General features: G+C 61.1%; 59 protein-coding genes (2 of these 59 only partly in view). 42 read left to right on the top strand and 17 right to left on the bottom strand.

Features of this window, described 5'->3' with window-relative positions; all coding sequences use genetic code 11:
* The 27 genes from rplW to bfr form a co-directional block, all read left to right on the top strand.
* Positions 1-255: the 3' portion of a 50S ribosomal protein L23 gene (gene rplW / locus M5B96_RS27800; protein WP_002555488.1), read on the top strand. The gene continues 45 nt to the left of window position 1, outside the view; 255 of the gene's 300 nt are visible here — the last part of the coding sequence; the start codon falls outside the window, past its left edge; its stop codon occupies positions 253-255.
* A gap of 14 nt (positions 256-269) precedes the next feature.
* Positions 270-1,094, top strand: coding sequence for a 50S ribosomal protein L2 (gene rplB, locus M5B96_RS27795; RefSeq protein WP_191485937.1), 825 nt, complete (start codon positions 270-272; stop codon positions 1,092-1,094).
* A gap of 16 nt (positions 1,095-1,110) precedes the next feature.
* A complete protein-coding gene (gene rpsS, locus M5B96_RS27790) occupies positions 1,111-1,386 on the top strand; it encodes a 30S ribosomal protein S19 (RefSeq protein ID WP_002555486.1) in 276 nt (91 codons plus the stop codon).
* 11 nt (positions 1,387-1,397) lie between these two features.
* Entirely contained in the window at positions 1,398-1,730 is a 333-nt protein-coding gene (rplV, locus tag M5B96_RS27785) for a 50S ribosomal protein L22 (protein WP_003103908.1), read from the top strand.
* A gap of 13 nt (positions 1,731-1,743) precedes the next feature.
* A complete protein-coding gene (rpsC, locus tag M5B96_RS27780) occupies positions 1,744-2,430 on the top strand; it encodes a 30S ribosomal protein S3 (protein WP_008065719.1) in 687 nt (228 codons plus the stop codon).
* 12 nt (positions 2,431-2,442) lie between these two features.
* Positions 2,443-2,856: a 50S ribosomal protein L16 gene (gene rplP / locus M5B96_RS27775; RefSeq protein ID WP_003232424.1), complete on the top strand. Its 414-nt coding sequence runs from the start codon at positions 2,443-2,445 to the stop codon at positions 2,854-2,856.
* Positions 2,856-3,047: a 50S ribosomal protein L29 gene (gene rpmC, locus M5B96_RS27770; protein ID WP_002555481.1), complete on the top strand. Its 192-nt coding sequence runs from the start codon at positions 2,856-2,858 to the stop codon at positions 3,045-3,047. The genes rplP and rpmC overlap by 1 nt, the downstream gene beginning before the upstream one ends.
* Before the next feature lie 2 nt (positions 3,048-3,049).
* Positions 3,050-3,316, top strand: coding sequence for a 30S ribosomal protein S17 (gene rpsQ / locus M5B96_RS27765; RefSeq protein WP_003194644.1), 267 nt, complete (start codon positions 3,050-3,052; stop codon positions 3,314-3,316).
* A gap of 23 nt (positions 3,317-3,339) precedes the next feature.
* Positions 3,340-3,708, top strand: a complete 369-nt coding sequence (gene rplN / locus M5B96_RS27760) for a 50S ribosomal protein L14 (protein WP_002555479.1) — start codon at positions 3,340-3,342, stop codon at positions 3,706-3,708.
* Positions 3,709-3,719: 11 nt separating this feature from the next.
* Positions 3,720-4,034: a 50S ribosomal protein L24 gene (gene rplX / locus M5B96_RS27755; protein WP_007896770.1), complete on the top strand. Its 315-nt coding sequence runs from the start codon at positions 3,720-3,722 to the stop codon at positions 4,032-4,034.
* A gap of 20 nt (positions 4,035-4,054) precedes the next feature.
* Positions 4,055-4,594 (top strand): 50S ribosomal protein L5, encoded by a 540-nt coding sequence (gene rplE / locus M5B96_RS27750; RefSeq protein ID WP_040071276.1) that lies wholly within the window; start codon positions 4,055-4,057, stop codon positions 4,592-4,594.
* A gap of 13 nt (positions 4,595-4,607) precedes the next feature.
* Complete coding sequence (rpsN, locus tag M5B96_RS27745; RefSeq protein ID WP_100944356.1) at positions 4,608-4,913, top strand: 30S ribosomal protein S14; 306 nt, start codon at positions 4,608-4,610, stop codon at positions 4,911-4,913.
* Positions 4,914-5,124: 211 nt separating this feature from the next.
* Positions 5,125-5,517, top strand: a complete 393-nt coding sequence (gene rpsH, locus M5B96_RS27740; protein ID WP_003228724.1) for a 30S ribosomal protein S8 — start codon at positions 5,125-5,127, stop codon at positions 5,515-5,517.
* Positions 5,518-5,529: 12 nt separating this feature from the next.
* Positions 5,530-6,063, top strand: a complete 534-nt coding sequence (gene rplF / locus M5B96_RS27735; RefSeq protein WP_003176412.1) for a 50S ribosomal protein L6 — start codon at positions 5,530-5,532, stop codon at positions 6,061-6,063.
* Positions 6,064-6,073: 10 nt separating this feature from the next.
* Positions 6,074-6,424 (top strand): 50S ribosomal protein L18, encoded by a 351-nt coding sequence (gene rplR, locus M5B96_RS27730; protein ID WP_003186037.1) that lies wholly within the window; start codon positions 6,074-6,076, stop codon positions 6,422-6,424.
* Between the two features lie 3 nt (positions 6,425-6,427).
* On the top strand, positions 6,428-6,928 hold the full coding sequence (rpsE, locus tag M5B96_RS27725) for a 30S ribosomal protein S5 (RefSeq protein ID WP_248800143.1): 501 nt from the start codon (positions 6,428-6,430) through the stop codon (positions 6,926-6,928).
* 2 nt (positions 6,929-6,930) lie between these two features.
* On the top strand, positions 6,931-7,107 hold the full coding sequence (gene rpmD, locus M5B96_RS27720) for a 50S ribosomal protein L30 (protein ID WP_191485938.1): 177 nt from the start codon (positions 6,931-6,933) through the stop codon (positions 7,105-7,107).
* A gap of 3 nt (positions 7,108-7,110) precedes the next feature.
* Positions 7,111-7,545, top strand: coding sequence for a 50S ribosomal protein L15 (gene rplO / locus M5B96_RS27715; RefSeq protein WP_103495384.1), 435 nt, complete (start codon positions 7,111-7,113; stop codon positions 7,543-7,545).
* The gene (secY, locus tag M5B96_RS27710) at positions 7,546-8,874 is read left to right on the top strand and encodes a preprotein translocase subunit SecY (protein ID WP_100944359.1); all 1,329 of its coding nucleotides are present in this window, start codon (positions 7,546-7,548) and stop codon (positions 8,872-8,874) included.
* Positions 8,875-8,898: 24 nt separating this feature from the next.
* Positions 8,899-9,015: a 50S ribosomal protein L36 gene (gene rpmJ, locus M5B96_RS27705; protein ID WP_002555468.1), complete on the top strand. Its 117-nt coding sequence runs from the start codon at positions 8,899-8,901 to the stop codon at positions 9,013-9,015.
* 129 nt (positions 9,016-9,144) lie between these two features.
* Positions 9,145-9,501, top strand: a complete 357-nt coding sequence (rpsM, locus tag M5B96_RS27700; RefSeq protein WP_003186020.1) for a 30S ribosomal protein S13 — start codon at positions 9,145-9,147, stop codon at positions 9,499-9,501.
* 30 nt (positions 9,502-9,531) lie between these two features.
* Entirely contained in the window at positions 9,532-9,921 is a 390-nt protein-coding gene (gene rpsK, locus M5B96_RS27695) for a 30S ribosomal protein S11 (RefSeq protein ID WP_007924177.1), read from the top strand.
* Positions 9,922-9,939: 18 nt separating this feature from the next.
* Positions 9,940-10,560: a 30S ribosomal protein S4 gene (gene rpsD / locus M5B96_RS27690; RefSeq protein WP_017123253.1), complete on the top strand. Its 621-nt coding sequence runs from the start codon at positions 9,940-9,942 to the stop codon at positions 10,558-10,560.
* A gap of 22 nt (positions 10,561-10,582) precedes the next feature.
* A complete protein-coding gene (locus M5B96_RS27685) occupies positions 10,583-11,584 on the top strand; it encodes a DNA-directed RNA polymerase subunit alpha (RefSeq protein WP_003176403.1) in 1,002 nt (333 codons plus the stop codon).
* A 42-nt stretch (positions 11,585-11,626) separates the two neighbouring features.
* Complete coding sequence (gene rplQ / locus M5B96_RS27680) at positions 11,627-12,013, top strand: 50S ribosomal protein L17 (RefSeq protein WP_100944360.1); 387 nt, start codon at positions 11,627-11,629, stop codon at positions 12,011-12,013.
* A gap of 238 nt (positions 12,014-12,251) precedes the next feature.
* The gene (locus tag M5B96_RS27675; protein WP_248800142.1) at positions 12,252-13,700 is read left to right on the top strand and encodes a catalase; all 1,449 of its coding nucleotides are present in this window, start codon (positions 12,252-12,254) and stop codon (positions 13,698-13,700) included.
* 156 nt (positions 13,701-13,856) lie between these two features.
* Positions 13,857-14,321, top strand: coding sequence for a bacterioferritin (bfr, locus tag M5B96_RS27670; RefSeq protein WP_248800141.1), 465 nt, complete (start codon positions 13,857-13,859; stop codon positions 14,319-14,321).
* 93 nt (positions 14,322-14,414) lie between these two features.
* Here the strand turns inward: bfr and uvrA are convergent, their stop codons facing one another.
* Positions 14,415-17,249, bottom strand: coding sequence for an excinuclease ABC subunit UvrA (gene uvrA, locus M5B96_RS27665; RefSeq protein ID WP_248800140.1), 2,835 nt, complete (start codon positions 17,247-17,249; stop codon positions 14,415-14,417).
* A gap of 177 nt (positions 17,250-17,426) precedes the next feature.
* On the opposite strand from uvrA, the gene M5B96_RS27660 reads away from it, so the two are divergent.
* Positions 17,427-18,824, top strand: coding sequence for an MFS transporter (locus M5B96_RS27660; RefSeq protein ID WP_248800139.1), 1,398 nt, complete (start codon positions 17,427-17,429; stop codon positions 18,822-18,824).
* A 9-nt stretch (positions 18,825-18,833) separates the two neighbouring features.
* Positions 18,834-19,361, top strand: a complete 528-nt coding sequence (locus M5B96_RS27655) for a single-stranded DNA-binding protein (protein WP_248800138.1) — start codon at positions 18,834-18,836, stop codon at positions 19,359-19,361.
* A gap of 77 nt (positions 19,362-19,438) precedes the next feature.
* Here M5B96_RS27655 and M5B96_RS27650 read toward each other — a convergent pair whose 3' ends face one another.
* The 3 genes from M5B96_RS27650 to M5B96_RS27640 form a co-directional block, all read right to left on the bottom strand.
* Positions 19,439-19,717 carry a DUF3077 domain-containing protein gene (locus M5B96_RS27650; RefSeq protein WP_248800137.1) on the bottom strand — a complete coding sequence of 93 codons (279 nt, stop codon included), beginning with the start codon at positions 19,715-19,717 and terminating at the stop codon, positions 19,439-19,441.
* A gap of 479 nt (positions 19,718-20,196) precedes the next feature.
* Complete coding sequence (locus tag M5B96_RS27645; protein ID WP_248800136.1) at positions 20,197-20,703, bottom strand: AAA family ATPase; 507 nt, start codon at positions 20,701-20,703, stop codon at positions 20,197-20,199.
* Between the two features lie 186 nt (positions 20,704-20,889).
* The gene (locus M5B96_RS27640) at positions 20,890-21,807 is read right to left on the bottom strand and encodes a LysR substrate-binding domain-containing protein (protein ID WP_248800135.1); all 918 of its coding nucleotides are present in this window, start codon (positions 21,805-21,807) and stop codon (positions 20,890-20,892) included.
* Between the two features lie 370 nt (positions 21,808-22,177).
* On the opposite strand from M5B96_RS27640, the gene M5B96_RS27635 reads away from it, so the two are divergent.
* Positions 22,178-23,476, top strand: coding sequence for a dicarboxylate/amino acid:cation symporter (locus M5B96_RS27635; protein WP_248800134.1), 1,299 nt, complete (start codon positions 22,178-22,180; stop codon positions 23,474-23,476).
* An 11-nt stretch (positions 23,477-23,487) separates the two neighbouring features.
* A complete protein-coding gene (locus tag M5B96_RS27630) occupies positions 23,488-24,987 on the top strand; it encodes an amino acid racemase (RefSeq protein WP_248800133.1) in 1,500 nt (499 codons plus the stop codon).
* Positions 24,988-24,989: 2 nt separating this feature from the next.
* Here M5B96_RS27630 and M5B96_RS27625 read toward each other — a convergent pair whose 3' ends face one another.
* The gene (locus tag M5B96_RS27625; RefSeq protein WP_248800132.1) at positions 24,990-25,637 is read right to left on the bottom strand and encodes a response regulator; all 648 of its coding nucleotides are present in this window, start codon (positions 25,635-25,637) and stop codon (positions 24,990-24,992) included.
* Between the two features lie 110 nt (positions 25,638-25,747).
* Positions 25,748-26,452, bottom strand: a complete 705-nt coding sequence (locus tag M5B96_RS27620; protein ID WP_248800131.1) for a response regulator transcription factor — start codon at positions 26,450-26,452, stop codon at positions 25,748-25,750.
* 338 nt (positions 26,453-26,790) lie between these two features.
* On the opposite strand from M5B96_RS27620, the gene M5B96_RS27615 reads away from it, so the two are divergent.
* From M5B96_RS27615 to M5B96_RS27590, 6 genes are all read left to right on the top strand, one after another.
* Complete coding sequence (locus M5B96_RS27615) at positions 26,791-27,369, top strand: fimbrial protein (RefSeq protein WP_248800130.1); 579 nt, start codon at positions 26,791-26,793, stop codon at positions 27,367-27,369.
* A 92-nt stretch (positions 27,370-27,461) separates the two neighbouring features.
* Complete coding sequence (locus M5B96_RS27610; protein ID WP_412548662.1) at positions 27,462-28,226, top strand: fimbria/pilus periplasmic chaperone; 765 nt, start codon at positions 27,462-27,464, stop codon at positions 28,224-28,226.
* Positions 28,227-29,015 carry a molecular chaperone gene (locus M5B96_RS27605; RefSeq protein WP_412548661.1) on the top strand — a complete coding sequence of 263 codons (789 nt, stop codon included), beginning with the start codon at positions 28,227-28,229 and terminating at the stop codon, positions 29,013-29,015.
* A gap of 272 nt (positions 29,016-29,287) precedes the next feature.
* The gene (locus M5B96_RS27600) at positions 29,288-31,921 is read left to right on the top strand and encodes a fimbria/pilus outer membrane usher protein (RefSeq protein ID WP_412548660.1); all 2,634 of its coding nucleotides are present in this window, start codon (positions 29,288-29,290) and stop codon (positions 31,919-31,921) included.
* A 64-nt stretch (positions 31,922-31,985) separates the two neighbouring features.
* A complete protein-coding gene (locus M5B96_RS27595) occupies positions 31,986-32,945 on the top strand; it encodes a fimbrial protein (RefSeq protein WP_248800129.1) in 960 nt (319 codons plus the stop codon).
* A 20-nt stretch (positions 32,946-32,965) separates the two neighbouring features.
* Complete coding sequence (locus M5B96_RS27590) at positions 32,966-33,499, top strand: fimbrial protein (RefSeq protein WP_248800128.1); 534 nt, start codon at positions 32,966-32,968, stop codon at positions 33,497-33,499.
* 31 nt (positions 33,500-33,530) lie between these two features.
* Here M5B96_RS27590 and M5B96_RS27585 read toward each other — a convergent pair whose 3' ends face one another.
* Together M5B96_RS27585 and M5B96_RS27580 are read right to left on the bottom strand one after the other, a co-directional pair.
* On the bottom strand, positions 33,531-34,382 hold the full coding sequence (locus M5B96_RS27585) for a hypothetical protein (RefSeq protein ID WP_248800127.1): 852 nt from the start codon (positions 34,380-34,382) through the stop codon (positions 33,531-33,533).
* Positions 34,383-34,506: 124 nt separating this feature from the next.
* Positions 34,507-36,438 carry an MAC/perforin domain-containing protein gene (locus tag M5B96_RS27580; protein ID WP_248800126.1) on the bottom strand — a complete coding sequence of 644 codons (1,932 nt, stop codon included), beginning with the start codon at positions 36,436-36,438 and terminating at the stop codon, positions 34,507-34,509.
* 169 nt (positions 36,439-36,607) lie between these two features.
* Between M5B96_RS27580 and M5B96_RS27575 the strand changes: the two genes are divergently transcribed.
* Positions 36,608-39,949: an ATP-binding protein gene (locus M5B96_RS27575; RefSeq protein ID WP_248800125.1), complete on the top strand. Its 3,342-nt coding sequence runs from the start codon at positions 36,608-36,610 to the stop codon at positions 39,947-39,949.
* 23 nt (positions 39,950-39,972) lie between these two features.
* On the opposite strand, the gene M5B96_RS27570 is transcribed toward M5B96_RS27575, so the two are convergent.
* Positions 39,973-40,896 carry a LysR family transcriptional regulator gene (locus M5B96_RS27570; protein WP_248800124.1) on the bottom strand — a complete coding sequence of 308 codons (924 nt, stop codon included), beginning with the start codon at positions 40,894-40,896 and terminating at the stop codon, positions 39,973-39,975.
* A gap of 122 nt (positions 40,897-41,018) precedes the next feature.
* Between M5B96_RS27570 and M5B96_RS27565 the strand changes: the two genes are divergently transcribed.
* Complete coding sequence (locus M5B96_RS27565; protein WP_248800123.1) at positions 41,019-41,222, top strand: tautomerase family protein; 204 nt, start codon at positions 41,019-41,021, stop codon at positions 41,220-41,222.
* A gap of 242 nt (positions 41,223-41,464) precedes the next feature.
* On the opposite strand, the gene M5B96_RS27560 is transcribed toward M5B96_RS27565, so the two are convergent.
* Entirely contained in the window at positions 41,465-42,676 is a 1,212-nt protein-coding gene (locus M5B96_RS27560; protein ID WP_248800122.1) for an MFS transporter, read from the bottom strand.
* Positions 42,677-42,961: 285 nt separating this feature from the next.
* A complete protein-coding gene (locus tag M5B96_RS27555) occupies positions 42,962-47,272 on the bottom strand; it encodes a DEAD/DEAH box helicase (RefSeq protein WP_248800121.1) in 4,311 nt (1,436 codons plus the stop codon).
* A gap of 339 nt (positions 47,273-47,611) precedes the next feature.
* Between M5B96_RS27555 and M5B96_RS27550 the strand changes: the two genes are divergently transcribed.
* Together M5B96_RS27550 and M5B96_RS27545 are read left to right on the top strand one after the other, a co-directional pair.
* On the top strand, positions 47,612-48,496 hold the full coding sequence (locus M5B96_RS27550) for a sugar nucleotide-binding protein (protein WP_248800120.1): 885 nt from the start codon (positions 47,612-47,614) through the stop codon (positions 48,494-48,496).
* The gene (locus M5B96_RS27545) at positions 48,489-49,418 is read left to right on the top strand and encodes an NAD-dependent epimerase/dehydratase family protein (protein ID WP_248800119.1); all 930 of its coding nucleotides are present in this window, start codon (positions 48,489-48,491) and stop codon (positions 49,416-49,418) included. Before M5B96_RS27550 ends, M5B96_RS27545 begins: the two co-directional genes overlap by 8 nt.
* Positions 49,419-49,535: 117 nt before the next feature.
* On the opposite strand, the gene M5B96_RS27540 is transcribed toward M5B96_RS27545, so the two are convergent.
* The 5 genes from M5B96_RS27540 to M5B96_RS27520 all read right to left on the bottom strand — a co-directional run bounded on the left by M5B96_RS27540 (position 49,536) and on the right by M5B96_RS27520 (position 53,666).
* Positions 49,536-50,219 carry an OmpW/AlkL family protein gene (locus M5B96_RS27540; RefSeq protein ID WP_248800118.1) on the bottom strand — a complete coding sequence of 228 codons (684 nt, stop codon included), beginning with the start codon at positions 50,217-50,219 and terminating at the stop codon, positions 49,536-49,538.
* 201 nt (positions 50,220-50,420) lie between these two features.
* The gene (locus M5B96_RS27535; protein WP_248800117.1) at positions 50,421-50,954 is read right to left on the bottom strand and encodes a DUF3299 domain-containing protein; all 534 of its coding nucleotides are present in this window, start codon (positions 50,952-50,954) and stop codon (positions 50,421-50,423) included.
* An 8-nt stretch (positions 50,955-50,962) separates the two neighbouring features.
* The gene (locus M5B96_RS27530) at positions 50,963-52,228 is read right to left on the bottom strand and encodes an ABC transporter permease (RefSeq protein ID WP_248800116.1); all 1,266 of its coding nucleotides are present in this window, start codon (positions 52,226-52,228) and stop codon (positions 50,963-50,965) included.
* Position 52,229: 1 nt separating this feature from the next.
* On the bottom strand, positions 52,230-52,940 hold the full coding sequence (locus M5B96_RS27525; RefSeq protein ID WP_248800115.1) for an ABC transporter ATP-binding protein: 711 nt from the start codon (positions 52,938-52,940) through the stop codon (positions 52,230-52,232).
* 114 nt (positions 52,941-53,054) lie between these two features.
* Positions 53,055-53,666, bottom strand: coding sequence for a DUF2796 domain-containing protein (locus tag M5B96_RS27520; protein ID WP_248800114.1), 612 nt, complete (start codon positions 53,664-53,666; stop codon positions 53,055-53,057).
* A gap of 134 nt (positions 53,667-53,800) precedes the next feature.
* Here M5B96_RS27520 and M5B96_RS27515 point away from each other — a divergent pair, with 134 nt between their 5' ends.
* Entirely contained in the window at positions 53,801-54,151 is a 351-nt protein-coding gene (locus M5B96_RS27515) for a hypothetical protein (RefSeq protein ID WP_248800113.1), read from the top strand.
* Positions 54,152-54,247: 96 nt separating this feature from the next.
* Here M5B96_RS27515 and trxA read toward each other — a convergent pair whose 3' ends face one another.
* On the bottom strand, positions 54,248-54,986 hold the 3' portion of the coding sequence (gene trxA, locus M5B96_RS27510; protein ID WP_248800112.1) for a thioredoxin. 134 nt of this gene lie beyond the right edge of the window; only the last 739 of its 873 coding nucleotides appear in the window; its start codon lies beyond the right edge, outside the window; its stop codon occupies positions 54,248-54,250.

The following is a 54,986-nucleotide window of genomic DNA, read 5'->3' as shown; positions in this document are numbered from 1 at the left end:
TCCGAGAAGGCTACGGTCCTGGCAGACAAGAAAGGTCAGTTCGTTTTCAAGGTTGCGACTGACGCAACCAAGCTGGAAATCAAGAAGGCCGTCGAAAGCCTGTTCAGCGTGAAAGTAGAGCGTGTGACTACCCTGAATGTCCTGGGTAAAAGCAAGCGCACTGCTCGCGGTCTGGGCAAGCGTAATGACTGGAAGAAGGCAGTTATCTCCCTTCAGCCAGGCCAAGATCTCGATTTCAGCAGCAGTGCTGAGTAAGGAAGGGGTGCATCATGGCAATCGTTAAATGCAAACCGACTTCCCCTGGCCGCCGTTTTGTGGTCAAGGTGGTCAACAAGGAGCTGCATAAAGGCGCTCCTCACGCACCGCTGCTCGAGAAAAAATCGAAGTCTGGTGGTCGTAACAACAATGGCCGTATTACCACTCGTCACATCGGTGGTGGTCATAAGCAGCATTATCGTCTGGTCGATTTCCGTCGCAACGACAAAGATGGCATCGCTGCCACTGTCGAGCGTATCGAATACGATCCAAACCGTACTGCTCACATCGCTCTGCTGCTGTACGCAGACGGCGAGCGTCGCTACATCATCGCGCCTAAAGGCGTGAGTGCTGGCGACCAGCTGATCGCAGGCGCACTGGCTCCAATCAAGCCAGGTAACGCTCTGCAACTGCGCAACATCCCAGTGGGTTCCACCGTACACGGCATCGAACTGAAGCCAGGTAAAGGTGCACAGATCGCTCGTTCCGCTGGTGCTTCGGCTCAGCTGATCGCTCGTGAAGGTGTCTACGTGACCCTGCGTCTGCGTTCCGGTGAAATGCGTAAAGTGCTGTCGGAATGCCGTGCAACGCTGGGCGAAGTCTCGAACTCCGAGCACAGCCTGCGTTCCCTGGGTAAAGCCGGTGCCAAACGCTGGCGTGGCGTTCGCCCAACCGTTCGTGGTGTTGCCATGAACCCGGTTGACCACCCACATGGTGGTGGTGAAGGTCGTACCTCTGGTGGTCGTCATCCGGTATCGCCGTGGGGCTTCCCGACTAAGGGCGCGAAGACTCGTGGTAATAAGCGTACCGACAAAATGATCGTCCGTCGTCGCAAGTAAATAGAGGGATACGACAGTGCCACGTTCTCTGAAAAAAGGTCCTTTTATCGATCTTCACCTACTGAAGAAGATCGAAGTGGCGGCGGAAAAGAACGATCGCAAACCAGTTAAGACCTGGTCGCGCCGTTCCATGATCCTGCCACAAATGGTCGGTTTGACCATCGCTGTGCATAACGGTCGTCAACACGTCCCCGTTCTCGTGAACGAAGACATGGTCGGCCACAAACTGGGCGAGTTTGCCGGTACCCGCACATATCGTGGGCACGTGGCTGACAAGAAAGCCAAGCGTTAAGGGGTTAGGAAATGGAAGTAGCCGCTAAGTTGTCGGGCGCTCGAATCTCCGCCCAGAAAGCCCGCTTGGTCGCCGACCAGATCCGCGGGAAGAAGGTGGGCGAAGCGCTCAACTTGTTGGCTTTCAGCAGTAAGAAAGCCGCCGAGATCATGAAGAAAGTGCTGGAGTCGGCCGTAGCCAACGCCGAGCATAACGAAGGCGCAGACGTTGATGACCTGAAGGTCAGCACCGTTTTCGTCAACGAAGGGCGTTCGCTGAAGCGCATCATGCCGCGTGCCAAAGGCCGGGCTGATCGCATCGTCAAGCGGTCTTGCCATATCACTGTCAAGGTTGCTGACAAGTAACGGAGTCGAAGAGATGGGTCAGAAAGTACATCCCATTGGCATTCGCCTGGGAATCGTCAAGGAGCACACCTCCGTCTGGTACGCAGACGGTCGGACTTATGCGGACTATTTGCTCGCAGATCTGAAAGTGCGTGAGTACCTCCAAGACAAACTAAAAAGCGCGTCCGTAAGCCGTATCGATATCCATCGTCCGGCCCAAACTGCACGCATCACCATCCACACCGCTCGTCCAGGTATCGTTATCGGGAAGAAAGGTGAGGATGTTGAGAAACTGCGTCAGGACCTGACCAAGCAAATGGGTGTGCCTGTGCACATCAATATCGAAGAGATCCGCAAGCCGGAGCTCGACGGTATGCTGGTTGCCCAGAGCGTAGCTCAGCAGCTGGAGCGTCGTGTGATGTTCCGTCGCGCCATGAAGCGCGCCGTACAGAACGCCATGCGCATTGGTGCCAAAGGCATCAAAATCCAAGTGAGCGGTCGTCTCGGCGGTGCTGAAATCGCACGTACTGAATGGTATCGCGAAGGTCGTGTGCCACTGCACACCCTGCGTGCCGACATCGACTATGCCAACTACGAAGCTCACACCACTTACGGTGTGATCGGTGTAAAGGTTTGGATCTTCAAAGGCGAAGTAATTGGTGGTCGCCAAGAAGAACTGAAACCACAAGCACCAGCGCCTCGTAAAAAAGCTGCTAAGTAAGGGGTACGCCAAATGTTGCAACCAAAGCGTACGAAGTTCCGCAAGCAGATGACAGGCCACAACCGTGGTCTGGCTCAGCGCGGTAGCAAAGTCAGCTTCGGCGAGTTCGCGCTGAAGTCTGTAGCTCGTGGTCGTCTCACCGCTCGTCAGATCGAGTCAGCGCGTCGTGCTCTGACCCGTCACGTAAAACGTGGCGGCAAGATCTGGATCCGTGTGTTCCCGGACAAGCCTATTTCCAAAAAGCCCCTCGAAGTTCGGATGGGTAAAGGTAAGGGTAACGTGGAGTACTGGGTTGCCCAGATTCAGCCAGGCAAAGTCCTGTATGAAATCGAGGGTGTTACTGAAGAGCTGGCGCGTGAGGCTTTTGCCCTGGCTGCTGCAAAGCTGCCGCTCGCCACCGCTTTTGTTAAACGGACGGTGATGTGATGAAAGCGAATGAACTTCGTGAAAAATCAGCACAGCAGCTGAACGAGCAACTGCTCGGCCTGCTGCGCGACCAGTTCAATCTGCGTATGCAGAAAGCAACTGGCCAGTTGGGGCAGTCTCACCTGCTCTCGCAAGTTAAGCGCGACATCGCTCGTGTGAAGACTGTGCTCAACCAGCAGGCAGGTAAGTGATCATGGCTGAAGCCGAAAAGACCGTCCGTACGCTGACTGGCCGTGTTGTCAGCGACAAAATGGACAAGACCATCACCGTTCTGATCGAGCGTCGCGTCAAGCACCCGATCTACGGTAAATACGTTAAGCGTTCGACTAAGCTGCACGCGCACGACGAAACCAACCAGTGCCACATTGGCGACAAGGTCACGATTCGTGAAACTCGTCCGATGGCCAAGACCAAGTCTTGGGCGCTGGTTGATGTTCTCGAACGCGCTGTGGAAGTCTAAGGGCTAGGGGTCGGAGAAATTATATGATTCAGACTCAATCCATGCTCGATGTGGCCGATAACAGCGGCGCTCGCCGCGTTATGTGCATCAAGGTGCTGGGTGGCTCGCATCGTCGTTACGCTGGTATCGGTGACATCATCAAAGTAACCGTCAAGGAAGCAATTCCGCGCGGTAAAGTGAAGAAAGGCCAAGTGATGACTGCTGTCGTAGTCCGCACTCGCCATGGCGTCCGTCGTGCTGACGGCTCCATTATCCGCTTTGATGGCAACGCTGCTGTTCTGTTGAACAACAAGCAAGAGCCGATCGGCACCCGTATCTTTGGGCCAGTGACCCGTGAACTTCGTACTGAGAAGTTCATGAAGATCGTCTCGCTCGCCCCAGAAGTGCTGTAAGGAGATCCGACATGCAAAAGATTCGTCGTGACGACGAGATCATCGTGATCGCCGGCAAAGACAAAGGTAAGCGCGGTAAGGTGCTCAAGGTTCTCGCTGACGACCGTCTGGTCGTTGGTGGTCTGAACCTGGTCAAGCGTCATACCAAGCCTAACCCGATGTCGGGCGTACAGGGCGGTATCGTCGAAAAAGAAGCGCCACTGCACGCTTCCAACGTCGCCATTTTCAACGGCGAAACCAACAAGGCTGACCGCGTTGGTTTCAAAGTAGAAGACGGCAAAAAAATTCGTGTCTTCAAGTCGACCCAAAAAGCGGTTGATGCTTGAACACTGCTAGGTAGAAGACCATGGCACGACTGAAAGAGATTTACCGGAAGGAAATCGCTCCGAAGCTTAAGGAAGAACTTAAGCTGGCGAACGTGATGGAAGTTCCGCGCATTACCAAGATCACCCTGAACATGGGTCTGGGCGAAGCGATCGGTGACAAGAAAGTCATCGAACACGCTGTGGCTGACCTGGAGAAGATCACCGGCCAGAAAGTCGTTGTGACTCACGCTCGCAAATCCATCGCTGGCTTCAAAGTCCGCGAAGGTTGGCCGATCGGTGTCAAAGTGACCCTGCGTCGCGATCGTATGTATGAGTTCCTGGATCGTCTGCTGTCGATCTCCCTGCCTCGGGTTCGCGACTTCCGCGGCCTGAATGCCAAGTCCTTCGACGGTCGTGGCAACTACAGCATGGGCGTGAAAGAGCAGATCATTTTCCCGGAAATCGATTACGACAAGATCGATGCTCTGCGCGGTCTGGACATTACCCTGACCACCACTGCCAAGAACGATGATGAAGGTCGCGCATTGCTGCGTGCTTTCAAATTCCCGTTCCGCAACTGATTGGAGTAGGAAAATGGCCAAGAAGAGCATGAAAAACCGTGAGCTGAAGCGTCAGCTCACCGTTGCCAAGTACGCCACCAAGCGTGCAGCACTGAAAGCTATCATCGTCGATCTGAACGCAAGTCCAGAAGCGCGTTGGGAAGCTTCGGTAGCCCTGCAGAAGCAGCCACGTGACGCCAGCGCTTCGCGCATGCGTAACCGCTGCCGCATCACTGGTCGTCCGCACGGCGTTTACCGCAAGTTCGGCCTCGGCCGTAACAAGCTGCGTGAAGCGGCCATGCGTGGTGACGTACCAGGTCTGGTTAAAGCCAGCTGGTAAGCCATACCGCCCAAGTCGCGGTGGTCGGACTCGCAAGAACCGACCATCGGTGACCTTGAGTATGAATCAAGCCCCTTTTGGGGCTTGATTCATTTCTGGGGTGTGTCTAGAATGACCGGCTCGCCTGAGCCTGCACTTTTTACGTGTGGAGATACTCGGCGACAGTTGTAGCCGCAAGGCTAATTCTTTTTGTATCAGGAGCGTCTAGCCCATGAGTATGCAGGACCCGTTAGCGGACATGCTAACTCGAATCCGTAATGCCCAGATGGCTGAAAAGTCCGTCGTAAGCATGCCGTCTTCCACGTTGAAGGTGGCTGTAGCAAAAGTCCTGAAGGACGAAGGTTACATCGCGGGTTATCAGATCAGCAGCGAAACCAAGCCGTTGCTATCCATCGAGCTGAAATACTTCGAAGGCCGTCCGGTCATCGAGGAAGTGAAGCGCGTTAGCCGTCCAGGCCTGCGTCAGTACAAGTCCGTTGAGGATCTGCCAAAAGTTCGTGGCGGTCTCGGCGTGTCTATCGTCTCCACCAACAAAGGTGTGATGACGGATCGTGCTGCGCGCGCTGCCGGTGTCGGCGGCGAAGTTCTTTGCACTGTGTTCTAAGGGGGGATAAGCATGTCTCGCGTCGCTAAGAACCCCGTTAAGCTGCCAGCCGGTGTCGAAGTAAAATTCGCAGGCCAACAGCTTTCGGTGAAGGGTGCCAAGGGTACTCTTGAACTGAACATCCATTCGTCCGTTGAGATCGTTGAAGAAGCTGGTGAGCTGCGTTTTGCTGCTCGCAATGGCGATCAACAAACTCGCGCAATGGCCGGTACCACGCGTGCGTTGGTAAACAACATGGTCCAAGGCGTAAGCCAAGGCTTCGAGCGCAAGCTCCAGCTGGTCGGTGTTGGTTACAAAGCGCAAGCAAAAGGCACGGTGTTGAACCTGGCCCTTGGCTTCTCGCACCCAGTGGATTACGAACTGCCGGAAGGCATCACCGCTGAGACCCCTAGCCAAACCGATATCCTGATCAAGGGTATCGATAAGCAGCTGGTAGGTCAGGTGGCCGCTGAGATCCGCGACTTCCGTCCACCAGAGCCGTACAAAGGCAAAGGTGTGCGCTACGCGGACGAAGTCGTCCGTCGTAAAGAAGCCAAGAAGAAGTAGGGCATAGCAAATGACCGACAAAAAAGTTACTCGACTGCGTCGCGCTCGCAAAGCACGCCTGAAAATGCACGAACTCGAAGTCGTGCGTCTCTGCGTGTTCCGCTCTTCGCAGCACATCTACGCCCAGGTCATTTCGGCCGACGGCAACAAAGTCCTGGCAAGTGCCTCGACTTTGGACAAAGAACTGCGTGATGGTGCCACTGGCAACATCGACGCGGCCACTAAGGTTGGCCAGCTGGTCGCTACGCGTGCTAAAGCCGCTGGCGTCTCGCAGGTGGCTTTCGACCGCTCTGGCTTCAAGTATCACGGCCGCGTCAAGGCGCTGGCTGATGCTGCTCGTGAAGCTGGGCTGGAGTTCTAAGTTATGTCAAATAACGACCAAAAGCGCGACGAAGGCTACATCGAGAAGCTGGTTCAAGTTAACCGCGTAGCCAAAACCGTTAAAGGCGGCCGTATCTTCACCTTCACCGCGTTGACCGTGGTAGGTGATGGCAAGGGCCGTGTAGGCTTCGGCCGTGGCAAGTCACGTGAAGTGCCTGCCGCGATCCAGAAGGCTATGGAAGCTGCTCGTCGCAACATGATCCAGGTGGACCTGAACGGTACCACTCTGCAGTACGCCATGAAATCCGCCCACGGCGCTTCCAAGGTTTACATGCAGCCTGCTTCTGAAGGTACCGGTATCATCGCTGGCGGCGCTATGCGTGCTGTCCTCGAAGTGGCTGGTGTGCAGAACGTTCTGGCCAAGTGCTACGGCTCGACTAACCCGGTAAACGTGGTTCACGCCACTTTCAAAGGTTTGAAAGCAATGCAGTCCCCTGAGTCCATTGCTGCCAAGCGCGGCAAAACTGCAGCGGAGATCATGTGATCATGGCAACCGTTAAAGTAACGCTGATCAAAAGCATGACCGGCCGCATCCCTAACCACAGACTGTGCGTTAAGGGTCTGGGTCTGCGTCGCATCGGTCACACTGTAGAAGTCCAGGATACTCCCGAGAATCGCGGGATGATCAACAAGGCTTACTACATGCTGCGTGTAGAGGGTTAATCGATGAAACTCAATGATCTGAGTCCAGCGCCGGGTTCCCGTCGCGAAAAGCATCGTCCGGGCCGTGGTATCGGTAGCGGTTTGGGTAAGACCGGTGGCCGTGGCCACAAAGGTCAGACCTCCCGCTCCGGTGGCACCATTGCTCCAGGCTTTGAAGGCGGTCAACAGCCGCTGCATCGTCGCCTGCCGAAGTTCGGTTTCGTTTCCCTGAAAGCCATGGACCGCGCAGAAGTGCGTCTGTCCGAGCTGGCCAAAGTGGACGGCGACATCGTCACCGTGCAGTCCCTGAAAGATGCCAACGTGATCAACCAGAACGTACAGCGTGTGAAAATCATGCTGTCGGGCGAAGTGACTCGCGCAGTAACTATCAAGGGCATCGCAGCCACCAAAGGTGCGCGTGCGGCTATCGAAGCAGCTGGCGGCAAGTTCGAGGAATAAATGGCTAAGCAAGGTGCTCTCTCAGCGCTCAGCAAAGGCGGGTTATCCGAGCTCTGGGCTCGACTGCGTTTTCTATTCCTGGCGATTATCGTCTACCGGATAGGCGCACACATCCCAGTTCCAGGTATCAACCCGGACCGGCTGGCGGACCTGTTTCGACAGAATGAGGGGACCATTCTTAGCTTGTTCAACATGTTTTCCGGCGGCGCGCTGGAGCGGATGAGCATCTTTGCACTGGGGATCATGCCGTACATTTCGGCATCGATCATCATGCAGTTGATGTCCGCCGTCAGCCCGCAGCTGGAGCAGTTGAAGAAGGAAGGTGAGGCTGGTCGTCGTAAGATCAGCCAATACACCCGCTATGGCACCGTCGTCCTGGCACTTGTCCAAGCCATTGGCATGTCCATTGGCCTGGCTAACCAGGGCGTCTCGTTTAGTGCTGGCTTCAGCTTCCATTTCGTTGCGGTGTCCACTTTCGTGGCCGGCGCGATGTTCATGATGTGGTTGGGCGAGCAGATTACCGAGCGCGGTGTGGGCAACGGTATCTCGATGTTGATTTTTTCGGGTATCGTCGCCGGTCTTCCGAGAGCAATCGGGCAGTCTTTCGAGTCTGCGCGTCAGGGCGATATCAACATCTTCGCTTTGGTTGCCATCGGTTTGTTGGCAGTAGCGATCATCGGTTTCGTGGTGTTCATTGAGCGTGGCCAGCGTCGTATTGCTGTTCACTACGCCAAGCGTCAGCAGGGCCGCAAGGTCTTCGCTGCGCAGACCAGCCACCTGCCGCTGAAGGTGAATATGGCCGGTGTTATTCCTGCTATCTTCGCGAGCAGCATCTTGCTGTTCCCGGCTTCGCTGGGTGCCTGGTTCGGTCAGTCTGAAGGTATGGGCTGGTTGCAGGACATCTCGCAGTCGATCGCTCCTGGTCAGCCGTTGAATATTCTGCTGTTTAGTGCAGGGATTATTTTCTTCTGCTTCTTCTATACGGCGTTGATGTTCAATCCGAAAGACGTAGCGGAAAACCTGAAGAAGTCCGGTGCCTTTATTCCGGGTATCCGTCCAGGCGAGCAGTCGGCGCGCTACATTGATGGCGTTCTGACCCGTTTGACCATGTTCGGTGCTCTTTATATGACGGCCGTGTGCCTGCTGCCCCAGTTCCTGGTGGTTGCGGCAAACGTACCGTTCTACCTTGGCGGGACCTCGTTGCTGATCGTGGTCGTGGTTGTGATGGACTTCATGTCCCAAGTACAATCGCACCTCGTTTCGCACCAGTACGAATCCCTGATGAAGAAAGCCAACCTGAAGGGTTACGGCAGCGGCATGCTGCGCTGACCCATAAGGTTCGAGGAGTTGGTGATGAAAGTTCGTGCATCGGTGAAAAAGCTGTGCCGTAACTGCAAGATTATTCGCCGCGAAGGTGTGGTTCGAGTAATTTGCAGCGCGGAACCGCGTCACAAACAGCGCCAAGGCTGAGTGTGATCTGCTAAAAGCCCAGCAGCTAGTGCGCTGCTGGGTTGATTATTTGTTATTACAGCGATATTATCTCGCGCCCTATTTCTTGGCTTCCGGGGCGTAGGTAGCTGTCAATTGGAGTCCCACTGAATGGCCCGTATTGCAGGCGTTAACATTCCAGATAACAAGCACACTGTTATCTCGCTGACCTACATCTATGGTGTTGGTCGCACTACTGCACAGAAAATTTGTGCAGTGACTGGGGTCAACCCAGCCGCAAAGATCAAGGATCTGAGCGACGAGCAGATTGAACAGCTGCGTGGCGAAGTGGCGAAGTTCACCACTGAAGGTGACCTGCGTCGCGAAATCAACATGAAAATCAAACGCTTGATGGACTTGGGCTGCTATCGCGGTCTGCGCCATCGTCGTGGTCTGCCAGTACGCGGTCAGCGTACCAAGACCAACGCGCGTACTCGCAAAGGTCCGCGTAAGCCGATCCGCAAGTAATCGCACCAGCGAATCGACAGGAATCTAGTCATGGCAAAACCTGCTGCTCGTCCTCGTAAGAAAATTAAAAAGACAGTGGTTGATGGCATCGCCCACATCCACGCGTCTTTCAACAACACCATCGTGACCATCACCGACCGTCAAGGTAACGCTCTTTCCTGGGCTACCTCCGGTGGTTCGGGTTTCCGCGGTTCCCGCAAGTCCACCCCGTTCGCTGCTCAAGTAGCTGCTGAACGTGCTGGTCAAGCTGCGCTGGAATATGGCCTGAAAAACCTCGACGTCAACGTCAAAGGTCCAGGTCCAGGTCGTGAGTCCGCTGTCCGTGCATTGAACGGCTGTGGCTATAAGATCGCCAGCATCACCGACGTGACGCCAATCCCGCACAACGGGTGCCGTCCGCCGAAGAAGCGCCGCGTGTAATCCAGGAGATTGTAAAGAATGGCTCGTTACATTGGTCCAAAATGCAAACTGGCTCGTCGCGAAGGCACCGATCTCTTCCTGAAGAGCGGCGTGCGCGCTATCGAATCCAAGTGCAACATCGAAGCAGCACCTGGTATCCACGGCCAACGCCGCGGTCGCCAGTCCGACTACGGCACTCAACTGCGTGAAAAGCAGAAGGTCCGTCGTATTTATGGCGTTCTTGAGCGTCAGTTCAGCGGCTACTACAAAGAAGCTGCCGGCCGTAAAGGCGCAACCGGTGAGAACCTGCTGCAACTGCTCGAATGCCGTCTGGACAACGTTGTATACCGTATGGGTTTTGGCTCGACTCGTGCCGAATCCCGTCAACTGGTATCGCACAAGTCGATCAGCGTTAACGGCAAAACCGTCAACGTCCCGTCCTACCAGGTTCGTGCTGGTGACGTGGTAGCTATTCGTGAGAAGGCTAAGAATCAACTGCGCATTGTCCAGGCTCTCGATCTGTGTGCCCAGCGTGGCCGCGTAGAATGGGTAGAAGTGGACACTGAGAAGAAGTCGGGCGTTTTCAAGAACGTGCCTGCTCGCAGTGACCTCTCCGCCGACATCAACGAAAGCCTGATTGTCGAGCTCTACTCCAAGTAAGGGCTAGAAAATAGGTGCATCCATGCAGATTTCGGTAAATGAGTTCCTGACACCCCGTCACATTGACGTGCAGGTTGTCAGTCCAACCCGCGCTAAAATCACCCTCGAGCCTCTCGAGCGTGGTTTTGGCCACACCCTGGGCAACGCGCTGCGCCGCATCCTGTTGTCCTCAATGCCAGGCTGTGCAGTAGTCGAGGCCGAGATTGACGGTGTGCTCCACGAGTACAGCGCCATCGAAGGTGTACAGGAAGACGTCATTGAAATCCTGTTGAACCTTAAAGGTCTGGCTATCAAGCTGCACGGCCGTGACGAAGTTACGCTGACCTTGTCGAAGAAGGGTTCGGGGGTGGTTACCGCTGCCGATATTCAGCTGGATCATGATGTCGAGATCGTTAACCCCGATCACGTAATCGCCAACCTGGCGTCTAACGGCGCCTTGAACATGAAGCTCACCGTAGCTCGTGGTCGTGGTTATGAACCAGCAGACTCGCGTCAGAGCGATGAAGACGAAAGCCGCAGCATCGGTCGCTTGCAGCTCGACTCTTCGTTCAGCCCGGTTCGCCGTATCGCTTACGTGGTGGAAAACGCCCGTGTCGAGCAGCGTACCAACCTGGACAAGCTGGTTATTGATCTGGAAACCAACGGTACCCTGGATCCTGAAGAGGCTATCCGCCGTGCTGCAACCATCCTGCAACAGCAGTTGGCTGCGTTCGTCGACCTCAAAGGTGACAGTGAGCCAGTGGTAATCGAGCAGGAAGACGAGATCGATCCGATCCTGCTTCGCCCGGTTGACGATCTGGAACTGACTGTACGTTCGGCCAACTGCCTTAAGGCGGAAAACATCTACTACATCGGCGACCTGATTCAGCGTACCGAAGTAGAGCTGTTGAAGACTCCGAACCTGGGCAAGAAATCCTTGACTGAAATCAAGGACGTTCTGGCCTCCCGCGGTCTGTCCCTCGGCATGCGCCTCGACAACTGGCCGCCTGCAAGTCTTAAGAAGGACGACAAGGCGACTGCCTGATCGTCGTAATCACCGAACGTTGTGTTTGGTAAGGAATGAACCATGCGTCATCGTAAAAGTGGTCGTCACCTGAGCCGCACCAGCTCGCACCGCAAGGCCATGTTTCAAAACATGGCAGTGTCGCTGTTCGAGCACGAGCTGATCAAAACGACTCTGCCAAAAGCCAAAGAACTGCGTCGCGTTGCTGAGCCGCTGATCACCCTGGCCAAAGTAGATAGCCTGGCTAACCGCCGTCTGGCTTTCGACCGTACTCGTTCGAAAGCTATCGTTGGTAAGCTCTTCAACGACCTGGGCAAGCGCTACGCTACCCGTGAGGGTGGCTACCTGCGCATCCTCAAGTGCGGTTTCCGCACTGGCGACAACGCGCCTATGGCGTACGTCGAGTTGGTTGATCGTGCTACTGCCGGCGAAGCTGTATCTGCCGAGTAAGACGTCAGTCTGAAACAAGAAACCGGGCCTAGTGCCCGGTTTTTTGTGCGCGCAAGAAACGCATCATGAGTACAAGCTTCTACACTGCCCTGACTGCACGCTATGAGCTGGAGTCATTGGTAGATATTTTCTATTGATGTGAGCAGATTAATGAATTTGTGAATGTCATATTGATGATCAATACTCCTTTTCAGCCGATTAGCCGGCGGTTTAGAGACTGACAGAGGAAGACGATCGCATGAGCCAGAACAAAACCCTTACGACTGCCAGTGGTGCGCCTGTCGCTGACAACCAGAATTCCCGTTCCGCCGGCCCCCGTGGCCCGCTGCTGCTCGACGACTTTCACCTGATCGAGAAGCTTGCTCACTTCAACCGCGAAAACATCCCTGAGCGCCGCGTACACGCCAAGGGCTCGGGTGCCTACGGTACGTTCACCGTTTCCAAGGACATTACCCAGTACACCAGCGCCAAGCTGTTCGAGTCCGTGGGCAAACAGACCCCGACCTTCCTGCGCTTCTCCACCGTGGGTGGCGAGCGCGGTTCGGCAGACACCGAGCGCGACCCTCGCGGCTTCGCCCTGAAGTTCTACACCGAGGAAGGCAACTGGGACATCGTCGGCAACAACACGCCGGTGTTCTTTATCCGCGATCCGCTGAAATTCCCCGACTTTATCCACACCCAGAAACGCCTGCCGCAAAGCAACCTGAAAAGTGCGCAGATGATGTGGGACTTCTGGTCGCACTCACCGGAGGCGCTGCACCAGGTCACCATCCTGTTCTCGGACCGTGGGATCCCGGACGGCTACCGTCACATGCACGGCTTCGGCAGCCACACCTACAGCCTGATCAACGCCAAGGGTGAGCGGCACTGGGTGAAATGGCACTACAAGACCAAGCAGGGCATCAAGAACCTGGCTCCGGCCGAGGCGGCACGCCTGGCGGGGACCGATCCTGACTACGCCCAGCGCGATCTGTTCGGCGCCATCGAGCGCGGCGACTTTCCGAAATGGAGCGTGTGCATCCAGATCATGACCGAGGCCCAGGCCGCGGCGCATTACGAGAACCCCTTCGACGTGACCAAAACCTGGTCGCAGAAAGAGTTTCCGCTGATCGAAGTTGGCGAACTGGAGCTCAACCGCAACCCGCTGAACTACTTTGCTGAAGTCGAGCAGGCGGCTTTCGGTCCGAGCAACATGGTGCCGGGTGTCGGCCTGTCGCCGGACCGCATGCTACAAGGCCGGGTCTTCGCCTACGCTGATGCCCACCGCTACCGTGTCGGCACCAACCATCAGCAACTGCCGGTGAATGCCCCGCGCAGCCCGGTCAACAGCTACCAGCGTGACGGCTCCATGGCCTTTGGCAGCAACGGTGGCGCGACGCCGAACTACGAGCCCAACAGCTACGTCGACGCGCCCAAACAGGCTCCTCGCTACGCTGAGCCGGCCTTGGCCCTCAGTGGCGCGGCGGATCGTTACGATCACCGTGAAGACACCGACTACTACAGCCACGCGGGTGCGTTGTTCCGCCTGATGAGCGCCGAGCAGAAAGCGCTGTTGATCAGCAATATCGCCGGTGCGATGGCGGGTGTTTCCGACGATGTGGTCGAGCGCCAGTTGCAGCATTTCTTCAAGGCCGATCAGGCTTACGGCGAAGGGATCGCCAAAGCGTTGGGCGTAGTGCTGAACTAAGTCTAAACGAGAAGCAGAACCGCCCTCACTTCGGGCGGTTTTTGCGTTTTTTAGGCTGTTTTTCTCGGATAATCTTTACTTTATTTGCGCTTTTTCAGTGACCTGCCGGTCAGCTTGGTTCAAAATACCGGCTTTCAAGCAGGGAGATGTAGGGCGATGCAAGGTAACCAGGTCGTAGTCGATTACCTCAACACGTTGCTGACCGGTGAACTGGCGGCCCGTGATCAGTATTTCATCCATTCGCGGATGTACGAGGACTGGGGCTTCAGCAAGCTCTACGAGCGCATCAATCACGAGATGGAAGAAGAGGCACAGCACGCCGATGCGTTGATGCGTCGGATCTTGATGCTGGAAGGCACGCCGCGCATGCGTCCGGACGACCTGGACATCGGTACCACGGTGCCGGACATGTTCGCCGCCGACCTGCGCCTGGAATACAAGGTGCGTGCCGCGCTGTGCAAGGGCATCGAGCTCTGTGAACTGCACCAGGATTATGTCACCCGCGAGATCTTGCGCCAGCAACTGGCCGATACCGAGGAAGATCACACTTACTGGCTGGAGAAGCAGTTGGGGTTGATCAAGTCCATCGGTTTGCAGAATTACCTGCAATCGCAGTTTTGAGCATGACCGCTGCTGCGCGGCGATAGCGATTTGAGCACCAATGAAAAAGCCCCTGTCATCAGCCAATGACAGGGGCTTTTTCATTCCAGGCGGTTACGCCCGGTCGCGCAGCAACAACGGTTTCAGGTAATGCCCGGTATGGGACTGCGGCATTTCCGCGACTTGCTCCGGCGTACCGACCGCAATGATCTGCCCTCCCTTGGAACCGCCCTCAGGCCCAAGATCCACCAACCAGTCGGCAGTCTTGATCACGTCCAGGTTGTGCTCGATCACCACCACGGTATTGCCGTGGTCGCGCAGGCGGTGCAGCACGTCCAGCAGTTGCTGGATGTCCGCGAAGTGCAGGCCGGTGGTCGGCTCGTCGAGGATGTACAGGGTCTTGCCGGTATCGCGCTTGGACAGCTCGCGGGACAGCTTGACCCGCTGCGCCTCGCCACCCGACAGGGTGGTCGCCGATTGCCCCAGCTTGATATACGACAGGCCCACGTCCATCAGCGTCTGCAGTTTGCGCGCCAGTGCGGGAACCGCGTCGAAGAACTCCCGCGCCTCCTCGATGGTCATCTCCAGCACCTCGTGGATGCTCTTGCCCTTGTACTTGATCTCGAGGGTTTCGCGGTTGTAGCGCTTGCTCTTGCACACGTCGCACGGCACATAGATGTCCGGCAGGAAGTGCATCTCCACCTTGATCAGGCCATCGCCCTGGCAGGCTTCGCAGCGCCCGCCCTTGACGTTGAACGAGAAGCGCCCCGGGCCATAACCCCGTGAACGGGACTCCGGGACGCCGGCGAACAACTCGCGGATCGGCGTGAACAAGCCGGTGTAGGTCGCCGGGTTCGAACGCGGGGTGCGACCGATGGGGCTCTGGTCGATATCCACCACCTTGTCCAGGTGCTGCAGGCCGTTGATGCTGTCGTGGGCCGCGGCCTCCAGGGTCGTCGCGCCATTGAGCGCGGTGGCGCTGAGGGGGAACAGGGTGTTGTTGATCAGTGTCGACTTGCCGGAGCCGGACACGCCCGTCACGCAGGTCAGCAGGCCCAGCGGGATCTCCAGGTCGACGTTGCGCAAGTTGTTGCCACGCGCGCCCTTGAGACTCAGCACCCGTTTCTTGTTGCGCGGCGTGCGTTTACCTGGCACTTCAATCTTCACCCGGCCGGACAAGTACTTGCCGGTCAACGAGTCGGGATGGGCCATGACCTCGGCCGGGGTTCCTTCGGCGACGATATGGCCGCCGTGCACGCCCGCACCCGGGCCGATGTCGACCACATAGTCCGCCAGGCGAATGGCGTCTTCATCGTGCTCGACCACGATCACCGTGTTGCCGATGTCGCGCAGGTGCTTCAGGGTGCCGAGCAGGCGGTCGTTGTCGCGCTGGTGTAAACCGATGGACGGTTCGTCGAGGATGTACAACACCCCCACCAGGCCGGCACCGATCTGGCTGGCCAGGCGAATGCGCTGCGCTTCGCCACCGGACAGGGTGTCGGCGCTGCGGTCCAGGGACAGATAGTCCAGGCCGACGTTGACCAGGAACTGCAGACGCTCGCGGATTTCCTTGAGAATCTTGTCGGCGATTTCGCCGCGACGGCCGGTCAGCTTCAGCACGGCGAAGTATTCGCAGGCATCGCCGATCGGCAGGTTGGTCACCGCCGGCAGGGTCTTCTCGCCCACCCACACGTGCCGCGCCTCGCGGCGCAGGCGCGTGCCACGGCAGTCCGGGCACGGCTGGGTGCTGAGGAACTTGGCCAGCTCTTCGCGCACGGTGGCCGATTCGGTTTCGCGGTAGCGACGCTCCAGGTTCGGCACGATGCCTTCGAACGGGTGGGAGCGCTTGACGATATCGCCGCGGTCGTTGAGGTACTTGAAGTCGACGTTCTGGCTGCCGCTGCCTTGCAGGATGAACTTCTGCTGGTCCGCCGGCAGTGTGTTGAACGGCACTTCCAGGCTGAACCCGTAATGGGACGCCAGCGAGCCGAGCATCTGGAAATAATAGACGTTGCGCCGGTCCCAGCCGCGGATCGCACCTTCGGCCAGGGTCAACTCACCATTGACCAGGCGCTTGGTGTCGAAGAACTGCTTCACCCCCAGGCCGTCACAGGTCGGGCAGGCGCCGGCCGGGTTGTTGAAGGAGAACAGCTTGGGTTCCAGCTCGCTGATGGCATGGCCGCAGATCGGGCAGGCGAAACGTGCGGAGAAGATCATCTCCTCGCCGGGTTCGTCGTCCATCGGCGCCACCAGGGCGATACCATCGGCCAGCTTCAGCGCGGTCTCGAAGGACTCGGCCAGGCGCTGTTGCAGATCGCCACGGACCTTGAAACGGTCGACCACCACATCGATGGAATGCTTCTTCTGCTTGTCGAGCTTGGGCACTTCGTCCAGCTCGCAGAGCCGGCCGTTGACCCGCGCGCGGACAAAGCCCTGCGCCCGCAGCTCTTCGAACACCGACAGGTGCTCGCCCTTGCGCTCGCGGATCACCGGTGCCAGCAACATCAGCTTGGCGCCTTCGGGCTGGGCCAGCACCAGGTCGACCATCTGGCTGACGGTCTGGGCTTCCAGCGGGATATCGTGGTCCGGGCAGCGCGGGGTGCCTACGCGCGCATACAGCAGGCGCAGGTAGTCGTAGATTTCGGTGATGGTACCGACCGTCGAACGCGGGTTATGCGAAGTCGACTTCTGCTCGATGGAGATCGCCGGCGACAGGCCTTCGATGGTGTCGACGTCGGGTTTTTCCATCATCGACAGGAACTGCCGGGCATAGGCCGACAGCGATTCCACGTAACGGCGTTGCCCTTCGGCGTATAAGGTGTCGAAGGCCAGCGACGATTTGCCGGACCCGGACAAGCCGGTGATCACGATCAGCTTGTCCCGGGGCAGGGTCAGGTCGATGTTCTTCAGGTTGTGGGTTCGAGCCCCACGAATCAGGATCTTGTCCAAGATGGCCTCGCACGGCGGGCGGTAAACGCAAGAGTATAAGGCTAAATACTGGATGGATGCACACTATCGGACGACAGTATTTCAGTCTTGCATGACAGCTCGCGACAAAGCGTCGCCATGTATCCCCTGTATCGATGGGACTGGTAGAATCGCCGCCGGTTCACACGAGGTTTTTCCATGCACGATCCCCACAGCGACCGCATGAGTGGCAGCGAGACCCGCGCGGCAAGCGGTCTGGCCCTGGTGTTCGCTTTCCGTATGCTTGGCATGTTCATGGTGTTGCCGGTTCTGGCTACTTACGGGATGGATCTCGCGGGGGCGACACCGGCCCTGATCGGCCTGGCCATCGGCGCTTATGGCCTGACCCAGGCGGTGTTCCAGATTCCCTTCGGGATCATTTCCGACCGCATCGGTCGGCGCCCGGTGATCTACCTGGGGCTGGTGGTCTTTGCCCTGGGCAGCCTGCTGGCGGCCAACGCCGATTCGATCTGGGGCGTGATCGCCGGGCGGATCCTGCAAGGTGCCGGGGCGATTTCCGCGGCGGTGATGGCGTTGCTCTCCGACCTGACCCGCGAACAGCACCGGACCAAGGCCATGGCCATGATCGGCATGACCATCGGCCTGTCGTTCGCCGTGGCGATGGTCGTCGGTCCGTTGCTGACCCGCGCCTTTGGTCTGTCAGGACTGTTCCTGGCCACCGGCGGCATGGCGCTGCTGGGGATCCTGATCATCGCCTTCATGGTGCCGCGCGCCCTCGGCCCGTTGCAGCACCGTGAATCCGGGGTGGCCCGCCAGGCGTTGCTGCCGACCCTCAAGCATCCCGACCTGCTGCGCCTGGACCTGGGGATCTTCGTCCTGCACGCGATGCTGATGTCGAGCTTTGTCGCCTTGCCCCTGGCCCTGGTGGAAAAAGCCGGGTTGCCCAAGGAGCAGCACTGGTGGGTGTACCTGACCGCGCTGCTGATTTCCTTCTTCGCCATGATCCCGTTCATCATCTATGGCGAGAAGAAACGCAAAATGAAACGAGTTTTACTCGGTGCCGTGACGACCCTGATGCTCACTGAGCTATTCTTCTGGGAGTTCGGCGACAGTTTGCGGGCCCTGGTGATTGGTACGGTGGTGTTCTTCACCGCGTTCAATCTGCTGGAAGCTTCCTTGCCGTCGTTGATCAGCAAGGTTTCACCGGCGGGCGGCAAGGGCACGGCGATGGGGGTGTATTCCACCAGCCAGTTCCTCGGCTCGGCGCTCGGCGGAATCATGGGCGGCTGGATGTTCCAGCATGGCGGTTTGTCGGCGGTTTTCCTTGGATGCGCCGGTCTGGCTGCCCTCTGGCTGGCCTTTGCTGTTACCATGCGCGAACCTCCCTACGTGACGAGCCTGCGCGTGCCGTTATCGCCTGAAGCGATCCGCGAAGCAGGTCTGGTCGAGCGCCTTAAGGCTCTCGTAGGGGTAACCGATGCAGTAGTGGTGGCCGAAGAGGCCGCCATTTACATCAAATTGGACACCGAATTGTTGGATCGCACGACTCTTGAGCGCCTGGTCAACGAACCAGCGCCACAAGCGTGCGAAGCCTAGGAGAACGTTATGGCCCGTGGGGTTAACAAAGTCATATTGGTCGGCACGTGCGGCCAGGATCCTGAAGTTCGCTACCTGCCCAATGGCAACGCCGTGACCAACCTGAGTCTGGCGACCAGCGAACAGTGGACCGACAAGCAGACCGGTCAGAAGGTCGAGAAGACCGAGTGGCACCGTGTGTCGATGTTCGGCAAGGTTGCCGAGATTGCCGGCGAGTACCTGCGTAAAGGTTCGCAGGTCTACATCGAAGGCAAGCTGCAGACCCGCGAGTGGGAAAAAGACGGCATCAAGCGCTACACCACCGAAATCGTCGTCGACATGCAGGGCACCATGCAACTGCTGGGTGGCCGTCCACAACAGGGCGACCAACAAGGCGGCGGTTACGATCAGTCCGCGCCACGGCAGCAGGCTCCTCGCCCACAACAGGCGCCGCGTCCACAGCAGTCGGCCCCGCAGCAATCGCGTCCGGCGCCACAGCAGGCCGCACCGCAGCCGGCTCCTGATTTCGACAGCTTTGATGACGATATTCCGTTCTAATACAGCGCAGTTGAAATGCTAGTCAAAAGCCCGTGGCTATCAATGCCACGGGCTTTTTATTGCCTGTTATTACCCGCTTACACCGACGTCCCGCGCAACATTCCCTGTGTTAAATCATCGATGACCGCCTTGCCCATCTCGCCCAGGTAATGCGATGCCCAGGCATAACGTTCGCCATCGCTTTCCAGGGCGGCATCCAGGGAGAGTGCTTTGGCGCCATAGAGTAGGAGGGATGCGTGTTCCATGGTTTCCAGAATGGGAACGCCGGGGTTCACACGGAACAGTTCACGACCTTGGGGGCCGCATTGGGAAAAGGTGATGACACCGAGGGTTTTGATGTCGGTGTGATCGCTCATCGCACACCACCGGCATCAGTCATGATATGAGGAAGTTTCTGACTATTGAATGTTGCGAGGAAAGTGAGATTTACGAGTGTACTGAAAGCCTGCATGGATAAAACCCCCGTATCAATGTGAGAGTTACCACGTTCGTTACCAAGCGAATGGGTGGCAGCTGTGCGCAGGTTGGTAAACCGGAGATACAGGAACCCGGCAGGACCGAAGTCCTCCCACGCACAGCCGCCATAGCATGAAAAATGCGGACACAAAAAAACGCCTGCAATCGTGATTGGGCACTGTTTGCGCCTGTATCTGGTCGGGTTACCAAGGCCGGTCGCCGAATTGACTGCGACAGGGAAAAGGTAGCGCGCACGATGAGGGGGCTGCAATGTGACTGGCGGGGGGGATTTAAGTCGAAAAATTTCAACCGGTATAGTGGATTGTTCAGGGTAAGCGTCTGCTGCTCGCCTCTTGTTGCGTTGGGATTTTAGCTGGCGCTATTCCTTGGGTAAAAATTGTTTGGCGATCATTGCCACTGCCTCCGTCGCAGACGTCAGGGTTGTGTCTATATCAAACGGGGCGTTATCCCACGGTTCATACTCATGAGCCAATACAGACTGCCAGGTGGGTGGCGCCAGCCCGGGAATATCAATCTTCCTGGCTTCTACCCGTCGCTGATGTTCATGTTTATCAGAGCAAACCACCTGGATATTCACTAATGGAACACCCGCGCGTATGGCGATTTCGTTCCACGCTTTACGGCTTTCGCTGACTGGGTTAACACAGTCGACTATGACAGTGCTGCCAAAACGAAGATTGCTCAGAGCAAGCTCATTGGCGACCATGTAACCGCTTCGCCCCACGTCTTGTGCCAGAGCTCCGGAGTTTCGGATGGCCTGCTCAATCGTATCGATCCGCAGATACACGGCGCTTGTTCTGGTGGCAAGGCCACTGGCGATAGTCGTTTTTCCGGTACCAGGAAGGCCGCTGAAGACAATGAGCATTCTATGTCCTTCGGTTAGTGGGTGAACCCAGTTTAGGCGCCCGCTGAGACCGTGAAACATATTCAGCCAGGCCCATGATGAAAATCTTGATTTTTGGTTCGACCACGCAGTTTTCTTTAGCCAGCCAATAAAGTCTTAAGATCTGCAGAAAAGCTCAACTTTTTCCTAAGTCGCCGACGCGATCTTCTACTCACTCACCTCCCGCGAAGCCTTCCCCAGGGTTTCCCACAATTCACGCATGGTCGGATTCTGGTTCGCCAGCGAACAATAGGCGCGAATCTCCAGGCCGGTATTCCATTCATTACCGCCGGCTTTCACCAACTGCCCGCTGCCCACGGCCGGCGCGGCGGCGCTCTGCGGTAGCCAGGCCACGCCATACCCTTCGATGGCCATCTGCATCAGCAACATGGTCATGTCGGCCTCATAGCAACGGGTCAGTTCGCAGGGCGTGGCCGCGTTCTTGAGGATCAGGTCGGCCACCCGTCCGAGAAATGTCGTGGCGGTGTAAGCCAGGTACGGGACCGCTTTGCCGGCCTTGCCAGGCAGTCGATACAGCGGCTTACCACTACGGTCCGGCGCACAGAACGGCAGGAAGGTGTCCCGCCCCAGGGGCAGGCTGGCGAACTTGTCGGCGTCGATCAGGATCGGCGCCTGCGGGTGGTGGTACACGATCATCAGGTCGCAATTACCTTCCGCCAGGGCAATCACCGCGTCGTGGATATTCGCCGCAACCACCCGCACGTTGAACGGCTCGTGGTGCTTCTGGAATTGCGCCAGCCATTTGGGCAGGAAGGTGATCGACAGACTATGGCCCGCCGTGATCTGAATCGAACGCCCAGGCATTTTTTCGTCCTGGCGCAGGGTCGAGCGTAATTCCAGCAACGCCGCCAGTGCTTCGCGACCCTGTTCGCAAAACAGTTGGCCGGCCTGGGTCAGTTGTACCGGGTAAGTGCCGCGGTCGACCAGTTGCGCGCCGACCCAATCTTCCAGCGAACGAATACGCCGTGACAGCGCCGATTGAGTGACGCAGCGCACCTCGGCGGCCCGGGAGAAGTTCTGGTGTTGCTCGATCGCCAGGAGATCGTCCAGCCACTTGATTTGCATGTTGCGCACCTCGGTCGCGGTGATCACGAGTCTACGTCAGCGCCCGCCGGGCTTCGTCGGCTTTTTCATAACTATTCCAAAAGCGCATCGGGTGATGGCGATTACTCATCATCTGCCGATCCGGCTCACCTTAGAATCGGCCCATGGACACGGTCCCCTGCAGGCGCTGGCTTGTCGGGACGCCGCATCGCAGCGATGAGGCCCGTGAGTCTTGCATCGATCATGCGGACGCCATCGCTGGCAAGCCAGCTCCTACAAAGGACCGAGGTGTTTATAAGTGCTGCACTTGGGCGCGGCGCCGCAGAGCGGCCGGGCCAACGATTCTTTTCCTGCCAAGCAAAAAACCGACAACAGACTTGAGGGAAACACCATGAACAAAAACAGATTGCCCCGTCACATCGCCATCGGCATTGTCGCCGGGGTCATGGTCGGCTGGCTGTGCCATCACTTCGCGGCGGACGCCAAGGCAGCCAAGGACATCGCCGCCTACTTCTCGATGGTTACCGATATCTTCCTGCGAATGATCAAGATGATTATCGCGCCCCTGGTGTTCGCTACCCTGGTGGGCGGTATCGCCAGCCTCGGCAGTTCGCGTTCGGTGGGCCGCATCGGCAGCCGCGCGATGGCCTGGTTTATCAGCGCGTCGCTGATCTCCCTGCTGATCGGCATGCTGCTGGTCAACCTGTTCCAACCCGGCGCCGGGATGAACCTGCACCTCGACCAAGGGGCCGTCGCGACCCAGGTAGTGAGCACTGGCGACTTCAGCCTCAAGGTATTTGTCGGCCACGTGTTCCCGCGCAGCATTGCCGAAGCCATGGCCAACAACGAGATCCTGCAGATCGTGGTGTTCTCGCTGTTTTTCGGTTTCGCCCTGGCGGGTCTGAAGCAGGCCGGTTTCACCCGGATCACCCGCTTGGTAGATGAACTGGCCAAGGTGATGTTCAAGATCACCGACTACGTCATGGCTTTCGCGCCCATCGGCGTGTTCGCCGCCATTGCCAGCGCGATCACCACCGAAGGTCTGGGCCTGCTGCTTGACTACGGTAAGCTGATCGCCGAGTTCTACCTCGGTATCACGCTGCTCTGGGCGGTACTGTTCGGTGCCGGCTACCTGTTTCTCGGGCGTTCGGTGTTCACCCTTGGCAAGTTGATCAAGGAGCCCATCCTGTTGGCGTTTTCCACCGCCAGCAGTGAGTCCGCCTACCCGAAAACCATGGAGGCCCTGGAAAAGTTCGGCGCACCGAAACGTGTGTCCAGCTTCGTCCTGCCCCTCGGTTACTCGTTCAATCTGGACGGCTCGATGATGTATCAGTCCTTTGCCATCCTGTTTATCGCCCAGGCCTATAACATCGAGCTGAGCTTCACCCAGCAGTTGCTGATCCTGCTGACCCTGATGGTCACCAGCAAAGGCATGGCCGGTGTCGCCCGCGCTTCGGTCGTGGTGGTGGCCGCGACCCTGCCGATGTTCAACCTGCCCGAAGCCGGCCTGTTGTTGATCATCGGCATCGACCAGTTCCTCGATATGGCGCGCACCGCGACCAATGTGGTCGGCAACAGTATCGCCACCGCAGTGGTTGCCCGCGCCGAGCTGGCGCATGAGGTCGAGGAGGAGAAGTTGCCCGCCGCCTCATCCGCTGCACTGACGCGTACCCCGGCGACCGCGGCTTGAGAACCCCGACCATGAATATCCAAGGCAAAAACGTCACGGCACTGCCGGTCGCCCGCAAGCTCGGCATCGTCGGCGGCCTCGGCTCGCTGGCCGGTGGCGATCTGTTCTTCAAACTGGTCAAGTCCAGGGCAGTGCTGGCGGATCAGGGCCGCTATCACTTCCTGTTCGAACAGCATCCGTTCAAGGACGTGCTACTGCCCCTGGACCGCGAAGCGAGCATGACCGCGCGCAAGTTCTATGTGTTCCAGGTCTGCCAGTCCTTCGAGGCGGGTGGGATCGACGCGGTGGTGCTGCCGTGTTTCGCCAGCCAGACGTTTCGTGAAGAGATCCAGCAGGAGCTGGGGATCCCGGTCCTCGACCTGATGGCGGCCCTGGCCGAACATATTCGCCGGATCGCCGAGCCGGGCACGCGACTGGGGATTCTGGCTTCTGACTATGTACGTCACTCCGGCTTGTTCGAGCGCTATCTGGGCGGCGACTTCCAGTTGGTCTATCCACCCGAGCCGGACCAGTGCGCCCTGATGGACGCCATGTACGGCCTCAACGGAATCAAGGACGGCTACCTGCAAGGCGTACCTCTGGAAGGCGTGTACCAGGCCTGCCTGTCGCTGCAGGCGCAGGGGGCGAACCTGATCGTGCCGGGGCTGACCGAGCTGTCGCTGGTCTGCGCCGATTTGCAGCGGCGCGGCCTGAGCGTGCTCGATATCAACGAGATCTATGCCGCCGCCGTGACCACGGCCGACGATGAGCCAACCCATGCACCGTTCAAACTGGGAATCGTCGGTGGTGTCGGTCCGGCGGCCACCGTGGACTTCATGGCCAAGGTGGTCTGCCACACCCCGGCGGGACGCGACCAGGAACATATCAAGATGGTGGTGGAGCAGAACCCGCAGATCCCGGATCGCACGGCCAACCTCCTGTTCGCCGAAGCCGACCCGAGCCTGGCGCTCTACGCCACCTGCAAGCGCCTGGAAAGTGCCGGCGCGCAGGCCATTGCGATTCCGTGCAACACCGCCCATGCCTTCGTCGAGCGGCTGCAGCCTTACCTGCGAGTGCCGATCGTCAACATGCTCAGCGAAACCGTCGCGGCGATTGCCCGCCAGCACGGCAGCGGCAAGCGCATCGGCTTGCTCGCCACCTCGGGCACGCTGCAAAGCCAGGTCTACCACCAGGCTGCCGGTCACGCCGGTTTGCCCCTGTTGATTCCCGGCTTCGACTATCAGGAGCTGGTGATGAGCGCGATTTATGGCGAGCGCGGTATCAAGGCGGGGTTCACTGATGGCCTGTGCAAGGAGCAATTGCTGCTGGCGGTCGAGCACCTGTGTGAACTGGGCGCCGAGGTGATCATCCTCGGCTGCACGGAACTGCCTCTGGTGCTCCGCCACTGCGACGACTTCCAGGTACGCGGCCACCAGGTGGCGCTGGTCGACCCGACGACCGTGCTGGCGCAGCGCTGTGTCGACCTGGCGCTGTCCGAGGCCGGGCGGGGTCATCGCATCGCTGCCGGCTGAAACTATCGGTACCAGTCTTCGATGCTCTGCTGCAGTTGTGCAACGGCGTCCCGCATGGTCAGCTCGCCGGCCCTGGCGCCGATGGCTTGCTCAAGCACCTTGGCCGTCTCGGCAATCGCTTGCGCGCCCATCATCAAGCCGGCTCCTTTTATTCGATGAGCGCGGTGGCTGGCCTCGGCAAAGTCTGCCCGGCTGACCGCGCCCTGGAGCGTCGCCAGGTCTTTTTCCAGGGCTTCACGGTACAGCGACTGCAACATGGCGGCATCGTAATGCGGCACTGGCCGCGCGGCCGGCGAGGGCTCATGGTCAAGCCACAACTGCAACAGATTGCGCAACGCATCCAGATACAGGGGCTTCTTCAGTACGCCGTCCATGCCACTGTCCATGCAGCGCTTCTGGTGGGCCGGGCCGCTCTGCACGGAGAGGGCGATGATCGGCAAATACTCCGGCCCGCGCTCCCGCGCCCGAATGCGCCGGGCCACCTCGTAGCCGTTGATCTCCGGCATATAGCAGTCCAGTAGCAGCAGTCGGATGGGCTGCTGCTCTATGACTTGCAACGCTTGCGCACCGCTCGATACCACCACGGCGCGGATGCCCAGGATCTTGAGTTGTTCGTTGAGGATAAAACGGTGGGCGGGCTGATCGTCCACGACCAGTACGGCGCCGGGCTCGACGCCGGTGCCTGGGCTTTCATATCGAGCCTGGCCCGGTCGAGCGCCTTGTCCGGCCTGTTCAACCGCCGCATGACCTGACAGTGGTCTTATTCCTGAGAGATCGATTCCCGGGTCTGATGGAAGATCTTGAACAACTCGCTGTCGTTCTTGATGCCGAGCTTGCGATAAGCCGCTTGTTTTTGCGTGCTGATGGTATTGGCACTGCGCGAAAACTTCGCGGCGATTGCGTTCACGGACATACCATCGAGGAAACAACGCAGCACTTCCTGTTCTCTCGGCGAGAGGTTGGCGCTCTGGGTCAACGAGGTGGACAGTTCGCTGCCCGAACCCAGGTTGGCCAGAGGAAAACCCGAATGCGCCTCCGTTATCAGTGCGGTCATGGAGGGCTGTAGGTAAATCCGACCTTGGGCGACGGTTCGAATGGCGTTGGCCAGTTCCCCCATGTTCTGCACCTTGCCCAGGAAACCCCGGCTCCCGGCTTTCAGCGCCAAGGCGACGGTGGCTGGCGTGTAGTGCGAGGACAGGACCAGCGGCTTGCATTTGCCGAAGCGTCGCCTGAGCACCCGAATCAGGTTGATGCCGTCGATTTCCGAAGGCCCGAGGATGAAGTCGATCACCACCACGTCCGCCAGCCGCTGCGCCAGTGCGCTGACCAGCTCCCGGCTGGTACCGAAGGAGCCGATCACTTCAAGGTCGGTTTCCTTAGCCAGGCCGATTTCGATCCCTTGTCGAACCACCTCATGGTCGTCTAACAACATAACGCTGTATGGGCTGGAAAACGAAGGGGACATGAAGAAGATCCGTGTTGTAAGTGTAATTCTTTGTAAGAATTATCTGTCTTTATGGTCAATTTATAACCTATGGGCCTAGAGGTCGCAATGCGCTCTTCGGGAGGGCAAGGCCGCGTTGAAGTCTTCCCGAAAGTCTAGTGTGAGGGCGTTTGACACGATTGGGGGGAGGCTGTGCGAGTTTTCGAGAAATCACGAGTGAAGACTCGTTATTTCTCGATGGGTAATACCAGCGCTCATGGCCAAAGTAGGGTTTCCCCCGATGATCGAGGCGCTCCCGGAACTTGGGTGCCGAGCCTGACCGTCGCAGGGGAGTTCATAAACCTACGAACGGGAACACCATGAAAATTACTGCACTCTCCACCGTTGCTGCTTCTCTGGCCCTGGCCGCGGCGGTCTCGCTGCCGGTGTCCGCCAACGACGGCGTGATCAATTTCAGCGGTCTGGTAACCGATGTGACCTGCACCGTCGAAGGCTCGGCGCCGGGTACCGGGGCCGTGGTCAAGGACGTGAATCTGGGCGGTGTCTCGGCTTCGCGGCTGTCGAATGCGGGGGATCGCGCCAACCTGACCGGTTTCACCATTCGCATCGGTGCGCCGGGCGAGGGTGCCTGCACCAATGGGCGTACCGCCATGGTCGCGTTCGATCCGACCAGCCCGGCGATCGATGTCGCCACCGGACGCTTGAACGTCGATGGTCACGACGATCCGAGCGATACCGCCACCGCGAAGAATGTCCAGGTCGAGGTAACCAGCCGCGAAGGTACGCCGCTGAACGTCTACACCGAGAAGTCGGAAGGCGTGGTCATCGCCGACAACCAGGCGCTGATCCCGCTGGCCGCGCAGATGTACGCCAGCGGCGTGGCCACCGAGGGTACGGTCAATACCCGTGTCGGCTTCATGGTCGAGTACGCCGACTGAGGTCTGCCTGCGCAAACCTTGCCTGCCAGGGACCTGTGATAGCAGCGCAGGTCCTTCCTTCTGACCCGACAGACCCGAAGAGAACCCAGCCGATGAAAAGCATGGCCCGCTTCGCTTTTGCCGCCTGTGCTGTTGCCCTGTCAGCGTTGCAGGGGCTGCCCGCCCAGGCCGGGGTGATCATCCATGGCACCCGCGTGATCTATCCCGCCGACCAGCAGGAAGTCATTGTCCGCCTGGAGAACAAGGGCAGCCGTCCGGCGCTGGTGCAGACCTGGCTGGACGCCGGCGACCGACACTCGACGCCGGCGACCGCGCAAGCGCCGTTCACCCTGACCCCGCCGATCTTCCGGATCGAGCCGAACCAGCAACAGGCCGTGCGCCTGCGTTATTCCGGCGAACCGCTGCCCGGCGACCGCGAAAGCCTGTTCTGGCTGAACGTGCTGGAAGTGCCGCCGAGCGCCGCCGATGCCGCGCAAAAGAACCAGATCGAATTGTCTTTCCGTACACGCTTGCGGGTGTTCCTGCGTCCGCAGGCGCTGCCTTACCCGGTCAATAGCGCCGCGTCGAAATTGCAGTGGAAACTGGTACCGCATGAACAGGGCTATGCCCTGCAAGCCACCAACCCCACGCCGTACCATGTTTCGCTCGCCTCGGTCGACTTGCTTGGCGATGGCCAGCGTTATAGCAAGGCGGCGAACAAGGCGGCCAACGACAGTCTGTTGCTGCCCTCCGGTGACGTCAAAGTCTTTGCACTGCCCGGGCTGACGAGCCGACCCAATGGCGCCGCGAAGGTCGAATACACCGCCGTCAGTGACTTCGGTGCCCGCGTGCGCCACTCGGCCGGCCTGGTGTTTTAAATGCAGCGGATAACCCATGGCATGAATGCGACTTCGATTTCCCGCACCCTGGCGCCGGCCATGGCCCTGCTGATGGCGCTGCTGGCCGCCGTTCCGGTGCAGGCGAGTGTGGTCCTCAGCGGCACACGCGTGATCTACCCGCAGCACGAAAAGGAAGTGACCCTCAGGCTCGAAAGCAAGAACCAGAGGCCGGTGCTGCTCCAGGTCTGGCTGGACAACGGCGACGAGCAATCCACGCCGGACCTGGCCGGGATCCCCTTTCTGGTCACCCCGCCGATCTTTCGCATGGAGCCGGAGCAGCATCAGGTCCTGCGGTTGTCCTATACCGGCGAGCCGCTGCCGCAAGAGCGCGAGAGCCTGTTCTGGTTCAACCTGCTGGAGGTGCCGTCCCAGGCGCTGGACGCCGAACAGAGCAACCAGTTGCAGTTGGCTTTCCGCACTCGGGTCAAGTTGTTCTTCCGCCCGACGAAGCTGCCCTACGAGGTCGAGGCCGCCGCGGCGAAACTGCAATGGCGGCACGTTTCCAGCGAGCAGGGCCAGATGCTGGAAGTCTATAACCCGACGCCTTATCACCTGAGCTTCGATCAGATCGAGCTGGTGGCGGCGGGACAGCGTCATGCCCGCGAACCCGGTGCGTCGGGAGCCGAGAACATGGTGCTGCCCAATGGCCGCAACCGGTTTTTGTTGCCCAGCCTGAAGTCGCGGCCGAGTACCGCGATGACCGCCGAGTTCGAGACGATCGATGACTTCGGGGTCAGGGTCTCGCACAAGGCCAGGATCACACCATGACTGTCCGAGACGCCTTGTCTTCCGCCGTAGCTGCCCGCTAATGGGGTATTGAAAACGCTACGTAATTGTAGGCGCAGAGCTTGTTCGCGAAGAGGTCCGTGAGTACGCCAAGAGCTTCGCGGGCAATCGAGCGTCGACCGGCCGCTCCTACAGGGACCGTGTTCGCGCTTAACCGCCCCGTCTTACCTCAAGCCCGGTTTTTTGCCCCTCCATCGGGGTAGGGGCTCGCTTTGCCGAAATTCGGACAGAACCTACTTTTTGGAATGGTACACATGAGTTCGAACACGCCAGCCAGAGCAGGGAATTGGCCCCTGTCACGCCATCGATTGACGCTTATTGCCCGTAGCCTGTTAATGCTCGGCGGTGCCCAGGCCATGGTGAGCCATGGGGTCGAGCATGTGGCGTTCAACCCGGCCTTTTTTCCGGGTGGAGCGGCCGGGTTGCAGGTCGATATTTCCAGGTTCAACCAGGGCAATGTCGTGTTGCCCGGGACCTACCGTGCCGATGTCTACCTGAACGATCAGTGGATCGGCCGTGAAACCTTGTCCTTCGCCGCAGTCGCGGGCCAGGACGCCGCGCAACTGTGCCTGGAGCGTGAGGTGCTGCTGACGTTCGGCATCGACCTCGATGGTATCGCCGAGCAGGCCGCCAAGGCTGGCGAAGCCACACCGCCGGCGTTTCCCGCCGAGTCGGCCTGCGGCGATATCGCCACCTATATCCCGGGCGCCAGCGCTCGCTTCGACGCGGGCGAAAACCGCCTGAACCTGCAGGTCCCGCAGCTGTACCTGGCGCGCAAGGCACGCGGGTATGTCAGCCCGCAGCAGTGGGACAGCGGGGTCGATGCGGCCTTTGTGCGCTACAACGCCAACACCTATACCACCGAGGCCAATGGCCGTTCGCTGGCGTCGAGCTACCTGGGCCTGAACACCGGGCTCAATCTAGGCGACTGGCATTTTCGCCATAACGGTAGCTACAGCCGTTCCAATGCTGGCGGTTCCGGCTACCAGGGCAGTGCCAGCTATGTGCAGCGCGAGTTGTCCGCCCTGCAGTCGCAGCTGATGGCGGGGGAGATCTACACCTCCGGCGAGCTGTTCGACAGCGTCCGCCTGCGGGGCGCCAGCCTGTTTACCGATGACCGCATGCTGCCGGACTCCGTGACCGGTTTTGCCCCGGTGGTGCGTGGGACCGCCGAGACCAACGCCAGGGTCAGCGTGCGCCAGCGCGGCATCCTGTTGGACGAGGTCAGCGTGGCGCCCGGTCCGTTCGTGCTCGACGACCTGTTTCCCACCGGCTACGGCGGAGACCTGGAAGTCACCGTCACCGAGGCCGACGGGCGCCAGCGCCAGTTCATCGTACCGTTCGCCACCAACGCCAACCTGCTGCGCCCCGGTTACAACCGCTACGCGCTGAGTGTCGGGCAACTGGATGAAGTGGGCCTGCGGCGCCCACCCACGCTGATGCAGGCGACCTATCAGCACGGCCTCAGCAACCTGCTGACCGGCTACACCGGGGCGGTACTGGGCGAGGACTATCATTCGCAGTTGTTCGGCGCGGCGTTCAATACCCCGCTCGGCGCGCTGTCGTTCGACCTGACGAACTCGAACGCACGGATCCCGCGGCACGGTTCGCGCCATGGGCAAAGTGTGCAGCTGCGCTACAGCAAGAACTTTGCCGACACCGGCACCCATTTCGCCCTCGGCGCGTACCGCTATTCCACCGAGGATTTCCTCAGCGTGCGCGATGCCGCGCGGGTCCGCGACCTCGCGCTCGAGGGGCTCGACCTGGACCGGGTTTCGCGGCTGCGTGACCGCATGGACGTCAGCCTCAATCAGAGCCTGGGCAATGGCTCGGTCTATCTCACCGGCTCGTCGCAGAACTACTGGAACCGCAAGAGCGGCAACCTGACCTTCACCACCGGCTACACCGCCAACTGGAAGGGGCTGCACTACACCGTCAGCGCCCAGCGCAGCCGCGACCTGCTGAGTGACCGGGTCGACAAGCAGATCGACCTGACCCTGAGCATGCCCCTGGGCAGCGGCGGCCGCGCGCCGACCCTGACGACCGCCGCCTACCACGGCGACCGGAACAGCGGCGAGCGGGTCAGCCTGGGCGGCAGCTTCGGCGAGCGCAGCGAATTCGTCTATGGCGCCAGCACCAACCACAACCAGGGTGGTAGCAATGCCGCCAGCGCCGACCTGCAGTACCTGGGACGATACGGCGTGGTTTCCGGCAGCTATGGCCAGGGCAATGCCTACCGTACGGCGTCGCTCGGCATGACCGGCGGTATCGTCGTCCACCCGGGCGGCGTGACCCTGGCCCCGGAACTGGGCGACACCCTGGGCGTCGTCGAGGTGCCCGATGCGGTGGGCGCGCGGGTCAATGGCAATCATGGTGGGCAAGTAGGGGAGAGCGGCTTTGCCGTGGTCCCCCATCTCACCCCGTATCGCAAGAACGTCGTCGAACTGGACCCCAAGGACTTGTCCGTCGACGTGGAACTCAAGGCCGCCGCGCAGAACGTCGCGCCACGGGCCGGTGCCGTGGTGATGCTCAAGTACGAGACCGTCAGCGGTCAGGCCATGTTGATCACGGCGCTGCGCGAGGATGGCAGCCCGCTGCCCTTCGGCGCCGATGTATTCGATGAAAACGGCGCCAGCGTCGGCATGGTCGGGCAGGGCGGCAAAGCCTTTGTCCGTGTGCCACGGGAGCAGGGTCAGTTGACGGTCAAATGGGGGTCCCTCGCCACGGCCGCGTGCCGTTTCGACTACGACCTGAGCCCAGGGCTTTCTGCTGCCGGCGCCGAACGCTTGCGTCTGCTGGACGGTGGCGATTGCCAGGGTGATGTCGCCATCGCCTCGGAGGAAGTGCCTGGGGCGGACGAGCGCGACACCACCGATGAAACCAGTTGATCGGAGCGTGAACAGCCACCCCCGACGCCGACCAATGCCTTATTTCATTCTTGCGGGACTGAACATGAAACCTTCCACCTCATTCATTCCGACACTGCTGGTCCTTGGCCTGCCGCTCGCCGCCCACGCGTGCGATTATTACCCGAACGGCCGAACCAGCGTGTCCTTTCCGGCCACCATCACCGTGCCGTCCACTTTGCCGGTGGGCGGGTTGATCGCCAGCCAGGTATTTACCGGCGCCTATCCGAGTGGTGTCAGTACCTGCAATGCCCCCGTCTCGCAGGTGGAAACCGGGCGTTATACCGATGCGGATGTGGTGACGGTACCGGGGGTGAGTGGTCGCGTTCATCGGACGAATGTTCCTGGCGTTGGCATCCAGATCGTGGCGACGCTTCTCTCCGGGGCCACCTATCACCTCAATATGAGAAGCCAGGCGGCAACGCTTCCGGCGGCACAATATCGGCATGACATCCGCACGATGCAGGCGCGTTTTTACAAGATCGGGCCAGTTGCCAGCGGCACCTACGCTAGCGGGAATCTCCATGAAAACAGATGGTATGGAAACAATATCCACACGGCGGTCCTGAACACGGCCGTGCGCTTTGTCGCCCCCAGTGCCACCTGCGATCTCGCCGCCGGCGATGTCAACCGCGCCATTACCTTGAATAACGTGCGCGTCAGTGATTTCACCAACGCAAACTCGGCGGGCGCCCGCGACTTCGAGTTGACGGCCAATTGCAGCGATGCCTCCAGCGTCACCTTCGCCTTTTCCGGTACGCCCGCTCCCGGGAGCAGCTATCGCTTCGCCAACACCGGCACGGCCAGCGGTATCGGCCTGCAGCTCTATTCACGCATCGGCGGAGTCGCCCAGACCATCCGTGCCGACGGTACCGACAGCCGGCGCACCGTGGCGGTGTCTGGCAACCGCGCGGTGCTACCGCTGGGAGCCTCGTACTGGAAGATCGGCACGGTCGGCAAGGGCACGCTCGCCAGTACCGCCACCGTCTCTATTACCTATAACTGAAACCGCATGAGGACTACCCGATGAACCTTCGAGCCTTGCCTTTGCTGTTGGCGATCAGCGTCAGTATTACCGCCAGCGTGGCCCACGCCGCCACTACCGGCATCCTGCGTTTCAGCGGTCGGATCGACGGTGGTACCTGTAACCTGGCGCTCAGTGATGTGAACCGCCCGATCACGCTGCCCACCGTCAAGGTTCCGGATTTTGAGGGCGTCGCGCATGCTGGAAGCTACAACTTCCAGATCAGCGCCAACTGCGATACGGATATCCGCAATGTGACCTTCCTGTTTGCTGGCACGCCTGCCGCCGGGGATGGCGCGCGCTTTGCCAATACCGGGACCGCGAGCGGTATCGGCCTGTGGCTGGCGCAGCGGCCGGCAGGTGGCGGGACCTCGACCATTCCCGCCAATGGCACGGTTGCCCAGCGCAGTCGCACTGTGGCGACGACCGGTAGCCTGGCGGTCCTGCCGTTGCTCGGGGCCTACCACAAGACCGCTGGCGCGCTCGGCCAGGGGACCCTGGCCACCAACGTGACCATCTCGATCACTTACGATTGATTCCCGGGGCGTCACGGCTGCCGATGGTGTATCAGAGGAAGTCCGCCGGTGTTTCATGCCGGGTCGGCGCCTGTTCTTCGTGATAGTGGGGCCTGCCCGTTTCGGAGTTCATCAGGTCATGATTGGCCAGGATGGTTTCCGTCAACAGGCTGTCCTCACCCTCCTTGAACCAGCAGGCGAGGGCTGAGTTTCGATTGCCGTGCATATCGACGATCTTCAGGCGCTTTTGCTCCGGGGACGCGCCGGACAGCGGGGCATCGGGAAAGGTCTTGGGGGGCAGTACCAGCGCGTCCCCGGGGCGCAGCCACAGGTCGGCGAGAAAGATCTCGTCCACGAAAGGTCGCCAGCGCGCCACGCTGATCACCAGCGGTAGCCGGCCATAGCGGGAAAAGAACGCGTGGGGAAAGGCGTGGTATTCCAGGTCGGTCGGGTTGTAGGTCAGCAACTCGCGCTGGCGCGCGACCCCGAGGTAGGGCGATTGGTGACCGGCCCATTTGCCATAGGTGTACTGGCCGAGGATCAGTTGCTTATAGTCGAAGCGGATGCACTCGCCGCTGCGCAGCAAGGTCATGCCAAAGGCCTGAGCGGTTTCTTCGGTGGCCCACATCGGCTCGTAACGCACCTCCCGGGCGTGAAAGTCGAAGGACTTTATCGTGTAGGAGCCGCTATTGCTGGGGATTTCCTTGGGCTCCCAGGTAACACCGGCATAGCGGGCCCCCCGTTCAAGGCCGGGGTTGTCCGGCGCCAGGTGAATCAAGCGACCTTCCGCATGGGCCTTGAGTCGCGCCAGGCCATGGTCGTTGTACAGATAAGGGAACTGGGTGGTGTCGAGATTGACCTCATCGCCATCACCGATAAAAGGCACGCAGTTGAAGAGTTGCATTGTGGTCGGCCCGCCAAGGTGAGAGTGGGGCAGCAAGGGCGGCAGTGTCCCGCCGCCTGTTCAAGACTGGTCGCCCCGGCGTGCAGGCCGGGACGACGAGCTTTATCCGCCAGGTGTCATGCCGTCAACTGAACGGCACATGCGCCTCGCGGAACCAGTCCATGCCATGGGGTTCGCGCCAAGGACGTACCGCCGCGCGCTTCTCGACCTGGGTCAGGTTCAGGTGGTGGTGATGGTAGTACACCATCAGCAGGTGAAAGACATGGTCGCCACGCCGGTCCCAGATCACATCGTCCTGTTGTCGGCCAGGGCCCATGGGGGTCAGGCGGCAGTCGCCCTGGTCGAGCATGCCTTGCAGGCAAGTCCCCGTCTGATAGTTGATCAGCAGGACCGGGTGGTTGATTTCAGGGTAGGGCTTTTCCAGTTCGGGCATGTACCAGAATTGCCCGGGGTTTTGCGTATCGGGTGTCTGCATCGCCACCCGGTCCTGGTGTTGCGGATCCATGGCCAGCGCCGGGTTGGCCCCGGTGTTGTTGCGCACGATATACAGCACGGTTTTCGGGTCTTCGAGGGTCTTGCCCGTCTGGACCACTTTCACCCGGCCGAACGAGTCATGGGCAAGGCGGGCCACAACCTTCACCGTCGGGTTGAGGTCTTTTCCCGGCTGACCGAAACCGACGATCAGGCCATCGACCCCTGGAAACTCGAAGTCATTGCCGGCCAGCACATAGGTCAGGCCGGCGATCGGGTTGGGTTGGCTTTTCTGGGTCAGGCTTTCCCAGCGTTGCAGCGCTCGCTCGCTGGCGCCGTTCTGGCGGAGAGCCTCACGCATGGACGGGCTCGGGTAGTGTTTTTTATCCCGTGGCCAGCGTTCTGTCGCCATCAGCAACTTGTAGCCGGTTTTTTGCTTGAGTAGCAGGGCCAGGGCGTCCCAGAACTGATCGAAGGTTTCCTGGGCGGCATCTGCCTGTGGGGGATAGTGATAGCTTTCGCTGGTGCTTTTGCTGTTGCTGTCGACGAAGACCATGCGCAAGGCCGGGCCTTTGGCCGCGGTACTGACGGTGGTTGGCAGGCTGGAGCGGCCGACGATAATCATCGACTCCTTCCAGTTCGCTTCGATTTCCGTCTTGTAGCTGGTGTACCACTGATAGGCCGCCTCCAGCGCGGTGCGGGTTTCGCCCTCCTTGACGAAGAGGTAGATCGGCACCAGTTTCAGCTCCACGACCTTGGGATCATCGGGCAGGGATTCGCGCCAGGCCATGAAGTCCGCGTTACAGTTGTTGGGAGCGCCAGCATTGAAGTTGATGGAGTGCGTGCCGCCCTGGGTGGTCAGGCTGACGCTGCGGTGGGCCAGGTGTTTCTTGATCTCTTCCGAGATCGAGGTTGAGGCGGTCGCGCTGATGAAGGTGCCGTACTCGGCCTTGACCATGGCATCGAGGGTGTTCTTCTCGTTGAGATAGGTCTTGAGAGCCGTCATCGCATAATTCAGTGCGCCGCCGACGACCACCTCGTTGACAATATCGGCACCGAATTCGACAAAGAAATTGAAGAAGGCTTTGGGATGAGCCGGATCAAAGTTCAACGGCAGTTCCTTGACCCGCTCCTTGAATGCGTCGGTACTGTTTGCCGGGTTGACCTCGAATGTCAGCTTCCACAGCCGCACGGTGTGGTTGTAGATCGCCGCTTCACGCTCTTCGAGCTTTTTGATATCAGTGCCGAAGGTGGCCTTGAAACCGCCGGAAAACGCACCGTAGCTGCCCGAGACTTCGACGCTGGACTGAGTGTGTTTCTCGTATTCATCCCGCGAGAGAAACGTCTCGGTGAAATAGTTCTCCTTGGTCACCGTGGTCATGGTGACGTGTTTGCCCACGTTGTACACCGTGTTTTTGTAAGGCACCGGACGCTTGCCGCTTTCGGTGTCGCCTACTTTCTGGCACTCCTTGCTTTCCTCGGCCCAGTCCAGCCGGTTCAAGCCCCGTCCCAGCAACTGTGAACCGCCGATATCCCGTGGTGCCTTGTCCGAGCTGCCTGCGTCGTCCTTCGTCCCATCGCTCATTGCCTTCTCCCGTTATCCTGGTGTGATCAATTGGGCTCAATTGACGGGGGCCAGTATCGGAAGCGTGGCGTCGTCGAGACAGTCCAGAGCAGTGTCAGTCTGGTATCAGTTTGGTATCAGATGTGGAGTACACTCGGGCGGCTGCCCAGGTACCGCCGGGACGATTGACATGGACTCCAAACAGAGCGCGTTTACTGCCTTGACCAAACGGGCCCCGGTGATCTCCGACGGGCGCGTGCTACTGGATGCCGGTTTGTTGAAAGGGTTGCGCAAACAGCACGGCCTGAGCCAGGAAACCCTGGCCGAGGCCTGCCTGAACCGCCATCTGTGTGTGTCCATTGCCTCCATCAAGCGTGCTGAAACGGGCAAACCGGTGCTCTATCGGACGGCCCGGCACCTGGCGACGGCGTTCCAGATCGATGTCGGGGCGTTGCTGGGGCATTCGGTCTCCAGCGCCCTGGTGGAAATCGAGCAGTCGATTGCCGAACTGCACGAGACGGCATGGGCAATGCAGACGTTGCGGCCGATCGATGACGATGTGATCCGCTATGTGCTGGAACTGAGCTTTGAAACCGATGTGCTGGGAGCCGTCATCGACCCGCAGCAACGGGCGTCTCCGGGGGCGGAGATCGAGCGGCTGATTCGCCAGTTCGGCGGTGTGCCGGTGGTGTCTCCGGCTGATGTCGTGACTGCCCGGTTTGGTGCCCCGCAGGCGTATCGCAGCGACAGTGAACGCGCGTTGCTCTGTGCGCTGGCGTTGAGTCGCGAACAGTTCGTCAGGCCTGGCCACGGGATTGTGCTGCAACTGGTTCGCCAGGAGGGCGAGGCTGCGGCGGTAGACGAGGCGTTGCGCCAGTTGCTCGGCCACAAGCGTGTCGACCGGCATGGCAATGCCCCGGTCCATGTCGCCCAGGGGTTGGTGGAGCAGCTTCGCGCACGGTTCGAGTTCTCCGCGACCGGGGAAGCGTTTCCCGCTTATAGCCAATGCTTGCGCCTGCGTCATCTTGACGAAAACGCCCCGCGCCCGTTGGTGGGGCGGGCCGTCGAAGTGCTGCAGTTCAAGGGGGTGATCGAGGCCACCCAGGCGTACCAGGACGGCCATGTGGTTTATGTGCGTGGCATGGCCGGTATCGGCAAGACCCGCCTGGTCACCGAGTTCTTCGAGATGGCCCGGCAAGGTGGTTTTGCCTGTCATCACAGCGATGTACTGGATTTCGGCATGGACAGCGCCTTGTGGCCCCTGGGGCAATTGGCGCGCAGCCTGCTTGGCCTGGGTAAGCAGCCCCAGGCCGGAGCGTTGGAGCTGGAAAGCGCATTGCTGCGCTTGAAACTGGCAGACGAACACGCGATGTTCCTGCGGGTGCTGATGGCGGCGTATCGGGCCGACGAGCCCCTCAAGTCTTCACTATCGCAGTATGCGGCAATGAGCAACGAGGTGCGGACCCAGGGCTTGTTCTCGGCCCTCTTGCAGTTGTTGCTGCGGGTGGCGGTGCAGCAGCCATTGTTGATCTGCATCGAGGATCTGCACTGGGCGGATAGTGCGCTGTGCACCTTGCTGGGCAAACTGCTCGATGCGACTGACGAAGCACCGGTAGTCTGGTTGCTGACCTCGCGGCATGAGGGCGACCCGTTGGAAAGTGCGCTGCGCCCGTATTGCACCAATCCCATGAGCCTGCTTGATATCGCGCCGATCCGGGCGCGCGAAGCCAGTGTCCTGGCGGATCAGTTTATCGGCGTCGATCCAGCCTACAGGGCCGACTGCGTCAAGCGTGCCCAGGGCAATCCGCTGTACCTGACGCAACTGCTGGCGAGTCGCGAGGGGGTGTTCCCGGACAGCCTGCGTCATCTGATCCAGACGCGTTTCGACCGGCTGCTGCCCGAGCAACGGCGTGCCCTGCGTTATGCCGCAATCTTCGGCAACCGCTGTGAGTTGGCGCTCTGGCGCGAGGCCCTGGGGCAGCCCGACTATCTTCCGAGCGCGGACATGCGCCAGGGCCTGCTGCGGGAAGCCGAGCCGGGCCGTTATCTGTTCGTCCATGACCTGGTCATGCACTGCCTTTACGATGCGATGCCGGATGCCGTGCGCGAACAGTTGCACCGTGAGGTGGCGAACCTGTACCGCGAGCGTGACCGAAGCCTGTATGCCCAGCACCTGTTGCGGGCCAAGGATCCGGCGGCCTTCGATGCCTTGCTGATGGCCATGGCCGAGAAACTGCAGGCCTGCCAGTACGACAGCGTGCTTGCGTTGGGCGAGCAGAGTGAGTGTTTCGTCGAGCGCGCGGCAGGCAGTTTTACCTTGGCACTGTGTTGTGGCCAGGCCCATTCGGGCCTGGGGCAAACGGCCCGGGCGCGGGACTGTTTCCAGCGCGCGCTGCTGCTGGCCGAGTCGGCACAGGAGCGTATCGAGGCGGCGCTGGGGCTGGCGCCGATCCTCAATACGCTGGATTGCCTGGAGGACGAGGAGCGGCTGATCGAGTCGATACTGCCCATCGCCCGCGATTTGCAGGCGAACACGGCTCTGGCCCGCTTGTATCAGCTGCGCGGCGATATCTACTTTCCACGGGGGGACTACGCCGAATGCCGACGCCTGCATGAGACATCGCTGTCCTTTTCGCGTATCGCGGCGAACCTCGAAACCGAAGCCAAGGCCCTGAGTGGCATTGGTGACTCCTACTATGCCCAGGGGCGGATGCAAACCGCCTATGAGGTCTTCGACCAATGCGTGCGCTTGTGTGAACGACACGGGTTGGCGCATGTCGAGGCGGGCAGCCGCAGTGCCCGTGGCTCGACGCACCTTTATCTGGGCCAGCCGGCGCTGGCTTTGCGTGACGCCATGGACGCGGTGGTTTGCAGTCGCCAGATCGGTAACCGGCGCGCGGAGGTCTTTTCCCGACTGACCGCCGCCTGGGTGCTGGTGGCTACGGGGCAGGACGAGCCGGCCGGGCAGGAACTGGCGGATGCCCTGGGATTGGCCCGTGGCATTGGTGCCAGTCGTTTCGAGGCGATTCTGCTGGAGGGCTTGGCTCGTGTCGCCTTGCGCCGGAATGAACGCGAGCGGGCGCAGGCACTGATCCTGGACGCCGTCGGTCTGGTGGAGCGTTTCGCGTTGCAGCGTTACATCGGCCCCTGGATCTACGGCAGCCTGGCCTTGATCGTCGACGACGCGCAACTGAGTCGCCAGGCTCTGGTGCGGGGCGAAGCCTTGCTCACTCAAGACTGCCTGGCGCACAACGCCCTGCGTTTCAGGGTGGCGGCGGCGGAGGCTGGCCTGCTCTGTGGCGATTTCGCGCCAGCGGACCGGCATGCCCGGGGCCTGCTGGCCGTCGCCCAGTCGGCGCCCTGTGCCTGGGTCAGTCATCATGTGCGCTTGATCGAGGTGGCCGGGCAATGGCTGCAGCGCTGCGATGACTCAAGTGCGCAGGCCTTGAAGGCATTGCAGCGCGAATCGGCGCGGCTTGGATTCGTGGCGACGATGCCGCGTTTGATGCAAGGCCTGAACCTTCCGGATTAGGGGTGTCTGTTGATCGGCGGGTTTCAGGCGTTCCAGCTCTGCCGATATTCCAGCAAGAAATCCACAAACGCCTTCAAGCGCAGCGGCACATGCCGCCCGTGTGGATAGAGCAGGCTGAACGGCCGAGAACGTCCGGCAAAGGGCTTGAGCACTTCCACCAGGGAACCCTCAGCCAGCTCCTTCTCGACAATGAAGCGATAAGTCTGGAACAGCCCGGCACCGTGCTTCGCCAGGGTCACTCCGCCCAGTACATCGTCGGAGCAACAGTAGCTGCTCTCGGCCAGCAGCTCCCGTTCCTTGTCCTCGGCATCCTTGAACAGCCAGGCAATCCGGCGCCCGCTGCTGGGCAGTTCGAACTGGATGCACTCGTGTTGTTGCAGGTCTTCCAGCGTCTGTGGTGTACCGGCTCGTTGCAGGTACTGCGGCGTGGCGATCACTACCAGCGCCGCGTCTTCCAGGTGCCGGGCAATCAGCCCCGAGTCGGGCAGCACCCGCACCCGGATCGCCAGGTCGTAGCCTTCTTCGACGAAGTCGATATTGCGGTTGCTGATATGCACTTCGACCTTCACCGCCGGATAGCATGCGCGAAAGGCCGGCAGCAGCGGCAGGATGCGGTGGTGGGCGTAGGTGGTCGGGATGCTGATGCGCAAGGTGCCGGCCGGCTCCTGCTGTTTGCCCATGACTTCGCGCTGTGCTTCGGTCAGTTGGGTCAGGGCCTGGCGGCATTGCTCGAAGTAGCTGCGGCCGCCCTCGGTCAGGCGCACGCTGCGGGTGGTGCGGGTGAACAGGCGTACGCCGAGGCGCTCTTCCATGCGTGAGATCGAGCGACTCACCGCCGCCGGCGTAACCCCGGCCACCTGCGCGGCGGCGGTGAAACTGCCGGCCTCGGCCGCCAGGCAAAACAGCTCGATGCTGCCGAGCATGAGGTCGTCGAACTGTCGTCGCATGATTGATTACACTGGGGGATCAAATGAGGTACGGGAATCCGTATTTATCAAATGAGTTTGGGGTAATAGAGTGAGTTCCACCAGCGTGTCGGTAAATCTTCTTTCAACCACTGGAGCACAGCATGCCTTTTGTCAGCGTTCGTATTACCCGTGAGGGCGTGACCCGCGAGCAGAAAGCCCAGGTCATCGCCGAAATCACCGAGACCCTGCAACGAGTCCTCGGCAAACCGCCGGAGTTGACCCATATCGTGATCGAGGAAGTGGATACCGATAATTGGGGGCATGCTGGCCTGACTGTCACGGAACACCGCAAGTCCAGGGAGTGAATACGCTCCCCTTGTAGGCGCCAGCTTGCTGGCGATGCAGGCGCCGCGGTGTTTCAGACGCCACCGCGTTATCGTTCATCGCCAGCAAGCTGGCTCCACAGGAAGCGTATTTCAACCTGAGGTCTATAGGCGCAGGGCTTGCCCGCGAAGCTTTTGGCGATCTTGAGGGCCTCTTCGCTGGCGAGCCATGCTCCTACAAGGGATGGGGTTTCACGGTGAGTCTCGTGGTGTCAGCGCTGGCCTCAGTGCCCGGCTACCACCCGTGCCGAACCTTCGGCAGGCTCCGCATATACCGGCCCCAGTCGATCCAGCCGACCGCTCCAGGCCGTCAGTGCCAGGGCCAGCAGCACCACCAGGCCGCCAATCCAGGTGGTATGGATCAGCCCCAGGTTGGCGACGATCAAGCCACCGGCCCAGGCGCCACCGGCAATGCCGAGGTTGAAGGCGGCGATGTTCAGGCCCGAGGCCACATCCACCGCCTGCGGCGTGTGATGCTCGGCTTGGCGTACCACATAGATCTGCAGGCCCGGCACGTTGCCGAAGGCCACCGCGCCCCAGGCCAATACGGTCAACAGGACCAGCCATGGATTGCCGGCGGTGAAGCCCAGCACGAACAACACGACCGCCAGCAACAGGAAGATCAGTTTCAGCGCACCGATGGGGCCGCGTTTGTCCGCCAGTTTCCCGCCCCAGATATTCCCCACCGCCACCGAGACGCCGTAGACCAGCAGCACCAGGCTGACGGTGCCGGGCTGAAAGCCGGAGATGTCCTGAAGGATCGGCGCCAGGAAGGTGAACGCGATAAAGGTGCCGCCATAGCCGGCCGCGGTCATTGCGTACACCAGCAGCAGGCGCGGTTGTTTCAACACTTGCAGTTGTTGCAGCAGCGACGCCGGTTTGTTGTGCGCGATGTTCTTCGGCACATAGACCAGGCTGCCAATAAAGGCGATCACACCCAGGGCGGACACGGCGAGAAAGGTTTCACGCCAACCGAAGTGCTGGCCGATAAAGGTCCCCAGCGGTACGCCGGTAACCAGGGCCACGGTCAGGCCGGTGAACATGATGGCAATCGCACTGGCGGCTTTTTCCTTCGGCACCAGGCTGGTGGCGATGGTTGAGCCGATGGAGAAGAACACTCCATGGGCCAGGCCGGTGACGATCCGCGCGAGGATCAGCGATTCGTAGCTCGGCGCTTGCCAGGCCAGCAGGTTGCCGAGGGTGAACAGCACCATCAGCGACAGCAGCAGGAGCTTGCGCGGGACCTTGCCGGTGAGGGCGGTCAGCACCGGGGCGCCGATGGCGACACCCAGGGCATAGAGGCTGACCAGCAGGCCGGCGGAAGGCAGGTCGACCCCCAGGTCGGCGCCGATGGTGGGTAACAGGCCAACGATGACGAACTCGGTCGTCCCGATGGCAAAGGCGCTGAGGGTCAGCGCCAGCAAGGCAATGGGCATGGCTGCAACTCCGGTAGGTTTGATCAGGAGCGCAGTGTCGTCGTTTCACTTGTGCGGAAAAATACAGGTAATGGCACAACATATTTGACTTGAGAGCAAAGATCGGTGCCGCCACGAAACCCTGGGAGCGCGCGTACGCCGTATGGGCCGGACATGACAGCATTTCGGTGGTAGAACACTGATCTGTGGGAGCCGGCTTGCCGGCGATGAGGCCCGTGAGTCTTGCGGCGATCTTGCGGACGTCATCACCGGCATGCCGGCTCCTATATGGGTTGTGTGGTGGTTTCAGAGACGGTATCGGGTCAGTTTCTTGCGGACTTCGGCCGCTGCCGCCTGATCCAGTTCGAGCCAATACAACTGCTGGCCGGCGATCTCCGCCGCCGCCGGGACGCCATCGCGATATACCAGGCGATTCCCCGCCAGCGCCGCTACCTTGCTCCCCGGCAGCAAGGTTCCCGCCAGGTTCAGCGGGTCTGCGCCGCACACTGCGACCAGGCTGCCATCCGCCGGGCGCCGGCGCACTTCGCGCAACAACGGAATCGCCTCCGGCAAGGCAAACTGCTCGCCGGCCAAGCCGCTGATAAAACGTCCGCCGCGAATCTCGCCACGGGCTTCCAGCCGATGAAAGGTGCGCAGCAATTCCCGCCAGCTCGGCAACCAGTCCGCCTCACGCTCCAGCACGCGCCAGAACACTACGCCGTAACGGCGCAACAAGGTCATGGCGATATGTTCCAGGGTTTCAGCGGGCACCTGGCCGCCTGTCGGCACGGCCTCCGCTGAACGGCGCAGCAAGGCCCAGCGCCCGGCGTCGTCCATCCCGCCGACAAAGGCTCCACGCCCACGCCGGGAACCGCGGGCCTGGCGTTTGCTGGCCGGAGTGATCAGTGCCCGCAGGCCGGCAAAGCTGTCGGCATTCACCCACCCGGCGCCGACCAGCTCCTGCAAGGCGGTTTCCAGTTCGGTGGGCAGCAGATGGGCCTCGTGCAGCAACTCATCGAAAAACAGCGCGCCTTGTTGTGTCAGCGCGGCATGGACCTTCTGTGTACGGGGTGACAACTCTGCCACCGCCGTCTGTTCCGCCAGGCTGCTCCACAGTGCGACCTGGCCCCGGGGCAGCAACACCACCGGCGTGCTGCGTGAGGCCGCGTTGGTGCTTTTGCCTCGGGCACTGAGGCGGGCCCAGACCAGCTTGCCCGAGCGACACAATTCATCGAGCCAGGTCGGCGAATACTCTTTGAGGCGCGCGGCCAGCACATCGCTGTCCCAGGCCCCGGCGGCCACCGGGTAGCCTTCGAACTGGCTGACGATCATCGCCAGGGCGGCGCTGCCCTGGCCCTGGCAGGCGGGGGAAAGGTGCTGCCAGTCAAACAGAAAGCGCATGAAGTCCTGCACCGCCACCGGCTCGATTTCCCGCCGCAGGCGCTTGACCGTGTAACGGTGGATGCGCGCCAGCAGGTGACGTTCGCACCACTGTTCCCGAGGCGTCCCCGGGCTGAACTGACCGCGCAGCACATAACCTTCGCTTTCCAGCTTCGCCAGGGCCTGGGCCAGTGTGGCGTTGGACAGCGCCAGGGGCTCGGCGATCTCGGCCAGCGTCAGCGGGGCAAAACCACTGAGACGGGCGCGGACCACTTCAACGGCGGCTTCGTCAGCTTCCCAGGGTTGGTCGAAACCCGCTGGTGCTTGCAAGAGCGGGTGCAGCACGGCCTGTGGATAAAGTGCTTGCAGGGAGGTCAGGCGCTCCAGGGCGGTCCACAACGTGTGCGATGCATCGACTTGCAAACGGGTGGCGCGACCTTTTCCCGCGAGTGCCTCAAGCCAGGCCGGCCACGAAGGATTGGCCTGGGCCTCGGCGTCGCTGATCGCGGCCAGGCTCATCAACGCCTCATGCATTTCATCCTCGCCGTTGGGCGCGGGCCAGGCTTCCGCGGCCACGGCCTGGATGGCCTCGGCATCCAGCGCGCCGAGGTCGTCGGTGCTGCTCGAATCGCTCCAGCGGCGGTTCAGCACGGCCTGGGTGCGACGCTCCTCCAGCGGCGCATCGTCGAGAAAAGTGTACGGCCGGGCGCTGAGGATTTCCGCCGCCAGGGGCGAGGGCGCCGGCAGGTCGCGGGCGATCAGCCGCACGTCGCCGGCTTCCATGCGGCGCAGCAGGGTCAGCCAGCCTTCACAATCCATGGCCTCATGCAGGCAATCGTCGAGGGTCTGCTCCACCAGCGGGTGGTCGGGAATCTCGCGCTCGCCGGCAAGGTTTTCCAGGCAGGCGATCTGGTCCGGGAACACGCAGGCGGTCAGGTCTTCGCTTTTCATCCGCTGGATCTGCGGCGCCACCTTGCGCCCGCCGACAAAACGCGGCAGCGCCAGCGCGACCCCGGCATTCCAGCGCCAGCGCACGCCGAACAACGGGGCGTCGAGCACGGCCTGGATCAGGATGGGTTCGGCCGTGCGGCTGTTGATGTAACGCCAGACTTCGTCCAGGGCAAAGCTGTGGCTGCTGGACAGCGACAGCACAATGGCGTCTTCGCTGGCGGCGGCCTGCAATTCGAAGTTGAAGGTGCGGCAGAAACGCTTGCGCAGGGCCAGGCCCCAGGCGCGGTTGATCCGGCTGCCGAACAGCGTGTGGATCACCAACTGGGTACCGCCGGATTCGTCGAAGAAGCGCTCCATGATCAGGGTGTCCTGCGAGGGCAGGGCGCCCAGGCATTGTCGCGCGCGGGCCAGGTACTCGACGATCTGCTCGGCGCTGGCCGGGTCCAGGCCGAGGATCTGGCGCAGCCAGTCGAGGCTTGGCTGCAAGTCTCCCGGCGTCGCGCCCAGCAGCGCATCCAGGTGGGCATGCAGGCGCGCCACGGCAAAGGACAGCTCGGCGCTGCGCCCCGGTGCCTCGCCGAGCCAGAACGGAATGCTCGGCGGCTGGCCGTGGGCATCCTCGACCCGTACCTTGCCGGTTTCGACCCGCAGGATGCGATAGGAACTGTTGCCCAGCTGGAACACATCGCCGGCGATGCTTTCCACCGCGAAGTCCTCATGCACCGTGCCGATATTCAGGGCCTGGGGTTCGAGCAGCACGCTGTAGTCGGCGTTGTCCGGGATGGTCCCGCCGCTGGTGAGGGCGGTCAGTTGGCTGCCGCGGCGGCCGCGCAGGCTGTTGCTCAGGGCGTCGCGATGGATATAGGCGCTGCGCAGGCCCTGGCGACTGTTGAAACCTTCGGCGAGCATCCGCAACAACGCCTGGTAGTGGGCCTCGTCCAGTTCGGCATAGGGGGCGGCCCGACGGATCAGCTCCAGCAGCGGCTGCTCCTGCCATTCCCGGCAACTGACCTCGGCGACGATCTGCTGGGCCAGCACATCCAGCGGTGCGCGGGGGATCAGCAGGGTATCCAGTTCGCCCCGGCGCACGCAGTCGAGCAGGGCGGCGCATTCGATCAATTCGTCCCGTGAGGTGGCGAACAGCCGGCCCTTGGGCGTACCGCCGACCTGATGACCGGAGCGCCCGACCCGTTGCAGAAAGGCCGCGATGGAGCGCGGCGAGCCGATCTGGCAGACCAACTCGACTTCGCCGATATCTATACCCAGTTCCAGCGAGGCAGTGGCGATCAGTACCTGCAGTTCACCGCGCTTGAGCCGTTGCTCGGCATCCAGGCGCTGCTCCTTGGCCAGGCTGCCGTGGTGGGCGGCCACCGCCTCTTTGCCCAGGCGCTCGCTCAAGTGCCGGGCCAGGCGTTCGGCCAGGCGCCGGGTGTTGACGAAAACCAGCGTGGTGCGGTGCTGCCGGGCGAGTTCGGCGAGGCGTTCGTAGACCAGTTCCCAGACATCGTTGGCCATCACCGCCGTCAGCGGCACGGGGGGCACCTCAAGGCCCAGGTCGCGGGGGCGGGCGTGGCCGATATCGATGATTTCGCAGTTGCGCCCGCTGCCCACCAGAAAGCGCGACACCGCATCGATGGGCTTTTGCGTGGCCGACAGGCCGATGCGCAACAACGACTCGCCACACAATGCCTGCAAACGTTCCAGGCTCAGGGCCAGGTGGCTGCCGCGCTTGCTGGCGGCGATGGCGTGGATCTCGTCAACGATCACCGTACGCACGGTGCCCAGCATGCGTCGGCCAGAGTCGGAACCGAGCAGCACGTAGAGCGATTCCGGCGTGGTCACCAGGATATGCGGGGCGGTCTTGCGCAGGCGCGTGCGTTCGTTCTGCGGGGTGTCGCCGGTGCGTACCGCGGTGCTGATGGATAACGGTGGCAGGCCCAGAAGTTCGAGCTGTGCGGTGATACCCGCCAGTGGCTCCTGCAGGTTGATGCGGATATCGTTGGACAGCGCCTTGAGCGGCGAGACATAGACGATCAGGGTGGCATCCGGCAGTGCGCCGCCCTGGGCCAGGCCCTGGTGGACCAGGTCGTCGATCACCGCGAGAAAGGCCGTCAGGGTCTTGCCGGAGCCGGTGGGCGCGGCGATCAGCGTCGAACGGCGCTGGCGGATCAACGGCCAGGCACGGGCCTGGGCGGCGGTCACGTCGGGGAAGGTATTGCGAAACCAGGCGCTGACGGCCGGGTGGAACCCTGCCAGGGCGTCGTGGACTGATTCAGGGAGATTCATGGGTTTATTTATGCGGTCGCACGGCCCAAGTTGCAAGTAGTGAGGGACTTGAGCCTGTCTCCGTCATGTGGCGAGCGGGCTTGCCCGCGCTAGGTCGCGAAGCGGCCCCAAACCGGTCATCCAGGTCTAACAGATAGGCCGCGATGGCCGATTTTGCGACTGCTTCGCAGCCGAACGGGGGCAAGCCCCCTCGCCACAACGGTACCTCCAGGCACTTTATCCGTGACGGTTGCGCGCAAAACCCGCAAAATGCAAGGATTCTGGCTATTGCCAGCGGTTGAGCCACAAGCTTTGCCGCTAACCACCATCGTTCTGAACAGACCTGGGCCTGCTGACTCTATGCGAATGCGCCTTATGTTACTGGGCGGCGGAAATGCCCTTGGGCAGGCGCTGATTCGCCTGGGTGCGGAGGAAGATATCGGTTTCCTCGCTCCCCGTCCGCCACAAGACGGCTGGGACGCCGCGAGCCTCACGCAACTGCTCGACGACACCCGTCCGGATGCGTTGATCAACCTTGCCTTCTACTTCGACTGGTTCCAGGCGGAGACGGTCGGCGAGGCGCGCCTGGCCGACCAGGAGCGTGCGGTCGAGCGCCTGGCCGAACTCTGCCAGCATCACAACATCATCCTCCTGCAACCTTCCAGCTACCGGGTGTTCGACGGCTCGCGGGCTACCGCCTACAGCGAAAAAGACGAGCCCGTGCCCCTGGGCCTGCGCGGCCAGGCACTGTGGCGGATCGAACAGAGCGTGCGCGCCACCTGTCCGCAGCATGTGTTACTGCGTTTCGGCTGGTTGCTCGATGACAGCACCGAGGGCACCCTCGGGCGTTTCCTGGCCCGGGCCGAGAAACCCGACGAGCTGCTGATGGCCGATGACCGGCGCGGCAACCCGACTCCGGTGGATGACGCCGCGCGGGTGATCATTTCGGTGCTCAAGCAACTCGATTGCGCCGCGCCGCTGTGGGGGACCTACCACTACGCCGGCCACGAGGCGACCACGCCGCTGGCCCTGGGCCAGGCGATTCTCACCGAAGCCCGGCAGTTGCACCCGCTGGCCATCGAGGCGCCGACCGCCCAGGCCCATGCCGCGCGCCCGGATGCCGCGGAAGAGCCGCAGCACGCGGTGCTGGCCTGCAAGAAGATTCTCCATACCTTCGGTATCAAGCCGCGAGCCTGGCGCGCGGCGTTGCCGGCACTACTCGACAGGTTCTATCGTCATGGCTGATGCCCCCATTCTGATCACCGGAGGTGCCGGGTTCATCGGTTCGAACCTGGCCGAGGCGTTGTTGGCGCAAGGTTACTCGCTGCGTATCCTCGATGATCTGTCCAGCGGCAAGCGCAGCAATCTGGCCCTGGACAATCCCCGGGTCGAACTGATCGAGGGCGATGTTGCCGATGCCGCCCTGGTGGCGCAGGTGATGCGCGGTTGCCAGGCAGTGGTGCACCTGGCGGCGGTGGCCTCGGTGCAGGCGTCGGTGGAGGACCCGGTGCGGACCCACCAGAGCAACTTCATCGGTACGCTGAACGTCTGCGAGGCCATGCGCCAGACGGGCGTCAAGCGGGTGTTGTTCGCCTCCAGCGCGGCGGTCTACGGCAATAACGGCGAAGGCGAGTCCATCGTCGAAGACACCGCCAAGGCCCCGCTGACGCCCTATGCCTCGGACAAGCTGGCCAGCGAGCAGTATCTGGACTTCTATCGCCGCCAGCATGGCCTGGAGCCGGTGATCTTCCGTTTCTTCAATGTCTTCGGGCCGCGCCAGGATCCGTCCTCGCCGTATTCCGGGGTGATCAGTATTTTCTGCGAGCGGGCCTTGAAGGGCTTGCCGATCACCATCTTCGGCGATGGCGAGCAGACCCGGGACTTCATCTACGTCGGCGATCTGGTGCAGATCCTGGTGCAGGCTCTCAAGGTGCCGCGGGTGCAGGAGGGCGCGGTCAACGTTGGCCTGAACCGGGCGACGACGCTCAAGCAGATGCTGGCGGCGCTGGGCGAAGTGGTCGGCGCGCTGCCGCCGCTGAGCTACGAGCCGGCACGCCCCGGCGATATCCGCCATTCGCGGGCGAACAACCAGCGGATGCTCGAGCGCTTCGCATTGCCTGAACCGACGCCCATGAGTGTCGGATTGGCGCGTTTGCTGGGGCGCTGAAGTCGAGCGTCCAAAATGAAAAAAGGCGCCTGATCAAGGCGCCTTTTTTCATGGGGTGATGGAACGCTGGTATCGCGTTCTTGTGGCAAGTCCGTTCGCCACAGGCTGTGATTCGGCTTAGAACTTGTAGCCGATACCGACCATGTAGACCCATGGATCGACCTTCACATCCACCTTGGTCTGGCCTACGCCCAAGGCGGTCGGGCCGTCGATGGTGGCCTTGGTGTCGATGTCGATATACCAGACCGAGGCGTTGAGCAGCATGCGGTCGGTGAGCATGTAGTCGAAGCCCAATTGCCCGGCCAGGCCCACCGAGTTCTGTAGCTTCATGTTGCTGAAGCCTTCATCCTTGCGCTTGCTGGTCAGGTCTTCACCAAAGAACATGGTGTAGTTGATGCCGATACCAGCGTAAGGCTGGAATTTCGAGCTGGCTTCCATCGGGTAGTACTGCAGCGACAGGGTCGGTGGCAGTTGCTTGATATCCCCCAGCTTGCCATCCAGTGCCGGGCCGAGGCCCTTGACGGCGACTTCGTGGTGGAAAGGTGTCGCGGCCAGCAGTTCCAGGCCGATATGGTCGGTGAACATGTAGGCGAAGGCCAGGCCCAGTTGGGTGTCACTGTCTACCGTGGCTTTGGTGCCGGAAACTTTTGCGCCGTCGAGTTTCAGGTCGCCGCTGCTGTCGTTCGGTGCGACGGTGGCGGTACCGGCGCGGACGATGAAATCACCCGCCTGGTGGGCGTGGGCAAGGGGCGCTGCGAGAGCGAGCGCAATGAGAGAGGCGCTGAGCAGGGACTTGTGCATTGGGGGGGCTCCAAAGGACGGTTCAAATTCATTGGGTCCAATGGTAAAGAGCGAGCCGGGTCGGCTTTTGACTCAGCTCAATGAAAAGCAGGGCCAATCTTTGACCTGGCTCAATGAAAGGCCAATGGCCGGGCTGGAGCGGGAACTTTTGTGTTGTTCCCGGCGACCTCTTCGCAGGCAGCCACCGCCGGGCGACGGGGTTTACTCCGGCAACTCGTACACGTAGATCTTCTGCGCCGCCATGCTGTACCCGGCATCCGCCAGATCGCTGGTGCTCTGCTTGACCTGCATGTCACCCTCGATCCAGTACGGCTGGTACAACTCGTCGACCTTGACCCCCAGCTCGCTGGTCACATGCACGATCTGGTTCGATGGCGGCGGCGGCACGTGAATGCAGGCGCCGAAATACGGCACCAGCAGAAACTCCGTGGTTCGCCCTTCCTCGCTGACTTCCAGCGGTACGATATACCCCGGCAGGCGCACATGCTGGCCGTCGAGTGCCTTGACCACTGGAGCATCGGGCAGCGACTGCCTGGCCGCCGGCGCTGACTCGAGGTCCGTGCTGCCGAGTTTCGACAGATCATGCAGCGGTGTCATCTGCGGGACTTCCGGCGGTGCATCGGCTGGAATCATGTCCTGCCAGGCCAATTCCCTGGGTTTGTCAGCGGCCCACAGCGGCGTGGCCGTCACCACGGACAGCGCCAGTAACGCAGCGCCCAGGACTCTATTCTTCATCGCAACACTCATAAACGGATGGACAGGCCGTCGGCCAGGGATTGTCGATAGGCGCGCCAGGCCGGCACGCTGCCCATCAACAGGGCGGCGACGAGGATACCGCCGAGCAGCGTCCATTCATATTCGCTTGGCCAGGACAACGGCAGGTACAGCCCGTAGTTCGACTGCACATAACCCTGGGCCAGGGCGATACACAGATACAACAGGCCAACCCCGGCCACCACCCCGGACAGCGCCAGGGCAAAGGCTTCGAGGATCAGCAAACTGGCGATATGCCAAGGCCGCGCGCCCACCGAGCGCAGGATCGCCATTTCCCGACGGCGTTCGTTGAGGCTGGTGAGGATCGCCGTGAGCATGCCGATCAAACCGGTCAGGACCACGAACAGCGAGACCACGAACAGCGCCTTTTCCGCCGTGCCCATCAGGCTCCACAGCTCCTGCAAGGCCACGCCCGGGAGGATTGCCAGCATCGGCTCGCCACGGAACTCGTTGATCTCGCGTTGCAGGGCGAAGGTCGAGACCTTGTTGTTCAGGCCGAGCATGAAGGCGGTGATGGCTTGCGGCGTCAGGTCCATATTGCGCGCCTGGTCGGCGCTGATGCGCCCGGCCCCGTGGGCCGGCACGCCATCGTGCCAGTCGATGTGGATCGCCTCCATGCCGCCGAGGCTGATATGCAGCGTGCGGTCTACCGGAGTGCCGGTGCGCTTGAGGATGCCGACCACGGTGAAGGGCTTGTCGTCATGCTTGACCAGGCTGATGGCGGCCACGCCATGGGCCAGCACCAGCTTGTCGCCGAGCTTGTAGTGCAGTGCTTCGGCCACTTCGGCGCCGAGCACCACCTCGAACGGATCGGTGGCGAACGGGCGACCCTCGGCCAGTTGCAGGTTCTGCTGGTGGCCGTACTGGTAATGCTCGAAATAGGCCTCGTTGGTACCCAGTACCCGGTAGCCGCGATGGGAGTCGCCGAGGGACATCGGGATCGCCCACTTCACTTTCGGGTTGCTGGCGAAGTGCTCGAAGCTGTCCCAGCGGATGTTGTTGGTGGCGTTGCCGATGCGAAACACCGAGTACAGCAGCAGGTTCACCGAGCCCGAGCGGGCGCCGACGATCAGGTCGGTGCCGCTGATGGTGCTGGCGAAGCTGGCGCGGGCTTCGGTGCGCACGCGTTCCACGGCCAGCAGCAGGCAGACCGACAGGGCGATGGCGAAGGCCGTGAGCAGGGCGGTGAAGCGGCGGTTGGCCAGGCTGGCCAGGGCCAGACGAAACAGATACATCTCAGACCTCCGCGGGCGTGGCCGCGCGATTCAATTCGGACAGCGACAGGTGACGGTCGAACAGCGGTGCCAGGCTCTGGTCATGGCTGACGAACAGCAGGCTCGAGCCGGCTTCGCGACATTCGGCGAACAGCAGTCGGATAAAGGCTTCGCGGGCATCGTAGTCCAGCGCTGAAGTCGGTTCGTCGGCGATTACCAACTCCGGCTGGCCGATCAAGGCGCGGGCAGCGGCAACCCGTTGTTGCTGGCCGATGGACAGCGAGTCGGCACGCCGTTCCAGCAGGGCCGGATCGCTCAGGCCGAGGTGCGCGAGCAGGGTCGCGGCGGCCTGGTCGGCGCTGCCGTGGCGCTGGATCGCGCGGCTGGCGCGCAGCTTGGAAAAGTGGCAAGGCAGCTCGACGTTCTCGCGCACCGAGAGAAACGGCAACAGGTTGAACTGCTGGAAAATATAGCCGGTGTGGTCGACGCGAAAACGGTCGCGGGCGCCGGCACCCAGCTCGGTGAGTTCCTGGCCGAGCAGGCGGATGCTGCCGCGGCTGGGTTTCTGCACGCCGCCGAGCAGGCCGAGCAAGGTGGTCTTGCCGCTGCCGCTGGGGCCTTTGAGGAACAGAGTTTCGCCCGGTTCCAGGCGGAACACCGGGATATCCAGCAACTGCGGATGACCGGGCCAGTTGAAGCCCAGGTCGGACAGTTCGATAAGTGCTTGGGTCATAAAGGCCGATTCACAGGTGATGGGCTCTTGGTGGGATGGGTGTTTATCTGTCTGTGGGAGCGGGCAAGCTCCGCTCCCACAGACAAGCGCCATTCCTACAAGGATTGGGGTGGATCAGAACTTCAGGGTGGCAGCCTCTGGCGTGGCGTCAACCCCTTGTTGGCCACTGCCGGAAATCAACTGCACCTGGATCTTGTGAGTCGCCGGGAAAGTCTTGAACACCTGGCCCAGGTCCAGGGTCTTCAGCGCGGCCGGAGTGGCGCAGGTGAATTGGTAATGGGCGTGGATTTCGCTGTGGTCGTGATGATGCTCGGCCACGGCGGGCTGGGTGCCGGTGGCGGCTTGCGAGGCGTGATCGTCGTCATCATCGTCATCGGCCTCTTCAGGCGCCGGGTCGCCGAACAGCGGGCTTTGCAGTTCCTGGTTGGCCACCACGCAACCGGCGGCCTTCGGCAGGTTGAACAGCTCCAGCGGTTTGTCCAGCAAGGCGCGCACGGCGGTGACCTTGGCCTTGTCGGCATCGCTGGTCGCCGGGTGCTCGAAGCCCACCAGGTTCATCGCCGGACTTTGCAGTTCCAGTTCCAGGGTCTGCCCGTCGAGTGCCGCGTTCAGCCGGCCAACGCCGTGCTCGTGGGCACCGAGGCTGCCATGTTCGTGGGCTTCATGAGCCTGGGCGGCAACCAGCGGGAGCAAGGCAAAAGGCAGGGCGAGCAGCAGGTGGCGCATGGCGTTTCTCCAGGAACGGTAACAAGGGTATTTTGTTATGTGATCTTATAACATTTTATGCTTTGTGCGACCACTGACTTGGCGTCTTGGGTGGCGCGTGGGAGCATGGTCCCTTGCATAGCGAGGAGGGCAGCATGGTGCGAATTCGAGGCACTGTCGGCCAATGGCCGGTGGATTTGACGGTGGAACTGGATGAGGGCGACTGGGCGCGGCTGGGGGCGCAGTTGCAGGTGAGCGTGCCGGCCGATGCGGATGTTGCGCTGGTGGCGCGTCCGGTGAGCCAGGATGATGCCTTGTGGCAGACGGCCAGGGATCTGGTGCGCCAGGCCGGGCAGATTGATGGACCGCAGTTGCTGGGACAGTTGGAAGGGTTGGCCGGGAGCACGGCGGCGGCCAAGCGCTTGTTGGTGCGCTTGCGCCATTGCAGCGAGATCAAGGTGCTGAGCGGGACGGATTCGCCGCTTTACAGCTGGGTCGAGGCCTGAGGGCGGAACATTCTTTGAATGTGGGAGCGGAGCTTGCCCGCAAAGCTCTTGGTGGCCTCACGGGCCTCTTCACAGATAAAACCAGCTCCCACAAGGTCAGTACAACGCAGCGAACAACCGGCGACGGTAGGTGGTCACCAGCGGATGGTCGTTGCCCAGCAGATCGAACACCTGCAGCAAGGTCTTGTGGGGCAAGCCTTCGCTGTAGCCGCGATTACGGATGAACAGCTTGAGCAAACCGTCCAGCGCCGCCTCGTACTGCTGGCGCGACAGTTGTTGTACCGCCAGCTGATAGGCCGCTTCGTCATCCTGCGGGTTTTGCGCCAGGCGCGCCTTCAAATCGGCGACCTCCGGCAGGTCCGCAGCTTGGCGCAAGAAAGTCAGCTGCGCCTTGGCACCCGCCAGCGCGGCCTTGTGCTCGTCGCTCTTCACCGCGTCCAGCACCGCCTGGGCTTCGCCCAACTCTCCACGCTCGGCCAGGCAACGGCCATAAAGAATCAGTGCCTTGGCATTGCTGTTGTCTTCGCCCAGCAGTTCCTTGAGGACAGCTTCGGCATCACCGATCCGGCCTTCGCTGAACAGCGCCTCGGCCTGTTCGAGCGGGTCGGCCGCCGCCGGCGGTGGCATCTGTACATGCGGTTCGAGCATTTTGCGCACCGCCGATTCCGGCTGGGCACCGGCGAAACCGTCCACCGGCTGGCCGTCCTTGAACAGCACCACGGTGGGCAGGCTGCGAATGCCGAAGCGGGCGACGATGTCCTGTTCGGCATCGCAGTCGACCTTGGCCAGCAGCAGTTCACCCTGGTAGCTCTCGGCGATCTGTTGCAGCATCGGC

Origin of the sequence: Pseudomonas sp. MWU13-2105 (assembly GCF_023242315.1) — a bacterium.
GTDB lineage: Bacteria > Pseudomonadota > Gammaproteobacteria > Pseudomonadales > Pseudomonadaceae > Aquipseudomonas.
Note: the sequence above shows the minus strand (reverse complement) of the source record. Positions and strands in the feature narration are given on the sequence as shown.

Excerpts from the sequence above, each read along its gene's own strand:
- rplB (WP_191485937.1), top strand. The coding sequence starts at position 270 with ATGGCAATCGTTAAATGCAAACCGACTTCCCCTGGCCGCCGTTTTGTG.
- rplV (WP_003103908.1), top strand. The coding sequence starts at position 1,398 with ATGGAAGTAGCCGCTAAGTTGTCGGGCGCTCGAATCTCCGCCCAGAAA.
- rpsC (WP_008065719.1), top strand. The coding sequence starts at position 1,744 with ATGGGTCAGAAAGTACATCCCATTGGCATTCGCCTGGGAATCGTCAAG.
- rplP (WP_003232424.1), top strand. The coding sequence starts at position 2,443 with ATGTTGCAACCAAAGCGTACGAAGTTCCGCAAGCAGATGACAGGCCAC.
- rpmC (WP_002555481.1), top strand. The coding sequence starts at position 2,856 with ATGAAAGCGAATGAACTTCGTGAAAAATCAGCACAGCAGCTGAACGAG.
- rpsQ (WP_003194644.1), top strand. The coding sequence starts at position 3,050 with ATGGCTGAAGCCGAAAAGACCGTCCGTACGCTGACTGGCCGTGTTGTC.
- rplN (WP_002555479.1), top strand. The coding sequence starts at position 3,340 with ATGATTCAGACTCAATCCATGCTCGATGTGGCCGATAACAGCGGCGCT.
- rplX (WP_007896770.1), top strand. The coding sequence starts at position 3,720 with ATGCAAAAGATTCGTCGTGACGACGAGATCATCGTGATCGCCGGCAAA.
- rplE (WP_040071276.1), top strand. The coding sequence starts at position 4,055 with ATGGCACGACTGAAAGAGATTTACCGGAAGGAAATCGCTCCGAAGCTT.
- rpsN (WP_100944356.1), top strand. The coding sequence starts at position 4,608 with ATGGCCAAGAAGAGCATGAAAAACCGTGAGCTGAAGCGTCAGCTCACC.
- rpsH (WP_003228724.1), top strand. The coding sequence starts at position 5,125 with ATGAGTATGCAGGACCCGTTAGCGGACATGCTAACTCGAATCCGTAAT.
- rplF (WP_003176412.1), top strand. The coding sequence starts at position 5,530 with ATGTCTCGCGTCGCTAAGAACCCCGTTAAGCTGCCAGCCGGTGTCGAA.
- rplR (WP_003186037.1), top strand. The coding sequence starts at position 6,074 with ATGACCGACAAAAAAGTTACTCGACTGCGTCGCGCTCGCAAAGCACGC.
- rpsE (WP_248800143.1), top strand. The coding sequence starts at position 6,428 with ATGTCAAATAACGACCAAAAGCGCGACGAAGGCTACATCGAGAAGCTG.
- rpmD (WP_191485938.1), top strand. The coding sequence starts at position 6,931 with ATGGCAACCGTTAAAGTAACGCTGATCAAAAGCATGACCGGCCGCATC.
- rplO (WP_103495384.1), top strand. The coding sequence starts at position 7,111 with ATGAAACTCAATGATCTGAGTCCAGCGCCGGGTTCCCGTCGCGAAAAG.
- secY (WP_100944359.1), top strand. The coding sequence starts at position 7,546 with ATGGCTAAGCAAGGTGCTCTCTCAGCGCTCAGCAAAGGCGGGTTATCC.
- rpmJ (WP_002555468.1), top strand. The coding sequence starts at position 8,899 with ATGAAAGTTCGTGCATCGGTGAAAAAGCTGTGCCGTAACTGCAAGATT.
- rpsM (WP_003186020.1), top strand. The coding sequence starts at position 9,145 with ATGGCCCGTATTGCAGGCGTTAACATTCCAGATAACAAGCACACTGTT.
- rpsK (WP_007924177.1), top strand. The coding sequence starts at position 9,532 with ATGGCAAAACCTGCTGCTCGTCCTCGTAAGAAAATTAAAAAGACAGTG.
- rpsD (WP_017123253.1), top strand. The coding sequence starts at position 9,940 with ATGGCTCGTTACATTGGTCCAAAATGCAAACTGGCTCGTCGCGAAGGC.
- M5B96_RS27685 (WP_003176403.1), top strand. The coding sequence starts at position 10,583 with ATGCAGATTTCGGTAAATGAGTTCCTGACACCCCGTCACATTGACGTG.
- rplQ (WP_100944360.1), top strand. The coding sequence starts at position 11,627 with ATGCGTCATCGTAAAAGTGGTCGTCACCTGAGCCGCACCAGCTCGCAC.
- M5B96_RS27675 (WP_248800142.1), top strand. The coding sequence starts at position 12,252 with ATGAGCCAGAACAAAACCCTTACGACTGCCAGTGGTGCGCCTGTCGCT.
- bfr (WP_248800141.1), top strand. The coding sequence starts at position 13,857 with ATGCAAGGTAACCAGGTCGTAGTCGATTACCTCAACACGTTGCTGACC.
- M5B96_RS27660 (WP_248800139.1), top strand. The coding sequence starts at position 17,427 with ATGCACGATCCCCACAGCGACCGCATGAGTGGCAGCGAGACCCGCGCG.
- M5B96_RS27655 (WP_248800138.1), top strand. The coding sequence starts at position 18,834 with ATGGCCCGTGGGGTTAACAAAGTCATATTGGTCGGCACGTGCGGCCAG.
- M5B96_RS27650 (WP_248800137.1), bottom strand. The coding sequence starts at position 19,717 with ATGAGCGATCACACCGACATCAAAACCCTCGGTGTCATCACCTTTTCC.
- M5B96_RS27645 (WP_248800136.1), bottom strand. The coding sequence starts at position 20,703 with ATGCTCATTGTCTTCAGCGGCCTTCCTGGTACCGGAAAAACGACTATC.
- M5B96_RS27640 (WP_248800135.1), bottom strand. The coding sequence starts at position 21,807 with ATGCAAATCAAGTGGCTGGACGATCTCCTGGCGATCGAGCAACACCAG.
- M5B96_RS27635 (WP_248800134.1), top strand. The coding sequence starts at position 22,178 with ATGAACAAAAACAGATTGCCCCGTCACATCGCCATCGGCATTGTCGCC.
- M5B96_RS27630 (WP_248800133.1), top strand. The coding sequence starts at position 23,488 with ATGAATATCCAAGGCAAAAACGTCACGGCACTGCCGGTCGCCCGCAAG.
- M5B96_RS27620 (WP_248800131.1), bottom strand. The coding sequence starts at position 26,452 with ATGTCCCCTTCGTTTTCCAGCCCATACAGCGTTATGTTGTTAGACGAC.
- M5B96_RS27615 (WP_248800130.1), top strand. The coding sequence starts at position 26,791 with ATGAAAATTACTGCACTCTCCACCGTTGCTGCTTCTCTGGCCCTGGCC.
- M5B96_RS27610 (WP_412548662.1), top strand. The coding sequence starts at position 27,462 with ATGAAAAGCATGGCCCGCTTCGCTTTTGCCGCCTGTGCTGTTGCCCTG.
- M5B96_RS27605 (WP_412548661.1), top strand. The coding sequence starts at position 28,227 with ATGCAGCGGATAACCCATGGCATGAATGCGACTTCGATTTCCCGCACC.
- M5B96_RS27600 (WP_412548660.1), top strand. The coding sequence starts at position 29,288 with ATGAGTTCGAACACGCCAGCCAGAGCAGGGAATTGGCCCCTGTCACGC.
- M5B96_RS27595 (WP_248800129.1), top strand. The coding sequence starts at position 31,986 with ATGAAACCTTCCACCTCATTCATTCCGACACTGCTGGTCCTTGGCCTG.
- M5B96_RS27590 (WP_248800128.1), top strand. The coding sequence starts at position 32,966 with ATGAACCTTCGAGCCTTGCCTTTGCTGTTGGCGATCAGCGTCAGTATT.
- M5B96_RS27585 (WP_248800127.1), bottom strand. The coding sequence starts at position 34,382 with ATGCAACTCTTCAACTGCGTGCCTTTTATCGGTGATGGCGATGAGGTC.
- M5B96_RS27580 (WP_248800126.1), bottom strand. The coding sequence starts at position 36,438 with ATGAGCGATGGGACGAAGGACGACGCAGGCAGCTCGGACAAGGCACCA.
- M5B96_RS27575 (WP_248800125.1), top strand. The coding sequence starts at position 36,608 with ATGGACTCCAAACAGAGCGCGTTTACTGCCTTGACCAAACGGGCCCCG.
- M5B96_RS27570 (WP_248800124.1), bottom strand. The coding sequence starts at position 40,896 with ATGCGACGACAGTTCGACGACCTCATGCTCGGCAGCATCGAGCTGTTT.
- M5B96_RS27565 (WP_248800123.1), top strand. The coding sequence starts at position 41,019 with ATGCCTTTTGTCAGCGTTCGTATTACCCGTGAGGGCGTGACCCGCGAG.
- M5B96_RS27560 (WP_248800122.1), bottom strand. The coding sequence starts at position 42,676 with ATGCCCATTGCCTTGCTGGCGCTGACCCTCAGCGCCTTTGCCATCGGG.
- M5B96_RS27555 (WP_248800121.1), bottom strand. The coding sequence starts at position 47,272 with ATGAATCTCCCTGAATCAGTCCACGACGCCCTGGCAGGGTTCCACCCG.
- M5B96_RS27550 (WP_248800120.1), top strand. The coding sequence starts at position 47,612 with ATGCGAATGCGCCTTATGTTACTGGGCGGCGGAAATGCCCTTGGGCAG.
- M5B96_RS27545 (WP_248800119.1), top strand. The coding sequence starts at position 48,489 with ATGGCTGATGCCCCCATTCTGATCACCGGAGGTGCCGGGTTCATCGGT.
- M5B96_RS27540 (WP_248800118.1), bottom strand. The coding sequence starts at position 50,219 with ATGCACAAGTCCCTGCTCAGCGCCTCTCTCATTGCGCTCGCTCTCGCA.
- M5B96_RS27535 (WP_248800117.1), bottom strand. The coding sequence starts at position 50,954 with ATGAAGAATAGAGTCCTGGGCGCTGCGTTACTGGCGCTGTCCGTGGTG.
- M5B96_RS27530 (WP_248800116.1), bottom strand. The coding sequence starts at position 52,228 with ATGTATCTGTTTCGTCTGGCCCTGGCCAGCCTGGCCAACCGCCGCTTC.
- M5B96_RS27525 (WP_248800115.1), bottom strand. The coding sequence starts at position 52,940 with ATGACCCAAGCACTTATCGAACTGTCCGACCTGGGCTTCAACTGGCCC.
- M5B96_RS27520 (WP_248800114.1), bottom strand. The coding sequence starts at position 53,666 with ATGCGCCACCTGCTGCTCGCCCTGCCTTTTGCCTTGCTCCCGCTGGTT.
- M5B96_RS27515 (WP_248800113.1), top strand. The coding sequence starts at position 53,801 with ATGGTGCGAATTCGAGGCACTGTCGGCCAATGGCCGGTGGATTTGACG.